The following is a 56,585-nucleotide window of genomic DNA, read 5'->3' as shown; positions in this document are numbered from 1 at the left end:
AGGTCCGCAGGCGCGGCAGTCGCAGCGGACGCGTAGGCAGGAGCTTCATCGGAGCGTCGGGGAGGATACCCCAAGTGGCGCCCGCGGCTCTGCCCGACGAGGGCCGATCCGAGGCCCCGCCCCATTTCGGGGGCCATCTCGGGAAGGGGTGGCACACCCGAGCGTCGGTGGTCTCACCCCGGCCATGGGAGTGATACGCTGCGGGCGTGATCGTCGTCGTCGGATGCGGCGTGGCCGGGCTGACCTGCGCCGTGCTGCTGGCCGAAGCGGGCCGTCCGGTGGAGATCTGGGCCGCTGCCCTGCCCCCTCGCACCACCTCGAACGTGGCCGCGGCGTTCTGGTACCCCTACGGGGCGTTCCCTCGCGATCGCGTGCTGGCCTGGGCCCGGGTGAGCTACGACCGCTTCACCGCCCTCGCGGGTCGGACCGACACCGGGGTGCGGATGCATCGATTGCTCGACCTCTATCACGAGCCGAAGGAGCAGCCGTGGTGGGCGGCCGCCGTGCCCGAACACCGACGACTGGCCCCGCACGAGCGCCCCGCGGGCTTTGCGGACGGGTTCGTGCTGCCGTCGCCGGTCGTCGATACGCGACGGTACCTTCCGTACCTCATGGCGCGCTTCGCCGAGGCGGGCGGTCGCATCGTGCAGCGACGCCTGCGGTCGCTCGACGAGGCGCTCGAGCGTGCCCCGGTGGTGATCAACTGCTCGGGGCTGGGCGCGCGAACGCTGGTGTCCGATCCGCAGGTGTACCCCATCCGCGGGCAGCTGGTGCACGTGGAGGCTCCGGGCATCACCGACATCCTGCTCGACGAGCACGGCCGCGAGGGGCTCGCCTACGTGGTGCCGCGCGGGGATCACTGCGTGATCGGAGGCACGGCGTCACCCCACGACGACGATCGGTCCACGCGACCGGCGGAGACCGAGGGGATCGTGGACCGCTGCGCACGACTGGATCCGAGGATCGCGAGCGCACCGCGACGCGCCGAGGTGGTGGGGCTGCGACCGGGGCGCGCCACCGTTCGCGTGGAGGCCGAGCCGCGCCGCGAGGGCCTGGTCGTGCACGACTACGGACACGGCGGGGCCGGGGTCACGCTGTCGTGGGGCTGCGCCGAAGAGGCGGTGCGGCTGTGCGGCGATGCGCTGCCCCCCGTGGCGGCGCGCACCGGGTGAGCATGAGGGTCGCGGTCGCGGGCGGCAGCGGGTTCCTCGGGCGCCACGTGGTGGACGCGCTGCGCGAGCGTGGGCACGAGGCGCGGGTGCTGGCGCGGCGGGTCGACGCCTCGATGGATCGGCAGGGCGTGGAGCATCGGATGCTCGATGCCGGCGCGGGGCCGTGGCCCGCGGAGGTGCTCAGAGGGTGCGAGGCGGTGGTGAACCTGGTGGGGATCAAGGCGCCGCGGGGGAGCAACGACTTTGGGCGCGCGCATGTCGGCGCGGTGGAGCACATGATCGAGGCGTGCCGGGCTGCGGGGATCGAGCGGGTCGTGCACGTGAGCGTGGCGCAGGCGGACGACGCCGTTGGGGGCTACGCGGAGACCAAGCGGCAGGGCGAGCGCTTGGTCGAGGACAGCGGGCTGCAGGCGACGGTGCTGCGACCGGGGTTGATCTACGGGCCCGGTGACGATGCGCTGCGCAACCTGGTGCGGATGGTTCGGCTCGCGCCGCTGGTGCCGGTACCGCGCGGGGCCACGGGGCCGCTGCCTGCGGTCGATGTGCGCGACGTGGCGACGGCGGTGGTGGAGGCGCTCGAGCGACCTCGGACGGTGGGGGCCACGATCGACGTGGTGGGGCCGGAGGTGCTGGAGCTGCGGGGGCTGGTGCGACGGGTGGCGAAAGCGCTCGAGCTGCCCACGCTCACGCCGTCGTTGCCCGATCCGCTGGCGCGGCTGGGGGCGGCGGTGATGGAGCGCATGCTGCCCGATCCGCTGCTGTCGCGCAGCCAGCTCGCGATGCTCACGCGGGGGCTGCCGGGGGATCCGAGCCAGGCCGAGGCCGCGCTGGGACTGCGGCCCCGGGCGCTGAGCGAGGAGCGGATCCGGGAGATTGCCGCCGGCGTGCCCGACCTACTGCCGAGCGTGCGGTTGGTGACGAGCCGCGAGCACCGGGCGTGGTTGCGGGAGCGAGCCGCGGCGATGCGGGGGTGGCCGGTGATGCTGCTGCTCGCACTGGCGGTGATGCTGGGGCTGCCCTACGTGCTGCCGTCGGTGTGGACGCGGATGGCGGTGATCGAGGTCGGGCTCTCGTTGATGCTCGTGCTGTCGATGCGACGCGCCTGGGCCCCCTTGCTGCGACCGAGCGCCGCGGCGATTGGCCTGGGGCTCGGCTTGGCAGCCGTCTTCTACGGCGGTGCAGCGGCGTTCATGGCAGGCCTGCGCCAGTGGGCGCCGGCCTTCGCCGCCCAGGTGCAGGAGGTCTACGCGTGGATCGACCTCGCCCCGCTGCCCGTCCGACTGAGCCTGCTCCCGCTCATCGTGCTCGGAGAGGACTTCGTGTGGCGTGGCGCGTTCACCATCCCGCTGGCGGTCCGCCTGGGCCCCGTGCTCGGGTGCTTGGCTGCGGGTACCGTGTTCGCGCTGGCCCATCTCTCCACCGGACCGCCGCTGTTGGCCCTGGCCGCGGTGATCATGGGCACGCTGTGGAGCATGCTGGCCGTACGCACGCGTAGCCTGGTCCCGGTGATGACCTGCCACCTGGCGTGGGATCTGATGGTGATGTTCGTGCGACCGCTGTGATATCTACGGTGGGTATCGTCATGCTCGAGTCGCTCCGCATCACCGGCTTTCGGGCCTTCTCCGACCTCGCGGTCGAGCGCCTCGGTCGCGTGACGCTGGTCGTCGGGAAGAACAACGTCGGCAAGACCACGTTGCTCGAGGCGGTACACCTGCATGCCTCGGGCCCCTACGCTCTGAGCGCGGCGCGTAGGATCCTCGAGCGTAGAGACGAGTATCTCGTCACCGAGCCCGACGACGCCGACAAGGTCGAGCTCGAGCGATTGTTCCACCGAACGAATGGGACGCGCAGCGACGTCGCCAGGATCTCCGACACTGCCGGAGCTCATGCGCTCGAGCTGTTCACGAACTGGGCGTGGTGGGAAGGTGAAGTCCCGCGTGAGCGTCGCCAAGGAGAGGCGCCCCCGGACGGCGTCAACGCCCAGCGCCAACTGATTGCCCGAAAGCACAATCGCTCGGGTCGCGGTTGGCAGGACGTTTGGGTCGAGCTCCAGGACCCCGGGGGTGCGTTCTACCGCCCCAAGCAAGATGGCTCGCTCAGCTCGTTGTTGCCCTCGAGCGGGTTGCGTGCCGAAGGAATCGACATCGCCGACCTATGGGACGACGTCGTCCTCACCGACCGCGAGCGAACCGTCGTCGAAGCGCTGAGCATCATCGAGCCCGATCTCGAGCGCATCGTGATGGTCAAGGCCGGCCGTTCGCATCGCACGGCCATGGCCAAGGTCAAGGGCCGCACGCCGCTCCCCTTGCGCAGCCTGGGAGACGGCATGAACCGTCTGCTCGAGGTGGCGCTCGGCCTGGTCACCGTCGGCGAAGGCGGCACGTTCCTCGTGGATGAGATCGATGCGGGGTTGCACTTCACCACCCTGGTCGACGTATGGCGACTGGTCTTCGAGACCGCCGCTCGTCTCGACGTCCAAGTCATTGCCACGACCCACGGCTGGGATTGCATCGAGGCGTTCCAGCAAGCCGCCCTGAATCACCCGAGCAACGGCGTGCTCGTTCGGCTACAGCGCGCAGGCGACGAGTTCGGCTCGGCGACGTTCGCCGACGAAGAGCTGGCCATCATCACGCGCGAGTCGATCGAGGTGCGATGATGAGCGAGCCCCACGACAGGATACTGCTGGTCGAGGGCCGCGACGACGCGGAGGTGGTGAAGCAGTTTTGCAATCACCACGGCATCGACAATCGCAGATTGTTCAGGATCGAGGTCAAGAACGGCATCGAGGCATTGCTCGACGATCTCCGCGTACGACCCCAGACGCACGTTCGAGTGCTTGGTGCCATCGTCGATGCCGATACCGATCCCGAGCTTCGATGGCGCCAGCTCGGCGACGTGATGCGGAGATCCGGCTACGAGCTGCCGCAACGACCCAGCCCTTCGGGTACCTACCTTCCCGCACCGAACGTCTTCCTACCCCGTATCGGTCTATGGATGATGCCCGACAACCGCGTCGAGGGCATGCTCGAGGACTTCCTCCTGCGATTGACTCACGACGGCGATCGCCTGGTGACTCGTGCGGGCAAGACCGTCGACGACATCCCCGCCGAGGATCGCCGCTTCAACCCAGTCCACCGCTCCAAGGCCACCATGTACACCTGGCTCGCCTGGCAAGCGGATCCCGGTACCCCGCTCGGCCAGGCCATCACCAAGCGCTACCTCGACCCCAGTCGCGACCCCGCCCCGGCCTTCCGCGACTGGCTGCTCGCGCTGTTCACCCCCGCCCCCACCCCCTGACCCCCGATGCTCGACGCCCTCGATCTCGTCAAGAGCTACGGCAGCACCCAGGCCGTGCGCGGCGTGTCGTTCTCCGTCGAGCGCGGCAGCGCGTTCGCCTTGCTCGGCCCCAATGGCGCGGGCAAGTCCACCACTCTGCACATGCTGGTCGGCGCTCTGCGCCCCGACGGCGGCACCGTGCGCATCGATGGCGATCGCGACCCCGCAGACCCGCAGACCCGCAGCCTCATCGGCATCTGCCCGCAGGACCTCGCGATCTACGAGGAGCTGACAGCCGCAGAGAACCTCGCGTTCTTCGCCGAGATCCAGGGCCTGCGCGGCCGCAAGCTCGCGCAGCGGGTCGACTGGGGGCTGCAGCTCGCCGGGCTCGAGGCGCGCCGCACCGATCGCGCCGAGGCGTTCTCGGGCGGCATGAAGCGACGCTTGAACCTGGCCTGCGCCGCGGTGCACGAGCCCAAGCTGCTGCTCTGCGACGAGCCCACGGTGGGCGTGGACCCGCAGTCGCGCAACCACATCTTCGAGAGCATCGAGGCCCTGCGCGCCGACGGCTGCACGCTGCTCTACACCACGCACTACATGGAAGAAGCCGAGCGCCTGTGCGACCGCGTGGCCATCATGGACCACGGTCGGGTCCTCGCGATCGACACGGTCGACGCCCTCATCGATGCGCACGGTGGCCAGGCGGTGGTGGAGGTCGAGCTGGCGCAGGCTCCCGCCTCGACCGATGACCTGCCCGGTACGCTCGAAGGCACGACCCTGCGGGTGGAGACCACCGAGCCGCTCACCGCCATCGAGACCCTCGGCGAGACCCTCCGCCGAGCCAACCTGTCGATCTGCCGGCTGCGGGTCGACCGACCCGACCTCGAGCGGGTGTTCCTGAGCCTCACCGGAAGGAGCTTGCGAGACTGATGCGCGTGGTCCTCATCATGGCCCTCAAGGACCTGCGCCTGCTCGTACGGGACCGCATGTCGCTGTTCTGGGTGCTGGCCTTCCCCTTGCTGCTCGCGCTGTTCTTCGGCTCGCTGTTCGGCGGCGACTCGGGCGAGCGCGCCGCGATGCCGGTGGTCGTCGTCGACGAGTCCGGAGGCGAGGGCGCCCGGTTGGTCGAGCGCCTGAGGTCCTCCGAGGGCCTCGAGATCGACACCGTCGACGCGCTCGACGACGCCCTCGAGCTGGTCCGCCGCGGCAAGCGGATCGCGTTCGTGCACATCCGCCCCGGCTTCACCGACGGCGGCTTCGCCATGTTCGGCCGCGACCCCAAGGCCTCCGCCACGCTCGCGCTGGGCGTCGATCCGGCGCGCACCGCCGAGCGGGGGCTCTTGCAGGGGCTGGTGACCCAGGCGCTGTTCTCCGGGATGACCGAGCAATTCGCCGATCCCTCCCGCATGCTCGCGCAGACCCAGCAAGTCCGGAAGGACCTGGACGACGCCACCGAGCTCGAGTCGAAGCAACGCGAGCGCCTGCTGACGTTGATGGACGCGCTCGACGGCCTCAACGCCGCCGACGGACCCCTCGCCGGCGATCGGACCTCGACCGACGCAGAGGCCAGCCGCAGCGGGTTCTCGCTCGAGGGCCTGCTCGAGGCGGTCGACGTGACTCGCGACGACTCGGGCCAGCCGCGCTCGGCCTTCGACATCACGTTCCCGTCCTCGATCGTGTGGGGACTGATGGGCTGCGCCACCGCGTTTGCCACCTCGATGGTTCACGAGCGCCGCGCCGGTACCCTGCTGCGCCTGCGCGTGGCCCCGATCGCGCGCGCGCACGTGCTCGCCAGCAAGGGCCTGGCCTGCATGCTCGCGGGCATGGGCACCAGCGCCTTGCTGCTGACCTTCGGCGTGCTGGCGCTGGGCGTACGGGTGGGCGACCCCCTGCTGCTGCTGCTGGCCCTCGTGTGCGCCTCGGCCTGCTTCACTGGCATCATGCTCGTGATGTCGGTGATCGGTCGGACCGAAGCAGCCGTGTCGGGCGGGTCGTGGGTGGTGATGATGCCGCTGGCCATGATCGGCGGGGGCATGATTCCTCTGATCGCGATGCCCCCGTGGCTGCTGGCGGCAAGCCACGCGAGCCCCTTTCGCTGGGCCATCCTCGCGATCGAGGGCGCGGTGTGGCGGGACTTGTCGCTGACGCAGATGCTCCCGTCGCTGTCGATCCTGCTCGCGCTCGCGGTGGTGCTGTTTGGAATCGGCGTGGCGGTGATGCGGCGACGCGATCCCTGAGATCCGCCCCGTAGCCCCCCTTGGCCACCCCTCGAGTGGTATGCTCGCGTCCGTGACGCCGGCGCAGCAGCTCGCGGCTCAGGCCGCTCAGTGGCAGGCAGCGGGTCGACCCGACATGGCGGCGCCGCTATTCGAAGCCTCGCTCCAGCAGGACCCCACCAACGTCATGGCCCGCTGGCAGCTGGCCGACTGCCTGTCGTTGATGCAGCAGCCCGACCAGGCCACCGTGCACTACCTGCAGGTCGCCCAGGCACATGCGCTGATGGGGCGGCAGCCGGAGTGCCTGGGCGTGTGCGAGCGCATCATCCAGATCGCTCCGCACGCGTTCGTCTACACCGCGGTGGGCCCCACCGTGCGCCGCATCGGCAGCAACGCCCGCACCGTGTGTGCCCGCGCGGCCGAGGCCCACCTTCGCGCGGGGCGGCAAACCGAAGGCCTGCAGATCCTCCGACTCGGCGCCGAGCTCGATGCCACCAGCCCCGAGGTTCGCCTGCAACTGGCGCGGATCTACAAGAGCCGCGGCATGGTGCGCGAGGCGGTGGAGGCCATGGCCGACGCCGGCGACCTGCTGATGCAGAGCCAGCGCTTCTCCGACTACGCGCGGGTGGCCGAGCTTCTGCTCACCCTCGACCCCGAGCACCTCGATACCCTGCGCGAGCTGCCACGCGCCTACATCGAGCTGCGCCGCCCCCACGATGCGGTGCGCATGCTGAGCCAGCTCACCCGGGTGAGCCCGGGCGACATCGTGGGCTACGAGGTCCTGGCCCAGGCGTTCGCCTTCATCGGCCACACCGAGAAGGCGCTGTCGGTGCTCGAGCGCCTGGTGGACGAGCTGGCCGTGCTCGGTCGCGGCAGCAAGGCCGACGCCGTGCTCGAGAACGCCCGAAGGTGGCGCCCCAACGACCTGGGCTTCATGCGCGCGCTCAAGCGCATGGAGGTCCCCAAGCCCGCCTCGGCCCGTTCTCCAGCGCCACCACCCCAGGACATGCCTCCCGAGGGCACGGTGGTGCTCGACATCTCCGACCTCGTCCCCGAGCAGAGCCTCAAGGGCCCGGCCCCGAGCCCGGCCCCGAACCCCAGCGGTGGGCGGGTCGAGGTCGAGGGCACGCTGAGCCTCGATCTCGACGAGCTGATGCGTCACGAGCGACAGAAGCTGGCCGCACGCGGCATCGAGGTTCCCGAGCCGCCGCCTCCCGTCGTGACGCCCCCGCCTCCGCCGCCCCAGACCCCGCTGCCCAGCCCCGACGACGTGGAGATCTCGATGTCGCTCGATGCGTCGGCGCTCATCGAGGCGCTCGCCAACGACGTGCCGCTGCACGAGCTGGCCCAGCTGGCCTATGACGACGACGGTGACGAGGCCGAGCCGGAGCCTCCACCCGCACCCGCACCCGCAGGCCAGAGCCCGTGGGAGGACGACGACGATCAGTCGACCATGCTCACCATGAAGGCGCTCACGGCCGAGGACGTCGCACGGAGCCTCGCTCGGTCCGGGGCAGCCTCGCCTCCGGCTCCCGTGCGCGGGTCGACGCCCTCGGCCCCTCCGCCGGGGCGCCCCTCGACGCCACCGCCTCCCCCTCGTGTGCGCACGTCGACCCCTCCGCCTCCCCCTCCCGCACGCGCGGCCCCTCCACCACCGCGCCCGGTCGTCCCCGCGCCCCACGACGAGGACGCGCCCACGATGGCCAACCTGCAAGCGTTGACCGCCGCCGATCTCGCCCGCGGCCTCGCCCAGGCCGCGACGGCCGAGGACGACGATGCGATGACGCTGGCGATGGAGGCGCTCACGCCCGAGGACATCGCTCGTGCGCTCCGCAAGCAGGGCAAGGACGGCGGACCGCACCGCTGATCAACGGCCCGGCACGCACGCGGGCTCGGAGTCACTGCGGTCGTCGCAGCGCCAGGTACCAAAGCGGCGCAATCGACCCCAGCAGCAAGGTCCCCACCAGCCACGGCCATGCTGCCCGCTGCCGCCGTCGGGCGTCGACCGCGATCCACGAGCTGACCAGCAGCAGCGCAATCGAGAGGTCGATCAGCATCTGCAGGGCCCACGGCTCTCGACTGGCCACCTCCAGAAAGCCGAAGTAGCCGTGCTCGGCCACCACCAGGCACGAGTATACCGTGAACGCGATGGCCACCAGCAGGAACAACGGTCGATATCGGTGCATGTCGGGCTCTCCTCGTGCCCATCATGCCCTGCATGGGTCATGACCGCCAGGAACGGCGCTAGTCGCTGCCCATCCCGCCGAACTGGCCATAGACCAGGTTGGAGTCGCCCTGCACCGAGCCGGGCGAGAACGGCTCGAGCCGCACCCGCGCGTAGATCTCGTCGCGATCGGCGAGCACGAAGTCCGAGTCCTCGTCGATCCGGTCGCGCGAGACCATGCGGACGATCGTGCGCTCGATGAACGTGGGATCGACCGGAGCCTTGACGTTGTTGTTGTAGATCGTGGTCAGGTCGTCGTCCGAGAGCGCATCGTCGCCCCGCAGGGACACACGCTCGCGGAACACGGTCCCCGCCAGTCTCTCGCTCGAGTTGAAGTTGATGCGGTAGCGGACGGTCACCTTGCGGCGCTGACCGCCCGTCCCCTTGTCGATGGACAGCTCGAGGTTGGTGATGGTCGGCATCGTCGTTCTCCTCTCGATTCCCCGCACAGCCTGGGCCACGGGGCCGGCATCTCAATGGGCGACGTACGCGCCCCCCCGGTCGGCGTACCCTCCGTCGCGATGCGCCTCCCCGCCCTGCTCTCGCTCGTGCTCCTGCTCGGCTGCCGCCCGCCTCCCACCGATCCCACCGAGCTCACCGACCATGCGCCGGCCTCCGAGTCCGCATCGCCCTCCGGGGTCGATGGCCCCGCCGATGCCCCGGCCGCCCCGCTGTCGCGCGAGCAGCTGCAGGCCATCGTCGAGGCTCCCGATCGCGAGGACGACGACCGACGGACCGACGTACGCCGCAAGCCGGTCGAGCTGCTCGAGTTCATCGGCATCGCCCCCGGCATGAAGGTCGCCGACCTCGGCGCGGGCTTTGGCTACACCACCGAGCTGCTCGCGCGCGCGGTGGGCCCCACCGGCGTCGTGTACGGGCAGAACCCCGCGTTCGTGCTCGAGCGCTTCGCGCAAGAGGGCTGGACCAAGCGGCTCGAAAAGCCCGTCATGGCCAACGTGATCCGACTCGATCGCGAATTCGTCGACCCGTTCCCCGAGGATCTGCAGGGCCTCGACGCCGTGATCAACGTGATGTTCTATCACGACTTCGAGTGGATGGAGGTCGACCGCGCCGCCCACGATGCAGCGGTGTTCCGCGCCCTGCGTCCCGGGGGACTCTACGTGATCGTCGATCACAGCGCCGCCGATGGAGCCGGAGCCTCGGGCAGCCAGACCCTGCACCGCATCGAGGAGTCGCTGGTGCGCAGCGAGCTGCAGGCCGCGGGCTTCCGGCTGGTGCGCGAGGCCGAGTTCCTGCGCAACCCCCAGGACACCCGCGACTGGAACGCCCTGCCCTGGCGCAGCGGCGAGGACCAGCTGTCCGATCGCTTCGTGCTGGCGTTCGAGCGGCCCTAGATCCAGACCACGACGAGCGTCGACCGCATCCGTCTGGTACAAGCCCTGTGGCGTGCAGTCGCCGATCGACGTGGGCATCGTGGGGGCCGGAACGGCCGGGACGGCGAGCGCCTTGCTCCTCGCCCGTGCCGGGCACCGCGTGACCCTCTACGAGCGCGTGCCCGAGCCGGGCCCCGTGGGCGCGGGCATCGTGCTGCAGCCCACCGGACAGGCCGTGCTCGAGCGGCTCGGCCTGCTGCAGCCCGTGCTCGAGCGTGGCGCTCGCATCGATCGCCTGCGCTGCGTGACCGCCCGCGGCCGCCCGGTGTTCGCGCTCGACTACCTGCCGGTGGGGGAGCCCGCGCGGGGCCCCGCTGGCGTGGAGTGCTTCGGCCTGGGCCTGCACCGCGGCGTGCTGCACCAGACCCTGCTGCAGACCGTGCGTGCGCAGCCGGGGATCGAGCTGCGGTGCGGGGTGGACATCGACGCGCCGCTGCTCGAGCGCGATCACGTCGCCCTGCGCACCGCCGCGGGCGAGCGCCTCGGTCCCCACGACGTGGTGGTGGTGGCCGACGGCGCTCGATCGCAGCTCCGCGCGGGTACGGGCCTGCGCTTCTCCGAGTCCCCCTACGAGTGGGGCGCGCTTTGGTACGTGGGCGACGATGCCGACGGCGTCTACGCGGGCGAGCTGTTCCAGGTCGTGCGCGGCACCAGCTTCATGATGGGCCTTCTGCCCACCGGTCGCGGCCCCCAGCTCGACTCGCCGCCCGACGTGAGCCTGTTCTGGAGCATCCGCACCGATCGCCTCGAGGCGTTTCGCACGGGTGACCTGCAGGCCTGGAAGGACGAGGTGCAGCGCCACGATCCCCGCGCGGCGTTCCTGCTCGAGCAGATCCGCAGCCACGAGCAGCTGCTGTTCGCCCACTACCGTCACATCAGCATGCCGCGCTGGCACGGCGAGCGCATCGTGTTCATCGGCGATGCCGCCCACGCCATGAGCCCGCAGCTCGGCCAGGGGTGCAACCTCGCGCTGGTCGACGCGACCGGGCTCGCCGATGCGATCGCAGCCGCCCCGTCGCCCACCGAGGCGCTCGCGCTCTACACCCGCCTGCGCCGCGATCACCTGCGCTACTACCTCTGGGCCACCCGCGCCGTCACGCCGTTCTTCCAGAGCGATCACGAGTGGCTGGGGTGGCTGCGCGATCGCTTCATGCCGCTCCTGACCATGATCCCGTGGATCCGTCGCCAGATGTGCCTGAGCATGGCCGGACACATGCGCGGGGTGTTGCGCTCGCCGCTGTCGCTCGCCGCGCTGGCGACGACTCCGGCGCTGCCACCCGCTCCCGACGCCTGAACGCTCAGCGCCGCGTGGTCACGTAGATGTCGTCGCCGGAGCCACCGCGAGTGCTGGCCATGTAGAGCGTGCGGCGGTCCAGCGACAGCCAGGGGTCGTTGTCCAGGAAATCGGGCGTATTGAGCTCGGCCAGCGCCACCGGGGGACCCCAGGGGTCGGCCGCGTCCTGCCGCGTGGAGACCCACAGATTCCACTCCGCCACGGTGTCCGCCCCGTCCACGAGCCGGGTGGACTCGAAGATGATCTCGCGCTCGTTCTGCGCCATCGAGACCGTGCAATCGGCGCTCGTGGAGGACAGCTCGGCCACCAGGCTGAACGTCCCGACCATGTTGGGCATGAACGACACGTCGGCCCGCCAGATGTCCGATTGCCCCATCCCGCCCGGCTGGTCCAACCAGCACAGGAACACTTGGTCCATGTTGGGGGAGATCGTGGCCCCGAAGTCGTCCATGGGCGTATTGGCCTGCATCAGCAGCAGCGGTGTGGGCCACGGATCGGCACGACTGAGCCGCCCGGCGGCGTAGATGTCCGTGCCCATCGCCCCGGGGCGATTGCTCGCGAGCGAGATGACGAGGCCATCGATGCTCACCTCGGGGGTGGTCTCGGTCGAGGGGGAATTGAGCGGATCCACCGGCACGGGTGCGTCCCACGGGTCGGCCACGCTGGCCCGCGTCGACACGAAGATGTCCTGGGAGCCGTTGCGGGTGGACGCGAAGTAGATCTCCAGCATGTCCCCGGTGAGCGTGGGATCGTCATCGTTCGACCCCGCGACGTTGAGCTCGACCACCGGCACCGGGGGCTCGAACGGCCCCAGCGGCTCGTCCATGGGCTCTCCGCTGCTGCTGCCATCGCTGCTGCCGTCCTGGGTCCCGCTGCTCGATCCACCGCTGGTGGTGCTCGAGCCCACCGTGCTCGGGCCGCTCGTACCGCTCACATCGCCGACCGCGGTGGTCCCATCCGCCACCACCGTCGTACCCGAGGTGCTCGTGACGGGCTCGCCCGTCGACGACCCTCCGCCGGGAAGGATCTGGCCCGGTGCCGCTCCGCAGCCGAGCACCAGCCCCACGAGCCCCATCGTCATCGTCGCGCGTCGCATCGCCTCCCGCATCATCGTCGATCGTGGGCCGGCCGTGCCACGCCAGGGCTCATTCGCGCGCAATCGCCCGTCACAGCGGCTCGAGCTCGGCGTGCACGGTGTTCGGCCCGGGGTGCAGCACCACGTGCTGGAGCTCCCGGTGGAAGCCCGGCGCGCGCAGCAGCATGTCGACCTCGCGGCTCCACGACTCCATCTCGATCGGCGGCAGTTCCTCGGCCAGGTACACCCGGGCGCCCGCCTCTCCGGGACACAGCGGGCACTCCACCGTGAGCCCCCTGGGGGGACACGGGAACATTACGTGCGCGGGCAACGGCTCGACCGTCAGGGCCAGCGGCGCACCGGTGGCCTCGCACTCCTGCCGCGAGATCCAGCGCTCGCCGCGATAGCGCAGCCCCAGCACGCGCAGCCGCAGCGCCTCCCCCCCGACCTCGACCTCGAGCTGCGAGACGAGCGGGCGCTTGTCACCATCGCCCACGACCAGCCGATGATGCGACATCACCGATACCGGCATCCCCACGACGTCGACCGTGCACCTCGCCGGCGGCGGTTCCTCCTCTTGCAGCAATGCCAACCACACCAGCAAGCCAAGCATGGGGCTACGATTCCACGGAGGTACGGCGGAGTCAATCGCGACGAGAACCATCCGCTCGACCCGGGCGGATCCCCGCTCCAACGCGACGTCATGGGATGCGACGTCGGTGTCATGGTGCTGGACGATCCATCAGCGATGGCAAGGACGTCCTGGTCGGCAACGCGGGTCTACGCCCGCGTGTCCACGCGGCCATCGATCGTGCCATCCAGACCCCGATCGGCCGGGCGTCCCGCCCGGACCACTGTCGGAGCGAGGCCCACCGGTTGCGACGCGCGTGCCTGCACCGCTCCAGGAAACCCCGTGATGCGGCCACGAAGCCACCTCACGGGCGCTCGTGCTTGCCGAGCGCGTCGCCGCGTGCTCCCCGAGCCTCGCCGCCGTGCCGCTCCGCGCGAAAGTCGATAGACTCCGCGTGAGAGAGGTCGTCGCCCGGTGCCCGAGTTCACCCTGAGAGCCGAGAACTTCCGCTCGATTCGGCGCCTCGACTGGTCTCCCGAGGGAACGTGCCTGCTCGCGGGCGCCAACGGAGCCGGAAAGTCCACCACGTTGGACGTGCTCCGGTTCCTCCGCGCACTGTTCGAGCGTGGGCACGAGGCAGCAGTCGTGGCCGTGGGCGGCGACCATCTCCGAAGCACCGACGTCGCCGAGGATCAACCGGTCACGTTCGAACTCCAGGTGGGCCGAATACGATGGGTCCTACGGTTCCCCACGACCACGCTGGGCCTCAAGGGTACCTACGGTGAAGAGCTCTACCACGAAGACCAGCTCGTACTTCGAGCCGCGATGTTCGACGACGGATGGTTCTTGGGTTCCGAGCGACACGTGCACGGCCATGAGCCCCGCTGCTGCGCCAAGATCCTGTGGGATCGCGGTGATGCCCCGTGGATGAGCCCTCTGGTGGGCTTGATCGCGGGCACGTATGTCTACGCTGCCCCCGCGCTGGAGAAGGTGAAGCGCAGCGAGGCCGTCACCGCGCATGCATCGGTGCTTCATGGCGCGGGAAGCAATCTGTGGTCGGTGCTCTCCAACTGGAAGGCATCGGCCATCCACTACGAGGGCCGCTTCGACTGGGTGATCTCCAAGGGGCGTGACGCATTTCCGGAGCTACTCGGGGCAATCGAGTTCGAACGCGGTCTTCCGTTCGTGTTCCCTCCGGGGGCCAGCGACCCCGCCGATGGACTGCCGCCGGCACGCATGGCAGACGGCTTGCTCACCGGCCTCCTGCACCTGACCGCCGTCGCCGGAGCCCATGACGGAGGGCTCGTGGCGATCGACGAGATGGAGAACCAGCTCCACCCCCACGCAATCCGTCGGCTGTTGGTGGCAATGCGGGAGCGAGCCGAGGAACACGACCTCACGATCATCCTCACCAGCCACTCGCCAGTGGTCATGAATGCATTTCGCAACGAGCCGGAGAACTTCTACGTGATCCAGGGCGGCGAGGCATCGCAACCCGTGAGCCTGGTCGAGCTCCACGACGAGGATTGGCTCGCTCAATTCTCGCTCGGCGACCTCTACGATCGCCTGGACTTTGGAGCTCCCAAGCTCGCGGTGGGCGACTGACATGCGCGTGGCCGTGATCCCCACGGGTCGCATGGAGTGGAACGCGCTACCGGAAGCGCTGAGTCGTCTGTTTCCCGACCACGAGTTCCACTCCGTGCCCTCCGTCGGGGAAGTCGCATCCAACCGAGACATCGGCTTTCCGATCCCGTCGTTCACGAGCAACGACGTGACTCGGTTCTTCGACAGGGAGAACCCCGCCGACGATCTGGTCCAGCGCGCCGCGGCCGAGGCCATCGGGGACCGCCGCCGCAACCGTGCCCCCGCGGATCTCGTCGTGGTGCTCGATGATCTCGAACTCGCCAATCGCCACCAACCCGACGCAGTGATCCAGGTGGCCCAGGAGGCGGTGCGACGTCACCTCGCGCGGCTCGAGTTCCGAACCCAGGAGCGGACCCGCAAGGCCCTGCGGGAGCGGGTCAGCCTCCACCTCGTGGTCCCGATGATCGAGAGCTGGTTGTTCGCCGATCCCCGTGGCCCCGCCAATGCGGGGTGTCCTCCCGATCGTACGCCTCGACTCCGCGACGTCGAACCCGAGGATTTCGAGACCCACGACGACGACTATGCAGCAGCCACCTTGCACGCGTGCACTTGCTGGCAATCCCTGCCTGCCGCACGCAAGGCGCAGCAAAGGCGCCGCAACAAGCTGCGACCGGCCTGGGCCGGCAACCTCGACCGCACCCGCCACCCCAAGGGCTACCTCCAGTGGCTGTGCATCGACTCCTCCTCCAAGTCCTGCACCACGTACGACGAGAGCCATGGCACGCAGGCGCTGACGGTCCTCGACTGGCAGCACCTGCTCACGTCGGTCAGGCTCCCGTATCTACGCTCGCTGGTTGCCGACATCGCAGACGCTCTCGGCCAGGAGCCAGTGGTCGGCCCGATCGAAGGTCACCAGGCGCCGCTCACGTGCCGCAAGCACGCGCCCACCGAGGTGCTGCTCCGCAACCTCTAGCCCAGAGCGCCACCCGACATCAGTGCGCCCCCTTCTTGGGCCGCAGCGCGGCTTCTCCCGCCATGTGCTGGTTCCACGTGCCCGGCGTGAACCCGTTGTCGACCTCTTCCATCGTGATGCACCCCGGCACCGGGCACACGATCTGGCACAGGTTGCACCCCACGCACTCGCTCTCGTCGACGATGGGGACCCGGCTGCCGCTCGGGCCACCTTGGGGGTTGGGATGGATGCACTGGTGCGCCCCGTCGTGGCACGCCACCACGCACAGCTGGCAGCCGATGCACGCCTGCGCGTCGATCTTGGCCACCGTCTCGTAGTTGAGGTCGAGGTCGCCCCACTCCGAGTAGCCGGACACGGCCTTGCCCACCATCTGGTCGATGGTGTCGAAGCCGTGCGAGCTCATGTACTCGGTGAGCCCCTCGATCATGTCCTCGACGATGCGATAGCCGCGAAGCATCACCTCGGTGCACACCTGCACGCTGCTCGAGCCGAGCAGGATGAACTCGACCGCATCACGCCAGTTGGCCACCCCGCCGATCCCGCTGATGGGGATCTCGAACTCGGAGCTGCGAGCGAGCTGCGCCACCATGTGCAGCGCGATCGGCTTGACCGCCGATCCACAGTAGCCCCCGTTGGTCGACTGCCCGCCGACCCTCGGCATCGGCACCATGCGATCGATGTCGACGCCGATGATGCTCTTGATGGTGTTGATGAGCGCCACCCCGTGGGCCCCGCCCCGCTGGGCCGCGAGCCCGTGAGGCACGATGTCGCCCACGTTGGGGGTGAGCTTCACCAGCACGGGCACGCTCGAGTACTCCACCGCCCACGAGGTGATCTCCTGGTTGACCTTGGGCTCTTGCCCCACCGCCGAGCCCATGCCGCGCTCGCACATGCCATGGGGGCAGCCGAAGTTGAGCTCGAGCCCGTCGGCGCCCGCGTCGATGGAGCGCTTGATGATGTCCTTCCACTCCTGCCGAGTCTCCACCATCAGCGAGACCACCACCGCGTGCTTGGGGTACTTCTTCTTGGTCTCGTAGATCTCGCGAAAGTTGACCTCGAGCGAGCGGTCGGTGATGAGCTCGATGTTGTTGAAGCCCACCGCCTTGGTCCCACGCACGTCGACCGCACCGAAGCGGCTCGAGACGTTCTGGATCGGAACCCCGAGGGTCTTCCACACCGCACCGCCCCAGCCGTGATCGAACGCCCGCTGGATCTGGGCGCCCGAGTTTGCGGGCGGCGCCGAGGCCAGCCAGAACGGGTTGGGGGAGCGGATGCCGGCACAATTGGTCGAGAGGTCGGGCATGGCGGGTCTCTTCGATGGCTCAGGTCACTCGAACGATGTACTCGTGGATGGCAAGCGCGGCCCGCTTGCCCTCGGCGGCGGCGTTGACCACCTCCTTGCCGCCGTTGGCACAGTCGCCGCCGGCGTAGACGCCGGGGCGGGCGGTGGCCTGGTGCTCGTCGACGACCACCCGGCCGCGCTCGAAGGTCACGCCCAGCCCAAGGAGCAACGCCTCGAGCTTGCTCTGACCGATCGCCAGCAGCACGAGCTCGGCGGGCACCTCGTGCTCGCTGCCCGCGATCGGCTGCTTGGCCTGATCGAGCCGAACGCAGCGGATGCTCTGCACCCGGCCCTGCCCCTCGAAGGCGACCGGCTGGGTCTGCCACCGCGCGCGCACCCCCTCGTCCTTGGCCGCGCTCCACTCGTGGGCATAGCCGCTCATCCCGGGCTCGGTGCCGCGGTAGAGCATGGTGACGTCGGCGACGCCCAGCCCCCGCAGCTCGCGGACGGCATCGATGGCCGTGTTGCCGCCGCCCACCACCACCGCGTGCTCCACCCCCGAGAGGTCGACGGTGCCGAGCTTGACGCGCTCGATCGCCTCCACCGCCCCGTGGATCCCGGACAGGTCGGCACCGGGCACGTCGAGCCGGGTATCGGGACCCAGGCCCACCCCGACGAACAGCGCATCGTGAGCTTGCAGGAGCTCGCCCCACGTCACGTCGCGCCCGACCTCGACCCCGGTGCGTACCTCGATGCCGCCGATCCCCAGCACCCACTCCACCTCGTCCTCGGAGCGGTCGGCCTTCATCTTGTAGGGCGCCACCCCGGTGGTGTTCAGGCCGCCCGTCACGTCGCGCTTGTCGTAGATCGTGCACGCATGCCCGTGGCGCCGCAGCTCGTGGGCCGCCGCCAGCGAGGCCGGCCCGGCCCCGACCAGGCCCACGCTCTTGCCGCTGTCGGGGGCCGCCTCGAAGAAGCGCCAGCCCTCGGCGAAGGCGTGGTCGGTGGAGTAGCGCTGGAGCTTGCCGATCTGGATCGGCGGCACCCCCATCTCGTTGTAGACGCACTTGCCCACGCACAGCACCTCCACCGGGCACACGCGGGCACAGCTCATGCCCAGGATGTTGCTGTCGAAGATCGTGCGCGCCGAGCCCTTGACGTTGCCCGTGGCGATCTTGCGGATGAACTGCGGAATCTCGATGCCGGTGGGGCACGCCTGGATGCACGGCGCGTCCGCGCAGAACAGGCAGCGGTTGGCCTCGACGAGGGCCTGCTGGGGCGTGTAGGCGGCCTTGAAGTCGGTGAAGACGTTCTCGGCGCGCTCCTTGGCGATCTTGGTCATCGGCACCTTCCGGCCTTCTTGGGATGAGCGGGGTCAGCAGGGGGAAGCGGAGCAGGCAAGCGATCGAACGGCCAGCGCACGGCCCCGCAGGGGCCGCGTCCGTCCGAGGGGTCTGCCAAGGGTATGCGGGGGCAGTCGACCGCCACAAGCGGCTTCTCGGTCGGCCACGACCCGCTGCGGTGAGAACGGCCGTTTCGACCATGATGGCGACCCACCCGCGGGCCGGAGGCCGTTGTACGGCCCCATCCACCGAGTTCTGGTATCCTCGCGCCCCCACCCCTGCCATCGAGGTCATGAGCCAATGAGTGAGATCGTTCGCTGCGGGCTGATTCAGTGCGCCAACCCGCTCAACGACGAGTCGCGGCCCGTCGAAGAGATCAAGGAGGCGATGTTCCAAAAGCACGTCCCGCTGATCGAGCAGGCAGCCGGCAAGGGCGTCCAGATCCTCTGCTTGCAGGAGATCTTCAACGGCCCCTACTTCTGTCCCAGCCAGGATCCACGCTGGTACGCCTCGGCCGAGGAGGTCCCCGGGCCGACCGTCGAGCGGCTGGCCGAGTACGCCAAGAAGCACTCGATGGTGATCGTGGTCCCCATCTACGAAAAGGCCATGCGCGGGGTCTACTACAATACCGCGGCCGTGCTCGACGCCGACGGCAGCTACCTCGGCAAGTACCGCAAGCAGCACATCCCGCAGGTGGCGGGCTTTTGGGAGAAGTTCTTCTTCAAGCCCGGCGACGGCGGCTACCCGGTGTTCAAGACCCGCTACGCCACCATCGGCGTGTACATCTGCTACGACCGCCACTTCCCCGAGGGCGCACGGTGCCTGGGGCTGAACGGCGCCGAGATCGTGTTCAACCCCTCGGCCACCGTGGCGGGGCTCTCGCAGTACCTGTGGAAGATCGAGCAGCCCGCCCACGCGGTGGCCAACGGCTACTACGTGGGGGCGATCAACCGCGTGGGCACCGAGGCACCGTGGAACATCGGCGAGTTCTACGGCACCAGCTACTTCGTCAACCCGCGCGGTCAGATCATCGCCGAGGCCAGCAAGGACCAGGACGAGGTGGTCGTGGCCGACCTCGATCTCTCGATGATCGACGAGGTCCGCAGCACCTGGCAGTTCTATCGCGACCGTCGACCCGACGCGTACGACGAGATCGTCGAGTAGGCCGCCGGCCGGCTGGTCTCCCTACAGCAGCTCGCCGACGAGCGCGAGCAGCCGCTGGCGACTGAATGGCTTGGGCATGAACCGCGCGCCGAGCTCGCGCGCGGCTGCCCTGCCCTCGTCGTGGTGCCCGGTGAGGATCACGATCGGAGTGTCGCGGTTGGGACCATCCCCGTCGCGAATGCGACGGATCATCGAGAGGCCGTCCATGTGTGGCATGCGGATGTCCGAGACGATGAGCGCGTAGGACTGCAATGACGCGTGCTCGAGGCCGCTGAGGCCATCGGCGGCCTCGTCGACGTCCACGTCGAACCCACGGACGAGGGCCCGGCGAATCACCCGGACGAGCACGGCCTCGTCCTCCACGATGAGGACCTTCAGGCTCATAGAGATGCCTCCGAGTCCGGCGACGGAGCCGCGACACGGGGCAGCACGAGCACGAAGCACGTCTCGGCACGATCCTCGTCGAGCCTCAGCTCGCCTCCGTTGTCGGCGGCCAGGCTGCGGGCGATGCTCAGCCCGATCCCGGTGCCGCTCCCCACCGGCTTGGTGGTGAAGAACGGCTCCATGATCCGCTCCCGCAGCTCGGGTGGAACGCCAGGCCCCGAGTCCAGCACCCGCAGCTCCACGCGCTCCTCGGCGGCGAGGACGTCGATCCCGATGCGGGGCGAGGGGCAGGACGCGACCGCATCCCGGGCGTTGTTGAGCAGGTTGAGCAGAATCTGCACGATCTGCACGGCGCGGCACCGCACCCACACCCCGCCGAGACGTCCGGTCACGTGCAGGTCGATGCCACGGCTTCGCAGGTGCATCCCGCACAGCTCGAGGGTCTCGGTCACGATCTCCTCGATCCCCACGACGGCGGGTTCCTCCTTGCGGCCGTCGCGGGCAAACGCCCGCAGGCCGGTGATGATCTTGGAGACGCGCATGACCGTGCGGCTCATCTCCTCGTTGATCCGCACCACCTCCGCCAGGCCGAGCTCGCCATCCTCGGCGATGTCGAGCAGCTCGTCGGCCAGCCCCTGCATGATGGCCAGCGGGGTGTTGATCTCGTGGGCGATGCCCGCGGCCATCTCTCCCAGAGACGCGAACTTGGCCGCCGCGGCGAGGTGCTGGCTCATCTCGAGGTTCCGACGCTCCGCTTCCCGCAGCTCGGTGATGTCGCGGATGACCCCCACCAGGACCGGACCGCGCTCGGGGTCGACGAACACCGACTTCTTGGTGGAGATCGTACGAGTGACCCCGCGAGCGTCGGTCAGGGTCTCCTCGTTGAGGTTCTCCTTGCCCGTGCGAAACACGGCGTCGTCCATCGTCCAGAACACGTCGGCCTCTTGCTTGGAGAAGAACTCGTAGTCGCTCTTGCCGATCAAGCGCTCGCGGGGATGCCCCATGAGCTCGCAGAACGCCCGATTGAACTCGACCCACCGATGATCCCGATCCTTGACGAAGATGGGATCGGCGACGCTGTCGATGATGCTCCGCAGGAAATGCGACGAATCGGCGTCCGAGAGAGCCATGGCCGCGGGCCGCCTCATGAACCCAGCCCACTTTAGAGTGTGATTTCCGCGCTTTGCAACGGTCCGCTTCTGGGTTATCCACGCTTCGAAGGCTGGTCCAGCGATCGACCGGCCAGCCCACTCGAAGGGAGAGCACCATGTCCGTCATGTCCACGTTGATCCGTGGCGGCACCGTCGTCACCGCCGAGGGAGAGTTCCGTGCCGACGTCCTGTGCGTGGGCGAGAGCATCACCGCAGTGGGGCCCGATCTGCAGGCGCCCACCGGTGCTCGCACCATCGACGCCGGCGGCGCCTACGTGATGCCCGGAGGGATCGACCCGCACACGCACATGGAGCTGCCGTTCATGGGCACGGTGGCCTCCGAGGACTTCTTCACCGGCACCTCGGCCGCCGCCGCCGGCGGCACCACCATGATCATCGACTTCGCGATCCCCGACCCGGGCGAGTCGCTCCTGGGGGCGTACCGCAAGTGGCGGGGCTGGGCCGAGAAGGCGGCCTGCGACTACTCGCTGCACGTGGCAGTGACCTGGTGGGCCGACTCGGTGCGCGAGGAGATGCGGACCCTGTGCCGCGATCACGGCGTCAACAGCTTCAAGCACTTCATGGCCTACAAGGGCGCCATCATGTGCGACGACGAGACGCTGGTGAACAGCTTCACCACCGCGCGCGAGCTGGGCGCCCTGTGCACGCTGCACGCCGAGAACGGCGAGCTGGTCTACGTGCTGCAAAAGGCGATCTTCGACAAGGGGCTGACCGGCCCCGAGGGGCACCCGCTGTCGCGTCCGCCCGAGGTCGAGGGCGAGGCGGCCAACCGGGCGATCCGCATCGCCGAGGTGCTCGGGGTGCCGGTCTACCTGGTCCACACCTCGTGCATCGATGCACTCGAGGCGGTCAGCCGCGCGAGGCTCGAGGGCCAGCGGGTGTTCGCCGAGGTGCTCGCGCAGCACCTGGTGATCGACGACTCGGTCTACCGCAATCCCGACTGGGACGCCGCGGCCGCCTACGTCATGAGCCCGCCGTTCCGGCCCAAGGAGCACCAGGCCGCGCTGTGGAAGGGCCTGCAGGCGGGCATGCTGCAGACCACCGCCACCGATCACTGCTGCTTCTGCGCCCCGCAAAAGCGCATGGGGCTCGGAGACTTCCGCAAGATCCCCAACGGCACCGGTGGCGTGGAGGACCGGCTCTCGGTGCTGTGGCACCACGGCGTACGCACCGGTCGGCTGACCCCGGCCGAGTTCGTGGCGGTGACCTCCACCAACACGGCCAAGATCTTCAACGTGTTCCCTCGCAAGGGCGCGATCATGCCGGGGGCCGACGCCGACCTCGTCGTGTGGGACCCGAACAAGACCCGCACGATCTCGGCCAAGACCCACCACCAGAACATCGACTTCAACATCTACGAGGGCATGGAGGTCACCGGCAACGCGGCCGTGACCCTCAGCCGCGGCATGGTGGTGTGGGACGGCGACCAGCTGTCGACCGAGCGTGGGCGCGGCAAGTACGTCGACCGCCCGTGCTGGGCGCCCTACTGGGACTCGCAGAAGACCCGCAATCGCCTGGCCGAGCCCACCCCCGTGGAGCGCGTGCTGCCCAAGGGCTGAGCGAGCCCGATCCCGAGCGAGCCGCGCCATGCCGTCCCTGCAGGTCGACGACCCCGATCCCGGGCTCTACAACGACGACATTCGCCCCACCACCGACGCCGAGCGCCACTGGTCGGTGCTCAACATGGCCTCGCTGTGGATCGGCATGGTGGTGTGCGTGCCCACCTATACGCTGGCCTCGTCGCTCATCAAGGAGGGCATGAGCTGGTGGCAGGCGGTGATGACCATCATGCTCGGCAACCTGGTGGTGCTGCTGCCGATGGTGCTCAACGGCCACGCCGGCACCAAGTACGGGGTGCCGTTTCCGGTGCTGGCGCGGGCGAGCTTCGGGATCAAGGGCGCGCACGTGCCCTCGCTCTTGCGCGCGCTGGTGGCCTGCGGGTGGTTCGGGATCCAGACCTGGTTCGGTGGCTTTGCGATCTACCAGCTGCTCAACGCGCTCCTCGGCGACGCGCTGGTGGGGCCCGACATCGCGGGGCTGGGGATCAACGGGGGCGAGCTCTCGTGCTTCCTGCTGTTCTGGGGCCTGCAGATCGCGATCATCTACCGCGGCGTCGAGTCGATCCGCCTGCTCGAGACCGCGGCCGCCCCGTTCCTCATTGCGATCGGGCTGGTGCTGCTGCTATGGGCGTGGTCCAAGGCGGGGAGCTTCGACGTGATGCTCGCCAACGAGGGCCAGTTCGGCCCCGGCGGCGCCAAGGAGGGGCAGTTCTTCTCGGTGTTCGTGCCGTCGCTCACCGCCATGGTCGGGTTTTGGGCCACGCTGTCGCTCAACATCCCGGACTTCACCCGCTACGCCCGTAGCCAGCGCGACCAGGTGCTGGGCCAGGCCCTGGGCCTGCCCACCACGATGACCCTGTTCGCATTCATCAGCGTGGCGGTGACCTCGGCCACCACCGTGATCTTCGCCGACCCGGCCACCGGCGCCCCCGGCGAGCCCATCTGGGATCCCACCGTGCTGGCCGGCAAGATCGGCGGTGGGTTCACGGTGGTGCTCTCGCTGTTTGCGCTGGCCATCGCCACCCTGAGCACCAACATTGCGGCCAACGTGGTCTCGCCGGCCAACGCCATGATCAACGCCGCCCCCCAGAAGGTGGGCTTTCGCCTCGGCGGCTACATCACCGCGGGGATCGGCCTGGCGATCTTCCCGTGGAAGCTCATCGAGTCCACCGACGGCTACATCTTCACGTGGCTGGTGGGCTACTCGGCGCTGCTCGGTCCCATCGGGGGCATCCTCATCATCGACTACTTCGTGCTGCGCAAGACCGAGCTCGACGTCAACGGGCTCTATCGCCAGCGCGGCGCCTACGGCTACTCGAACGGCTACAACTGGGCGGCCATCCTCGCGTTCCTGGCGGGCGTGCTGCCCAACGTGCCCGGCTTCCTGCATCAGGCGGGGGCGATCGCCGACGGGACGCTGGCGCCGATCTGGGATGACATCTACACCTACGCCTGGTTCGTCGGCTTCCTGGTGGCCGGCGGGCTCTACCTGGGCCTGATGCGGGTGATGCACCCGCAGTCGGGCCCCGCGGCTCCAACGACCACCCTCGAGCCAGAGACCGACGGGCCTACCGACGGACGAGACGCATCGTCATGATCCCCAAGTTCGAAGCACGCTCCTACGCGCTCACCCCCTTCATCGACGCGCGCAACTACATCGGCGGCCAGTGGGTCGACGCCAGCGGCGACGAGGTGCTGCCCATCATCAACCCGCGCCACGGCCAGCCCATGGCCAACGTCCGCATGTCGACCGCAGCCGACGTGGATGCAGCGGTGAAGGCGGCCACGGCCGCGGCCACCGACTGGAAGGAGTGGCCGCTGCGCGAGCGAGCCCACGTGATGTATCGCGCTCGCGAGTTCATGCTGCGCGACATCGACGAGCTGTCGTGGCTGGTGAGCCACGAGAACGGCAAGATCTTCTCCGAGGCCAAGGCCGAGATCGACAAGGGCATCGAGTGCGTCGAATTCGGCTGCTCGCTGCCCAACCTCGCCGCCGGCACCCAGCTCGAGGTCAGCCGGGGCGTGCGCTGCGAGGTGGTGCACGCACCGCTGGGGGTCGTGGCCGGCATCGTGCCGTTCAACTTCCCGTTCATGGTGCCGCTTTGGATGCTGCCGCAGGCGCTGGTGGGCGGGAATGCGTTCCTGCTCAAGCCCAGCGAGCAGGTGCCGCTGTCCTCGCTCGAGCTGGTGCGGATCTTCGAGGAGGCCGGGCTGCCCAAGGGCGTGCTGAGCCTGGTGCAGGGCGGGCGCGAGACGGTCGAGGCCCTGTGCGACCACCCGGGAATCGAGGCGGTGGCGTTCGTGGGCTCGACCCGCGTGGCCAAGCTGGTCTACGGGCGGGCGGCCGCCTCGGGCAAGCGCGCGCTGTGCCTGGGCGGGGCCAAGAACCACCTCATCGTCGTCCCCGACGCCGACCCCGAGCTCACCGCCGACAACGTGGTGGCCTCCTACACCGGCTGCGCCGGCCAGCGCTGCATGGCGGCGTCGGTGATGGTGGCGGTGGGCGACGTGCAGCACATCATCGACGCGATCGCCAAGCGCACCGCGGCGATGAAGCTCGGCGACGACATGGGGCCGATCACCACCTCTGCCTCCGTGGAGCGGATCACGGCCTACATCGATCAGGCCGAGCAGCTCGGTGCCAAGGTGCTGGTGGACGGGCGCCGAGCCAAGCCCTTGGGCGCCGAGGGCGGACACTGGGTGGGTCCCACCCTGCTCGATCACGTGACCGAGAAGATGCCGGCGGCGCACGACGAGATCTTCGGACCGGTGCTCTCGATCGTACGGGTCGACACGGTCGAGCAGGCGATCGCGCTCGAGAACCGCAGTCCCTACGGCAACGCCAGCTCGGTCTACACCACCTCGGGCGAGGTGGCGCGCCGGGTGATGAACGAGGTCGAGGCCGGCATGTGCGGGGTCAACATCGGCGTGCCCGTGCCGCGCGAGCCGTTCGGCTTCGGCGGGTGGAACGACTCGCTGTTCGGCCACGGCAACATCACCGGGTGGGACGGCTTCCTGTTCTGGACGCGACAGCGCAAGGTGACCAGCAAGTGGTCGCTGCAGAAGGACGCGACCTGGATGAGCTGAGCACTCATCCCCGCTGCTGCAGCACGTCACCGTACGCGCGCAGGTCGATCGCCGTGAACAGCACCATCCGCACCTCGTCGTGCGCCTCGGGATTCGCCGTGACGTGCTCCACGATCGCCCCGATCGCGATCGCGGCCGCCTCCATCAGCGGGTACTGGTAGGCTCCGGTGCTGATCGAGGGAAACGCCACCGTCCGCAGGCCCTCGCGCGCCGCCAGCTCGAGGCTGCGGAGATACGCGCTGCGCAGCAACGCCGGCTCGCCCCGCCCCCCGCCGTGCCAGACGGGACCCACGGCATGGATCACCCGGCCTGCGGGGAGTCGGCCCCCGGTGGTGATCACCGCCTGCCCCGTGGGACAGCCCCCTTGCCGCGCCCGGATGGCGATGCACTCCTCGAGGATCGCGGAGCCCCCGGCGTCGTGGATTGCGCCGTCGACCCCGCCGCCGCCGAGCAAGGAGTTGTTGGCGGCGTTGACGATCGCATCCACCTCCTGCTGGGTGATGTCGCCTTGAACCAAGGAGATCACGGTCCTGCCCACGAGCTGCCTCATGACTCCATGGTGCGCGGATCGGGCCGGCCACGCCAGCGCCGGGCCGACCACGAAGGAATTGCCGGAGGACCCCGACCGCGGGCGGCTACCATGCGGGCGCCGTGGCGTCCCGACTCCTGCTGGCCTCGAGCCTCGTCAGCGTGCTGCTCCTCGTGGCGCTGGGCGCCGCCTACCTGCTCACGGGCAGCACGCTGGCGCTGGCCCAGGCGGCCGACAGCACCTCGGACGCGCTGACCGGCCTGGGCCTGCTGTGGGCGCTGCACATCAGCCGCAAGCCTCCCGACGAGGAGCACCCCTACGGACACCACGGCGCACAGCCGATCGCGGCGCTGGTGGTCGCGATGCTGGTCGGGGCACTCGCGCTCGAGGTGATGCTGGAGGCGATCGATGCGCTCGCCTCCACCGCCACGCCGACGCTGGGATGGCCGGCCATGGTCGCGATCGCCAGCAAGGTGGGAATCAAGGCGGTGTTCGTGGCCCTGGCATCTCGTGGAACGCTGCTCCAACGCAACGCCACCCTGCGCGCGTTTCGGGTCGATGCAGCCAGTGACGTGGTGGTCGGGCTCGCCTCGCTGCTCGGCCTGCTCGGGGCGCAGTACGGTGGGCTGCCCTCGCTCGACGCCTGGCTGGCGATCCCGGTGGCGGTGTGGATCGGGATCTCGGGCCTGAACCTCGCCCGCGAGAACGTCGATCTCCTGATGGGCGTCGCCCCGCCCAGGGAGTGGCGCGAGGAGCTCGTTGCCGCCATCGCCCTCATGCCCGGGGTGCGCGGCGTGGCTGGGCTGCGGGCGCGCTCGTTCGGCGACGAGCACCAGGTGTGGGTGGAGATCCGCGTGGACCCCAACCTCACGGTGGGCCAGGCCCACGACCTCGGCGAGGCGGTGGAGCAGCAACTGCTACAGCGAGGGGGCATCAGCGATGCAGTCGTGCACGTGGATGCGGTGGTGGGCACCGCACTGCCGCAGGAACGCGAGACGTAGCCGGCCCTCCTCGCGGCCGTCCGCGCTATGCTGCGGGGCCAAGAAGACCACCACCGCCAAGAAGAAGATCGCCCGATGACCGACCACGCGCAGCAGCGTCTCCACGCCCACCACGGTGGCGAGCACTTCCACGACCTGATGGTCAGGAGCTTCGATGGACGCTTCGGTGACGAATTCTGGGCCTACTGGGCCGAGAACATCGCGCCGATCCTCGGCGAGGACCCCACGCTGCTCGACCTGGGCTGCGGCCCCGGGCTGATGCTCCGCGCCTGGCGCGAGCGCTACCCCACCGCGGTCCTGCATGGAGTCGAGCTCCAGCCCTACATGCTGACCACCGCCCGCGAGCTCGCCACCGAGACCAAGGCAACCCTCCACGAGACCGACCTGCACACGCTGTCGCTCCCCCTCCCCGATGCCTCGGTCGATGCGATCCTGTGCGCAGTGGTCATCCACGAGCTGCGCGAGCCGATCGGGATGCTGCGCGAGGCCAAGCGCCTGCTGCGATCGACCGGACGCCTGCTCGTCATGGACTGGGTCCGCGTCCCCCTGACGCAGTACCTCGAGGCCTGGAACGAAGATCCCTTCGACCCGACGGCGTCGCCCGAGCTCCGAGCCGATCGCCTCGACCACTTCATGGAGCACTGCAAGTACAGCCGCGATGACCTGTGGTGGCTGGTGGAGCGCTGCGGCCTGACCATCGAGACCGCCAAGGAGCGCGCCGATGGCCAGTTCCTGTGGCTCGTGGCCCGCGCCTGAGCCCGCCTCGGAGCCTAGAACACCCCGCTGCCCACCCCGAACGGCGGCCGCGCCAGCCCCTCTTGCACGAAGTGATGCACCCGGCTGCACGGCTCCTCCCCCAGCGCCATGCGCCGGGGATTCTCGCGACCGTGCTCCTCCCATAGATCGAAGGTCTCGTCCACGTCGTCGAGCCTCGGATCGTCGAGCGGGAGCTCGAGGTGCTCGCTCATCAGCCGCTTGCGCAGGTCCTGGGCCAGGCCCCGGTCGAGCACCACCGCGTTGATCTCGCCCTCGGTCTTGAACCCGCGATCGTTGATGTTCGCGCTGCCCACGGTGAGCCACACGTCGTCGACCACCATGACCTTGGCGTGCACGTCGACCTCCTGCCACACCAGCCGATCGTCGGCATCGCGCCCCCAGGCATGGATCACGGTCAGCTCGAAGTCGGGCCGCGCCTCGCGGATCAGCTTCAGCGTGTGGGCCGTCCAGTAGCCGCTCGGGTCCCACAGGCTCGCCTTGCCGCCGTTGACCGGTCGCACCACCACCGCCAGGCGCAAGCGCGGGTTCTTGCTCAGCACGTCGCGCAGCTCCTTGCCGATGCACGGGCTGCGGAAGTACTGGTTCTCGATGTAGATGTAGCGCCGCGCGTTGCGGATCGCCCGCACGTAGGCCCCGAGGATCCCGTCCTCGCCTCCGGGGGTCGTGCGCACGATCTGGGCCCAGTGCCCGCCTGCCACGGGCGGCAGCATCGGCAGCGGCCGAACCTCGGGGTAGTCGTCGTTGCCCAGCAAGCGACGGATCGAGTCCATCAAGCGCCCGAACATCGACGCGCGGCGTGCCTTCACCGACTGCCGCCAGCGGTCCGAGAAGTTCATCACCAGGTCGGCGACCGCAGGCCCCTCGATCCGCACGATCAGGTCGTGCCGCGGCGCGAACGGAGCCGTCCGCATGCGCGCCGCGATCGGCCGCCGCTCGTGGGACCCCGCCGTGTGCGGGCAACGACGCGCATCGTGGGGCACGTGCGCGCAGGTGTCCCAGTCGTTCTCCTTGAGGTTCATGCCGCCGCAGTAGCCGACCCGACCGTCGATGGTCATGGTCTTTTGGTGGTGCGAGCCGATGATGCTGGGGTGGTCCTGCTCGAGCACGTCGATGCTGTCGCGCCCACGCCAGTACCAGCGCCGCATCCAGCGGTCGATGATCGGCGTGTACACCAGGCCCCAGATCAGCAGGCGAACCTTGGCCCCCGCCTCGGCGCGGCGCTCGAGGATCTCGCCCAGGCGAAAGCGACCGCGCTCGCCGGGCTCGGCCACCGCCAGCTCCAGCGGTCGACGCAGCTCGATGTCGGGCCGGCACATCCAGGTGGCGATCTGGATCTCGTGCTCGGCGCGCTCGAGGTCGTCGGCCACGCGCCCCCACCCCGCCTCGCCGTCCACCAGCACCTCCACCGAATTGCCGCCCCGGGGCGGAGCGAGCTTCTCGCCGCGAGAGAACCAGTCGTAGACCACGATGCGATTGCACGGCCCGTCGCGCGTGGGCGAAAGCTGGACCTTGAAGGTCACCACCTCGTCGGCGTGCTCGGTGCTCATGCGCCGTGCTCCCGCTGCAGCCGCTTGGCCGTGGCGTCGTCGACCTCACCGGTCACCGACAGGCCATGGTCCCGCTGGAAGCGCTCGACCGCGGTGCGGGTGAAGCGTCCGAGCTCCCCGTCGACCTTGCCCACGAAGTAGTTCAGGTGATTGAGCCGCTCCTGAACGCCCTCCACCGTGTCGGCTGCGGGCAGCCCCTCCACGTGCAGCTCGAGGCAGCGCTCGGCCACGTAGAGCAGCAGGCGCTCGGTCCCCGCGGGCACCGACGCGTGCAGGCGCCCATCCGCGTCGAGCGTGCCCTCTCGGCGGGTCCCATCGGGCAAGGCGAGCGCATATCCACGCGACGACATCGGCGCGCCCGTGCTGTCGCGCAGCTCGAGATTGAGCCAGCGTTCCGAGGACATGCGACCGAGTATATAGGGAGGTCAACCGTCATCGGAACGCACCCGCAGGAATTCCACGGCGAAGCGCACGGGGCCGCGCGGCCGTACGCTGTGCGGCAGCTCGGGGGGAATGATCACGGGCTCACCGGGTCGAGCCACCACCTCGATCGCCAGCGGCGGATCGAAGCAAAGCGGCAGCTCGCCTCGCTCGACCACGAGCCTGCCCCACACCCCGCGCTTGGTCGTATGCGCGCGCCGTAGTCCCGCCGGGACCGTGTGCTCGTCGAACTCGGCCGTGCGCCGATACGGCTCCGCGTGCTCGGGCAGCTGACGCTGTCCGCAGCGCAGACACTCGATGCGGTGCCCCACTCGCTGCGCGCATGCCTCGTCGTCGAGCACCCACGGGTGGCTCGACAGCGGAGGTCGGTGACGCACGTGTCGCGGATGACCACAGTCGAGGCGCAGCACGACCGCGTCGGCCGCCTCGCGACGCACGGCCTCGATCACGCGAGCGATCGGCGGCGCGGGCTCGGGCACGGGCAGCAGCCTGCCCCGCCCCTGCGGCTCGCGCAACACCGCGCCCGACCATGCTAGGTTGGGGCTCGAGTCGGGCACCGCTGCGATGAAGCTCCACACCAAGATCCTCCTTGGCCTGCTCGTGGGCGCCGTCCTCGGGATCCTGGCCAACGCCACGCTGGGGGGCGACCACGCGCTGGTGGTCGCGCTCGATACCTGGCTCGCACGCCCGGTGGGGCAGGTGTTCCTGCGCCTTCTGTTCATGGTGGTGATGCCCCTGGTGTTCGCCTCCATCGCCCTGGGCGTCACGGGCATCGGCGACGTGCGCCGGGTGGGCCGGATCGGCGGCAAGACCCTCGCCTACTTCCTCGTCACCACCGCGCTCTCGACCACGCTGGGCCTGCTGCTCGTGTATCCCATCCGCCCCGGCTCGCGCATCACGCTGCAGGTGCGCACCGAGCTGATGGAGGTCTACGCCGGCGACGCCGCGGCCAAGCTCGCCCCGGCCAAGGGCGGCGACTTCGGGATCGACACCTTCGTCAACATCGTCACCCGCAACCCGATCGCCTCGGCGGTCGAGCTCGACATGCTCGGGGTGATCTTCTTCTCGCTGATGTTCGGCGCCGCGCTGACCATGATCGATCGCGAGCGCGCCAAGCCGATGATCGCGTGGCTCGAGGCGCTCAACGACGTGGTGATCAAGATCGTCGACCTCGCGATGAAGCTCGCCCCCTACGGCGTGGCCGGACTGATCTTCGGGGTGACCTCGCGCTTTGGCGCGGTGCTGCTGCAGCCGCTGTCGATCTACGTGGGCGTGGTGCTCGGCGCGCTGCTGCTGCACGTGCTGCTCACCATGTCGCTCATCATCCGCTTCGGGATCGGCATGAGCCCGGTGCGGTTCTTCTCGCTAGTGCGGGCCTCGCTGGTCACCGCGTTCTCCACCTCGTCGAGCTCGGCCACCCTGCCCACCAACATCACGGTGGCCACCGAGCGCCTGCGCGTGCCCTCGCGCGTGGCCGGCTTCGTGCTCCCGCTGGGCGCCACGATGTGCATGAACGGCACCTCGCTGTTCGAGGGCATCACCGTGATCTTCTTGTGCCAGGTGTTCGGCGTGGAGCTGACCATGGGCCAGATGGCGGTCGTGATGACCATGTCGGTGATCACCGCCGTGGGCGCGGCCGCCGTCCCCGGCGGCTCGCTGCCGCTGCTCGTGGGCATCCTGGCCATGTTCGGGGTGCCCGGCGAGGCGATCGCAATCGTGCTGGGCGTCGATCGGATCCTCGACATGGCGCGAACCACCGTGAACGTGATCGGCGACCTGACGGCCACGGCGTTCATCGCCCGCTCGGAGGGCGTGTGGACCCCCGAGGCGGTGGAGGCCGGCTGACGGCTGACGGTGGACCTCAGGACGGCAGCGCACACACGCCCACGTCGTTCCACGTGGGATCGGGCGCCATCCAGCTCACGCAGACGAGTGCCGGGTCGATGTCTTGGCACGGCGTGTCGCCCTCGGACAGGCTGCAGTATGCGGTGCAGCAGGTGAGCGCCGCCCCGCACCCGTCGGGCACCCGCGATGCCGGCACGCACACCAGTCCCTGGTCGCAGTCATTGGCCAGGCCACAGCCGCCGAACACGGGCACCGGCTCCTGCGGAGGCGGCGGTACGCAGATGAAGCCGCTCTGCCCCGAGGGGGTGGGCGTGTCCGGGATGCAGTGCCACGACGGCGGCGAGCAGTCCTGCAGCAGCGGATCGCACTTGTCCATGCAAAGCGGCACCGTCAACGAGTCGGGGATCAGCTCGAAGAACGACTTGCAGGTGCCGTCACCCCCGTTGCACTCGGGCGTGCCCGGGTCGCAGAACGGACGACACAGTCCCTCGAGCGAGTCGGGGTCGTCGACCAGGCACATCGTCCCCGACTCGCAGCTGTCGAGGCAGCTGCCGTCGTAGTCCAGCACCGTGCAGCGCTCGCCGTCGAGATCGGGGTTGTCCTGCATGGGACAGCACCGCGCCCGATCGGGAATGCGATCGGCGTCCTCCGACCACGGCATGCACTTCTCGTTGGGATCGGTGCAGTCGTTGTCCTCCAGGATGCAATCGTTGCCGGGCCCCGGGGGCACGGTCCCCGAGGAATCCACGGTGTCGTCGGCCACGGTGGTGCTCGTCGAGGTCTGCTCGATGAACGTCGTCGCACCGTCGTCGGTGGTGGTGGTCGTGGGCGTCGTGCCGGTCTCGTCGCTGCTGGGTTTCGTACCGCAGCCGAGCACCAGCACCGACAGCACGCAGGAGAGGGAGGCCAAGCGCTGCATGTGGCCCGAAGCTTAGCAGCTCGATGGTGCGCGTCGCTTCCCTGTCGCCCCGGCCCGTGCTGAGATCGAGGCGCCGAGGTCCACCGATGCAGATCCACCCCCTCTACCGCGATCCCCGGAGCCGGCGCCAGCTGCTGGCCCTGCTGGGATCGGCGTTCACGACCCTACCCGGCAAGATCGACGCTGCACGCGCCCTGGGTTGGGACTGGGACACGACCACCACCCCCTTCGTCGACCGCGGGGCCGTCGAGGACGACGACCCGATCGTCTCCCACGTGGGGGTGCTCGACGTGCCCCTCCGCCTCGCCGGTCGTGCCGTCCGGGCCGCAGGAATCCACGCCGTGTGCACCCTGCCCTCCCATCGCCGCCGCGGGTGCTACCGCCGGGCCATGGAGCAGGCCCTGGCCTTCGTGGAGCCACGGTGGGAGCTCGCTCAGCTCTACACCGACCAGCCATTCCTCTACGAGCCCTTCGGCTTTCGGGTGGTCGCCACGGGTCAGTGGGAAGCCGCGCGACCACCGGGCCCTCGCGGCGGTCTTGCGGCCCCCCTCGATCTCGAGGCCGATCTGCCGGCCCTCCACGCCGCGCTCGCCCGCCGCGCCCCGCTCTCGGACGTCTACGCCTCCGTCGACGAGGGGTGGCTCTTCGGCATCGATGCCGTGCTCGCCACCGGCGATCTCTCGCTGCTGCGCCGCGTGCCACAGCTCGACGCCTTCATCGCCGGACGCCTCGACGGCGATCGCTTCACCCTCCACGACGTGATCGCCACCACCCTGCCCTCGTTCGCCGAGCTGTGCACGCACCTCCCCGGCGAAGGACCGGTGCGCCTGTCCTTCACGCCCGACCGCTTCGCCGACGCACGGACCCAAGCCGTCGAGCCCACCCCCTACGGCTTCTACATGGTCCGTGGGCCGTTCCCGCTGCGCGCGGGGGAATTCGCCGTTCCTCCGCTCTGCCAGCACTGAGAGCCCGGCGCGCACGGCCCGGCGCCGCCTCTCACCCGCTCTCGAGCAGCGCCCTGACGGCCCGCTTCATCTGCAGCGCGTCGCCGAAGCGCTGCCGGGGGTCCTTGGCCGTCGCCTTCCTCACCAGCGCATCGACGGCCTGGGCGAGCCCGGCGGGCGTGCCCGGCTCGAGCAATCGGCTGGGCGGCGGCAGCTCCCGCTCGCACTGCAGGGCAAGCAGCACCTCGGGGTCGGCATCGAGATACTCCTCGAACGGGTGATGCCCGGTGAGCATCTCGTAGAGCGTCACGCCGAGCGCATAGAAGTCGGCGCGATGATCGAAGGGACCGTGGATCACCGTCTGCTCGGGCGCCATGTAGCGGGGGTCGCCGCTGATCTCCTGCGGCTGCTCGAACGGCTCGAGGCTGCGACACACTCCGAAGTCGATGAGCTTGACGATCACCAGGCGCCGATTGTAGGGGTCGCGCGTGATGAAGATGTTGTCGGGCTTGACGTCGCAGTGAACGATCTTGCGGGTGTGGACGTAGTCGAGGGCGTCGAGCACCTGCCCCACCATGTCCACCATCAGGGCAAAGGTGACGGGGCGACCGCGGTCGATGACCTCTCCCAGATCGCGTCCCCGCAGGTACTCCATGGTCAACCACTCGATGCCGAGCTCCTCGGAGTGCCCCACGTCGAGCACGCGCGCGAGGTTGGGGTGGGAGAAGTCCGCCGCGATCACGGCCTCGCGACGAAAGCGGCGACGGGCCGGCTCGGGAACGTCGAGCTTGAGCACCTTGAGCGCCACGTAGCGATCCATGCGCGGGTCGTAGGCTCGATACACGCGACCCATCCCCCCCTCGCCCAGGAGATCGACGATCTCGAAGCTCCTGCGGTGCACGAGCTGCGAGCCCGGAGCCAGGTCGGTCGGGTCGTCCTGCGCGTCGGTGTACTCGTGGAGCGATCGAGGGAGCCCCGGCAGCGTGGCCCGATGAACCGAGCGCGGAGGTCGCACTGCGCTCACGGGCCCGAGCATAGGACGAAACTCCGCCGTTGCTCGAACCTCCAAGGGCCGCTGCGATGGCGCGCGGTCACGCCAAGAGAGCCCCTGAGGCGCAAGAGTGGGCAGGTCTGCTACCCTGCCCCCGCCTTGTGTCCTCGTCCGGATCGACTGGCCCAAAGGCCCTGCGCATGACGTGGTGGCTCCCAACGACCGCACGGTGCGGGCTGGTGCTCGCCTTCGCGACCGCATGCCGCCCGGCCCCACCTCCGCCCGCCACCGACGACACCACCAGCGGCGGTCCCGGGTCGGCCACCGATCCCATGGGCACCACCTTCGCCGCGCCGGATGCGTGCCAGAGCAGCGAGGAGTGCGAGACCGAGGGCCTGTGCGTCGCCCCCTATGATCCCGGGGGCGATCCCCCGCTCGGCGGATGCATCGAGGCCTGCATCGAAGTCGACGACATCACCCGGTGGTGCTTCGACGACGCATCGTGCTGCGGAAACGCTCGCTGCCATGAGGTCGATGGCCTGTGCGAGCCGGGACCCAGCGCGTCCTCTTCGAGCTCGAGCACCGGAACGGACACCGGCAGCAGCTCGGGTACGGACGGCACGGGATCGACCACGGACGGGAGTGGCTCGAGCGGGAGTGGCTCGAGCGGGACGAGCAGCAGCACGGGCTGAGTGGCGGGCTACCCAGCTCGCGTACCCCACCGCCTACCCCACTCGATAGTTGTGCGCCAGCCGAACGTACTTCCCCGCCAACTTGCGATGGAAGTCCTCGTCGGCCGCGGTGAGCGTGCGGACGATCTTCCCCGGCGTTCCCAGCACCAAGCTGCGCGGCGGGATCTCGCGACCGGCCGGAATCAACGCACCCGCTCCGATCACACACCCTTCTCCGATCTTCACCCCATCGAGGATCGTGGCCTGGATCCCCACGAGCGTCCCGCCACCGATCGTGCAGCCGTGGATCACGGCGCGATGCCCCACCACGACCTCCTCGCCGACGATCGTGGGATCGTCGTCGCCGAGGTGCACCACCGTCCCGTCCTGCAGGTTGCTGTGCGCACCGATCTCGATGCGGTTGACGTCGCCCCGCAGCACACAGCCAAACCACACGCTGACCTTGGCACCCAGCCTCACGTCTCCCACGAGGGCCGCCCCCGGCGCCACCCAGGCGTCGTCCGCCACGTGCGGCACGCGATCGAGGTAGCGCCCGACGATGACGCCCGGCCAGCGCTCGCGCAGCGCCACGAGCCGAGCTTCGAGGGCCTCCAGCCCGTCCGGAGGCCCCGCCACCATCGGAACCGAGTCGACGACCGTCCGCGATGCCATGGCCGATCATAGCAAGGGCGCGCTCGTCCGCGACGACGTTCTCCGAGCTGCACACGCGCAGCTTCATGTGAGCCACAGCGATGGAGCCTGCGGCACGGCCGCTCACCCCCCGTCGGTCGACGGATTCCCCGCCACGCACTCGGTCTCCAGCGGGCCGCAGCGAAAGCGCACGTGGATGTGCTCGCCATGTCCGCTCTCGTGGCGCACCAGGCCGCTGTGCGCGGCGCGTCCACGGGGCCACTGGATCATCCGTCGTCGCGTGTCCTCGTCGGCTCCCAGTGAAGTCGCGGCCTTGTACAGCGGCTTTTGCAGCTCGTAGTCGAGAAACACGATCTCGATCTCCCCCGTGTCGGCCAGCGCCTCGAGCAGCCGCCACAGCGCCTCGTAGTCCACGCGCCAGGGCTTGATGGGAAACCACGGCGGGTTGTCGGCCGACAGCGGAAGCCGGATGTCGAGATCCCGGCCCGTCTGGTGCGAGCGATGCCCCGACAGCGGCCCCCCGTGCCGCCGACTCATCGACCCGAGCAGCAGCGCGCGCTCGTAGCCGCTGCTGGCATGGAACGCCTGCAGCGCCGCCACCAGGGTCACCACCGCATGCGTCGTTCCGTAGGACGACGGCCGCAGCTTGCGACGCCAGCCCTCCCCCGCGGGAATCTGCACCCCGTTCATCAGCCGCCCGTCCCATGGCGGCCCCACTCCCACCGCTCCCCGGCGGATGTTGGTCAGCACGTCCTCGTCGTCGAGCGCGGCCCGATCGCTGTGCACCCAGTGATGGACGGCCGGATCGATCCACAGGTCCAGCGTCTCGCCCACCGTCAGCCGACGAGGCGCGGTCCCGTTGGCCGCGCGCAGCTCCCTGGAGTCGATGCCGTGCGCGACGGCGATGCTCCACCAGGTGTCGCCCGGCTGCACCGTGTACTGCACCTCCTGACGCGGCGGCGGCACTCGCCGTGCCTGGAGCTTGACCCGCATGCCACCAGCCGCCTTGGCGTCGGGCCCCAGGCCGTTCCAGGTCCGCAGCGCCTCGGGAGTCACATCGTAGCGATGGGCAACCTGATCGAAGGTCTCGAACGGCGTGAGGCGATGGATCACCCAGGGACGGGTCCCCTCGACGATCTCGATCTCCACGTCATCGAGCTGCAGCGGTGGATTGGTGGGAACCTTGCCGGGCGACGGTGCATCGAGGGCCGGGGCGCGCTCGAGCTCGTCGTCGGGATCGACGGGCTCGGGCTCCTCGTCGTCGCCCACCGGAATCTCCGGCTCGGATCCATCGCCTTCGGTGGGCGCCTCGGGCTCGCCCCCGGTCGGGGCCCCGGCCTCACTCGGCCCCGCGGCGGTCGGTTCCTCTCCGGGTGCGGCGGGCTCCTCGGGGTCGGCCTGGAGCGTACGGGCGGTGACCGCCTGCAGCGCCTGGCTGGCCCGTGGGACCACGAACAGCGCCGTTGCCACGCCCCCACCGGCGGCCAGCGCAATCACCAACGCCACCACCACCGACGACATCCCGCGTCGGGCTCGTCGACGCGGGGTCCTCGAGCGCCGTGCCGTCACTTCGATGAGTGTAGTGCAGATCGGAGTTCAGAACGTACCCGCGACCTTGAAGAACGCGATCGAGGACCCCGTGGCGGCCTGGCCGAACTTGGTATCGGACGGCCCGAGCAAGAAGAAGCTCCCCAGCTCGAAGGTCACGCTCCCCCACGGCGGCACGAGGATGAGCTCGGGATAGAGCACGTACGAGCCGTTGTCGCCGCGACCCGTCGGCAGATCCACCACACCGAACATGCGGAAGATCAGGTGACGGCCAAAGAAGATGAGGTCGGTGCCGCCCACGATGTAGTTGCCGATGTGGTCGGCGCCGAACTCATCGATGAAGCCACGGAGGTACTGACCCTGCACGTAGACGTGCTCGCCGAAGCTGTAGTCGAGGCCCGCGGTGGCCTTGATGTACGGCGTGGTGCGGATGGTCGGGCCCTCCAGCTCCTGGACGGGATTGGCCATGCCATCGTCGGGCGTCACGTCGACCGCAACGGGGAACTCGATGCGAAAGTCTTGGGCCCGCGGCAAGAACAGCGCGCCCTCACCCCACAGCCCCATGTTGCCCAGGAACGGCAGCTGGGTGGAGAAGTCGGCCCCGATCACCTGCATGCGCGGGTAGATGAGGGTGACGTCGGAGGTGTAGCAGCACTCGGCGCCGTCACCCGGCTCGCGCGGCTTGGTGAGCTCCGAGGTCGCGAGCACCGGCAGCGGGATGTCGTGGCGGCCGTTGTAGTACGAGAACGACATGTCCACGCCGCCGAGCGAGGTGCCGAGCTTGATGGCGCTCTGCCCGTTGGTGAAGCGCGCCTTGGGCATCATCACGTGGGTCTGCACCACGGGGACCAGCGCCGGATCGATCTCGAGCAGTTGCTGCAGCTCGCCGAGCTTGTCGAGGTCGGACTGGTTGGCATAGGGGACGGGAGCCTGCGGGTCCTTGAGCGCGGCGGCAGCCGAGGGCGGGAGCAGGGCGGGATAGAAGATCGGCACGTACACGCCCTGGAACCACAGCTTGTCGGCCAGCGGGGCGTAGTCCACCACGATCATCTGGTTGGCGATCGGCTCGGTGAACAGCGGGCGATCCTCGAGATCGTCCGGGTTGATGTTGTTGGTGGGGTTGAACTTGTCGGCCGTGCCCCACACCAGGGTCTGGCGCCCGACCTTGATGTCGAGGTTGGGCAGCACGTCGTTGAGCGCGACGTAGGCCGCGTCGCTCTCGATGTGGAACGGCTCGAGCATCTGGCGGGTGGCCAGGTCGTCGAGTTCCTTGGCCTGCGCCACCCCGAAGAACACCGGCTCGACGTCGCCGACGATCTGCAGGTGCTGGTTGGGGGTGTAGGCGAAGTAGAATTCCAGCCGGTTCTCGTTGCGGCCGAACCCTCGCTCATCGACGCGTGCGGTGTCGTAGTAGGCGCTGCTGACGATGCGAACCTGGGTCTTGAGCTTGTCGCCGCGCACCAGCGGGCGGCGAGTGGCCGCAGCGGGCGGCGCGTTGGTGGGCCCGGCGTCGGTTCCACCCGCGTCGGCGGGCTCGCCCTTCTCGGAGACCACCATGACATCGGTGTGGTCCTCTTCGGTGCCGAAGATGTCGTCGATGCCGAGCTCGCCCGGCTCGCCCCCGGCGGGCTTGGGATCCTTCGGCGGCTCGCCGTCGGCAGGAGGACGCTCGGCGGGGGTGCCCTCGGACGATCCGCTGACGTCCGTCGGCGTGCCGTCCGTCGGCGTGCCCTCGGGTGATGATCCTTCGGGCGGCGTGCCCTCGGGCGCCGTGCCGTCCGGCGTGGTGTCACCCGGTGCCGCCGGTGGAGAAGACGTGGGTGCCGGCGCCAGCAGGAACGCGCCCGTTGGCGAGCCGACGACCGCACCAAACGCAAGAACCGGGGCCTCGGTCGGCGGTGCGACGCGGGGCCCCGGAACGGGGAGGGAAGCGAGCGAGAGCGAGAGCGAGAGCGACAGAGCCGTCACGACGGCAGGAGTCTAGCCTCGCAGCAGCATGCGGCGCGAGAACAGGTCGTCCTCGACCCCCTGATTGACCCTCACATTCGACAACTGGATGATGGTCGAGTTGCCCTCCTTGAGGTCGGTCATCGTGATCTTGGTGGGCATCAGCTCCCCCTCGATCTTGACCCAGTCCTCGCGCGTCTGGGTGCGCACGTGGTTGCCGGTCCCGTCGTAGTACCGGAGCTTCGTGACCCCTCCCTTGGTGCCGTCGATGACCACGTCGATGCGGGCGTAGCCGGAGGTCACGCCCTCCTTGGGGACCAGGGTCAGGGTCGTCTCCGAGCCTTCCTTGCCCGCGAGCGTGGCGTCGTAGTACGGCGCCATCCTCACCCGGGTCTGGTCCTCGTAGGTGAACGTGCTGCCCATGAACCCCTGGTTTTGCATGTGGGCGGCCACCCGTCGGACCTTCTTGAACTCGGGGGTGTACACGTAGAGGGTGTCGGCGCCCTCCATCAAGACCTTCATGCCTGCCACGTCGCCCGGGGCCGTGAACACGATGAACTGCTTGTCGAGCCCCTTCATCGTCATCTCGAACTCGAGGGTCTTCTTGAGCTCGGCGCCCTTGTAGATGGCCATGGTGGCCGAATACTGCTGATCCTCGAAGACGGACGCGCGTCGGTCGATCTCGGCGAGGATCTTGTTGGCATCGACTGCGGCCATCGCGGCGGGCGCATGCACGGAGGCGGCGGCCGGGGAAGCAGCAATGGCGCAGAGGGACAGGGCGACCAGGACCGAGCGGATCTTCATGGGTGGCTCCGAAGGGTAACAGTGCCAGGCGGGCAGTCAGTGTGCAGACACGTGCACACTCTCGAGGCAAAGGGCGGGAACCGCGGAGGTCCCCTCGAGGTCGGCGCGCTTTGACGACGAACGACGGTGCCTATTCGCCGAGTACACGTGCGAACCCTCGGGTCCAAATGATCAGGGTCGCCGACCGGTGCCGAGCAGTGATCTGGAGCACACCCATGGGTCGGATCTCAGCCACGGTGGAGCCGGGGGGTCAGCCAAACCGCCCCCGCCGCCGCCCCGAGCAGACCGATCGCCAGGCCCGCGCCGAACTGCTGGAGGGGCGGCATCTCGGAAGCGAGCAACACCAAGAAGGCCAGCGCGAGCTGGACTCCGGTCACCAGCACCACCCCACCGAGCGCCTCGGTCGCCTCGCGTCCCGACTGGGCGCGATCGGTGGCGTTGCGCGCTCGCACCCCGAGGTGAATGGCAAAGTCGACGCCGGCTCCCAGCGCGATGCAGGCGACCATGCTGGTTCCGATGCTGATCGGGTGACCCAAAAGCGAGATCGCTCCCGCGGTGAGCATCAACGTCCACACTGCAGGAAGGAGCGCGCGCAGGTGTCCGAACACCAGGAGCACCAAGGCCAGCGCCCCCAGGGACACCAGGGTGGAGTCGCGAAGGCTGGTGGTGACGCTGTCGGCGAAGGCTTGTCCGATCACCGGCTGCCCGGTGAGGCGGATCTTCCACTCGTGGCTCGAGAGCTCGGGAGCATCGACTCCGGCGGGGATCTTCCACTCGGCGTCACCGAGCTCGGAGAGCACCGCGAGCACCTGCCGGCAGCGCTGTCCCTCCGGCTCCCCCTCACCGCCGGCGTTGGTCTCGGGCTTGGGCTCGGCCCCCTCCTCGTCGGGCGGGGGCGGAGCGGGCAAGCCCAGCACGTCGCAGGTCGCCGTGAAGCGGTTGCGCTCGATCGCATCGTCGATCCACTGGCCGAGGAACTCGGCGAGGTAGCCGACGCCCTCGGCATCCTGTGCGACCAGGGTCGGTAGCCGCTGGCGCAGGTGGTCTTCGAGCGGCTTGCCGCGCAGATCGATCAGCGTGCCCGGATCGACCGCTTCGCGCTCGGCATCGGGAACCGGCTCGATGATCTCGTCGGTGCCCAGTGCTCGGTCACGAAGGCGCCGCAGCTCGTCGGCCATCGAGGTCGCCGAGGGCTTGGCCTCGAGGATCGCGTCGAAGCGCGCGACGTCGATGTCCTCGCCCACCACGCGAGCGAGGCGAGTCCGCACCGCATCGCGGACCACCGGGAGCAGCGCGGGGCTCTGGGCGTCGCCCTGGGCCAGAGCCGGCACGTCGTGCGCATCGACGATGGCCCGGACCTGCGTGGTGATCCGCTGCTGCTGCTCACCGCCTCCGGGCGCGAGCTTGACGTGGATGATGGCAGCGTCACCCTCGGGCACCATCAGCTGCTTCATGGCGGCTTGATCGGCCAGGTTGGTGATCACTCGACGCGTGCGGGGCTGGGTCTCGGGGATGTCCTTGCGGCCACCAAAGCCCTCGGACAGCAGCGCGACGGGATCGACGAGGCTGCGCACGTCGACCACGCCCTCCACCGCACGGAGCTCGTCGACCATGTCGCGGATCTCTCGCAGCACCACCGGCTGGGTGAGATCGGCCTCGATGGCGATCTGCAGGAACTGCGAGCCCCCGAAGTGCTCGTTGAAGAATGCATCGGCCTTTCGGGGCTCGCTGTCGGGAGCGAACATCTCGGTGGTGTCGGGCTCGCTCTGCAGCCGGGTGCCGAGCGCCGCCCCGCCGATGCCGAGCACCGCCACGAGCCACAGCGGCGGCAGCAGGCGCAGCGGCAGGTGGGGGTTGTCCCGGGTGGGGATCCACCGCGAGGGCAGCACGGCCAGCAGCGCCGGAAGGGCCACCAGCGCCAGCACGAGCAGGATCAGCACCCCCACGCCCGCCACCACGCCAAAGCGCTGCATCGGGGCCTGCGGCATGACCAGGAGCGCAAAGAAGGCGGTGGCCGTCGTCAGGCCGCTCAGCAGCACGGGCTTCCATAGCTCGCGCAGGGTGGCAGAGGCGCGGCCGCGGCTGTCGCCGGCCTGCCGCTGGAAGCCCGCGAGCATGTGCATGCCGAACGCACCGCCGAGCGCCACCATCATCACCGGCGTGGTGCTCGAGACGATGGTGAACGGCTCGCCGAAGCGCCCGTGGGCCCCCACGATCAGCGCGACGCCGAGCCCGGTGATGACGAGGTTGAGGCCCGCGGCGGTGATGCTACCGAGCAGCAGCGCCGAGGCCACCACGAGCACTCCGATCACGATCGGGGACAGCCGCTCGATGTCCTCGCGCGAGGCGGTGGACGCCGCCATCTCCATGAACGGCGCACCGCCGTAGTACGCCTCTCGATCCCAGTGCTCGCTCACCGTGGCGCGGATGGCCCCGAGCTGCTCGCCACGCAGCGCCGCGCGCTCGGCTCCGCTGGCCGGGGTGAGGTAGGCGAAGATCGCAGCCGCTTCGCCATCGGGGGCGATGAAGTTGCCGACCGCATCGGGGTTGGAGAGCACGCGGCGGCGAATCTCGTCGGGATCGCTGGTGCCGGGCGGGACGAGCGGGCGGACCACCAGGGTGTCGCCCTCGACCTTGGCCTCGGGAAACTCGGGATACGCGAGGACCAGGCGCACGCCGGGGAGCTCGGAGATGCGGGTGGCGAGGGTGCGAACCCGATCGGTGCGCTCGGGGGAGAGCAGCGGGTCCTCGCTGCGCAGGCCGATGAGCGCCACCTCGAGCATGCCGAAGCGATCGGCGACCTCGCGAAAGGCCACCACGTCGTCGTGCTCGGGCGGGAGGAACGCCAGCACGTCGTCGTCGTGGCGCAGCGCGGAGATGCCGGGCACCAGCCACGCGCACAGGGCCACGAGCAAGGCGAGCACCACCCAGCGGGCCCGCACGATCGAGGGCTCGGGCGCAGAGGAGTCGGCCTTGGGGCTCATGCGCGCCATGGTAGACGGCCGCCCGCACCGAGGCGAGCGGATCCGACCGCACGCGCCCTCGGACCAAGATCGAGATCACACCACGCGCTAGCCCCACACGGGGGTCAGCCACGACTTGCGGTGCTCCACCCGACCGTGGACCACGTCGTCGAAGTGCTGCTTGAGCTTGCTGGTCGTCGCCCCGATCTGGCCGTTGCCCACGGGGCGGCGATCGACGCTGGCCACGGGCGTGATCTGGGCACCGGTGCCGCACAGGAACATCTCGTCGGCCACGTAGAGCTCCGAGCGCCCGATGGTGCGCTCCTTGAACCGCAGGCCCAGATCCTCGGTGGCCATCGCGATGATGCTGCGCCGCGTGATGCCGTCGAGGTTGTCCTCGGTGCTCGGGGGGCTGATGAGCGTGTTGCCCCGCACGATGAACACGTGCTCGGCGCTGCCCTCGGAGACCTTGCCGTCGTCGGTGAGGAAGATGGCTTCGTCGAAGCCGTTGTCCTTGGCCTCGCGGCGAGCGAGCGCGCTGTTGAGGTAGGCACCGGTGGGCTTGGTCCGGGAGGGGATCGCGTTGTCACGGACGCGGCGCCACGACGACACGCACACGTCGATCATGTCCTTGTCGATGTAGCGCTTGAGCGGCATGCAGAACGCGATGAAGCTGCTGCTGGTCTCGTCGAGCACGGGCGCGAGGGCAATGGAGTTGTGGATGAGCAGCGGACGCAGGTAGACGTCGTGGTGGACCTCGTTGCGCCGCAGCAGCTCGACGAGGATCTGCTGCGTGTCGTCGACGCTGGGCATGCGCAAGTAGAGGATCTTGGCGGAGTGGGCGAGCCGATCGACGTGGGCCTGCAGGCGGAACACGTAGACCTCGTGGCCATCGTCGGCGAGGTAGCCGCGGACGCCGCCGAAGCACCCCATCCCGTAGTTGAGCGCCCGAGAGCGCACGTTGACGACGGCGTTCGCGTCGTCGACCCACTTGCCGTCCTGATACGTGACCATGCCTGCGCGGAGCATGCCAACCTTCGCAGCACCGTGCCACTTCGAACGCGCAGGAGAGGACGGCGCCACGACACCATTGGGGCGTGATCGCGGCTGCACGGGAAGTCTGCTCACACGGTGCGTTCGTGACTCCTCTCGCGTGGGGATGGCCCGTGCGGACGGTCCAATTCCACGCATGGGGAGGCGCCCTTCGCGGGGACGCACCTGCGCCCGGAGGCACCCCCGCAGGTCGGTATGCTCGCGAGCCGTGTCCGTGCTCGTGGCCCTGACCCTCGTGGCGTCGCTGTCGAGCATGCTCGTGCGTCGCCACGCCACGAGCGAATTGGATCTCGAAGCATTCGTGCTCACCTGCACGACCTGGCTCGCGCTGCTGGGCATGCTCGCAACGCTGCTGGCGATGTTCGGTCGCTTCGGTGCGGTGAGCATCGGTGCCGGTGCCATCGCGGGAACGCTCGTGGCTTGGCCGTGGAACATCGCACGACCGTCCCGTTTTCGGGCCCTCTTCCGCACCCGTCGCCACGCCCTCACGGCGGTGCCATGGGGTCGCACGGCGGCGGTCGTGGGGCTGTTGCTGCTCGGCCTCGCGCTTCGCTGGCCGCCAGCCGACCATGCGCTCGCGGGGCGAGACCAGGGCACGTACACGCTACGGGCCCAGCACACGCTGCGCACGGGACGACTGCACGCTACCGACGAGCTCCTGGCGGCCGCCGGGAGCGAAGCGGGCCTGCGCTCGGGACCGGCCGATCCGTCAGGGCTCTACCACCGCAACGGCGAGCCCTGGCTTCGAGATCGCTACGAGGCGTCGTACCGCCCCGGCTTCTACCTCGCCGACCTCGACACCGGCGACGTGCATCCGCAATTCTTCCACCTCCATCCCATGCTCATGGCCACCGCGGGGCTGGTGATCGGTCCCGCCGAGGTGGCCGCGGTCGGGCTCGTTCACGCGGCGCTGTGCCTGCTGGGGCTGTGGGCGGTGGGGCGACGACTGTGGCCGCGGGGGCCATGGGCTGGGCTGGCCACCGGACTGTGGGCGATCGCCCCGCTGGCGATCTGGGTGCAGCGCACGCCGCTGTCGGAGGGGCCTGCGGTCGTGATGATGGTGGGGGGATTGCTCGGGGTGCTGCGCGCGCGGGCGCACGAGCCCGCCGCGCTGTCGACCGCGGGCTTCTTGCTCGGCGCGTTGGCGTGGATCCGCGGCAACGGCTGGCTCGCGGCGCCCATCATCCTGGCCGCGTCGTGGCTGGTGCCCAGCCGCGAGCGCGTGGCTCGGCGGGCGTCGTGGGTCTACGCGGCGACCTTCGGGGCCGCGGTCCTCGTGCACGCACCAACGACGTTCCCGTACCTCCACGACGAGCTGCTGCGCCAGCTCCCGCTGCCCCAGGCGCTCACGCCGGGCGTGCTGATCGCGGTCACGATGGCCGGGCTGCTCGCATGGCTGGTGATCGATCGCCTGGGACCGCTACGGCGGATCGAGACCAGCGAGCGAGGGGCGCGGATGTGGGCATGGCTGTTCGGCGCGGGGCCGTGGGTGCTGGCGCTGGGGCTCGTGGTGAGCGTGGCGCTGCATCTCGGGTGGCGCGACGAGCCGCCCACCAAGCCCTGGAGCCGCCTCGATCCCGTGGTGCCGCTGCTGGGAGTGCCCGTGCTGATCACGGCGGGCCTGGGCCTGGGGTTCGTGCTGCGCCGCTGGCCACGACGGCCGGACGCCGCGACGGCGTGGCTCCTGGGCCTGGGCGGAATCGTCGTGGCCACGGTGGCCCTCTATGCGCAGCGCAACCTGCCGCAGCTGTCGCTCTACTACTATGGTCGCTACCTGGTGCCCGAGCTGCTGCCCGCGGTGCTGCTGCTCGCGGTGGAGGGCGGCAGGTGCCTGCACCAGGCGTTCGTGGGCCCGCACCCCTCGCGGCGACGGCGATGGCTGGTGGGCATCGCGACGCTGATGGGCGTCTTGGGGCTGTCGTGGTCGACGGCGGGGGTGCTCGTGGTGCACCCGGTCACGCGGCTGCCGGAGTTCGAAGGAGCGGGTCGCGTGGTCGACCATCTCGCGGCGCGGATCCCCGAAGGCGCGGTGGTGATCGCGGGAGGCGAGGGCTGGCACCACGGGCACACGTTCAATCAGGTCGGCGGCGCGCTGGCGTTTCGCCACGGGATCGCGGTGCTGCCATACCACACGCGGGAGGCCGCCTACGCGAGCCTTCACGAGCTGCTGGTGGCTCGCCCGCAGGCGACGGGGCAGGCGCCGCCGCCCGTGTTCCTGCTGCTCAACGAGGCCACCAAGGATCGCGCGCGACCGCTCCCACCGGGCGTGGAGCCCGGGCCCAAGCCGCGCCTGGCCGCGCTCGACGATCTGCTGCCGCCCCCGTTCGTCGCGCGGCGCATCGAGCTGGTGGAGATGTTCCTCGACCGGCTCTCGCCCGTCGACGATGGACCGCCCACCCGGGTCACGCGCGATGGACTGCGCATGGCGCTGGTGCAGGTGGAGGTCGATCCCGAGCGCTGGCCGGAGGTGGAGCGCTGGCTCATCGACGTACGGGACCGAGCGTGGCACCCCGAGGGCCCGCCCGGGCTCGCGCTCGACGGAGGCGCCCCCGACGGCGGCGCGCCGTGCATGGGACCCGAGCCCTTGGCGCTCGAGCTGCCCGAGACGGGAGGCGCCGGGCGAGGGCCGGTGTCGGTGGTGCTGGTGGCCACCCCGGGCACGGCGGCCGAGAACCATCGCTGGCGCGTGGAGATCGACGGGTTCGAGGTGGCGCTCGATCCTCCGCACATGACCCCGCGACACCGCGACACGCTGGGGCCGATCGGGCTGACGCACCGCCCGCGCTCGCTCGTGGTCCGCGGGCTCGAAGCGCCGGTCGCCGACGCCCGCTGCCCGCACGGTGGCCTGGCCGAGCTGCGCGTGCTGGGGCCCGAGCGCTCGATGCTCGCGAGCGCTCGGACCTCCGCCGTCACCTTTGCCCCGACCCGCGATCTGGGGCACCCGGTGGCCCCGGTCGCGTGGGTCTCGGGCCGCGGCCTGTCGCGCTACCGCCGGGGCATCTCGCCCGAGCTCGCGCTCGAGGGGCTCTCGCTGCGGCTCGAGCCGGGCGTGCCGCTGCGGTTTCCCGCGGCCGCGCTGCCCGACGAGGGTCGCTCGCCGCTCGACGTGGTCCTGACCCTCACCCGGACTGCGCTCGGACCGGAGGCTCGGCTGTGGGTCACGCTCGACGGGCAGACGCTGCCGCCCATCGATCCTCCCGACGAGCGCGTCGGCTCGTGGCAGTCGCCCCCGTCGACGTGGGCGCCGGGCACGAGCACGGCCGAGGTCACGGTCGAGCTGCGCGACGCAGGGCCAGGCGAGCACGTGCTGCTGCGCGACATCGGACTGTTCTCACACGCCCCGCCACGAGAGGGTCGGCTGTCGCTCCAGTAGGCCCCACACGAACACCAGACGACGGCGGTATCCTCCAGCCGTGTCCGACTCCGTACCCTCCCCTCGCCCCGCGCGTCCCCTGGCGTTGGTGACCGGGGCGGCGCGTGGCATTGGTCGGGCGATCGCATCGGCGCTCGCTCCCGACCACGACCTGGTGCTCACGGCGAGAGAGGCCGAGGCGCTGCTGCCGGTGATGGACGAGCTGCGCGCGCGCGGGGCGAGCCGGGTGGATGCGCTGGAGGCCGACCTGGCCGAGCCGAGCTCACGCGCGGCGCTGGTCGATCGCGTGCTCGCGCTCGCCCCTCCGATCGACGTGCTGGTGAGCAACGCGGGCGTCGCCGGCTCGGCTCCGCTGCACCGCACCGACGACGCGCAGTGGGCTCGCACGCTGGAGATCAACCTCACGGCTCCGTTCGTGCTCGCGCGCGCGCTGGCCCCGGGCATGGCGCGGCGCGGCTTCGGCCGCATCGTCCACGTGGCCTCCACCGCCGCGCTCAAGGGCTACCGCTACACCGCCGCCTACTCGGCCAGCAAGGGTGGGCTGGTGGCCCTGACGCGCGCGCTCGCGGCCGAGCTGGGCAGCAAGGGCGTCACCGTCAACGCCGTCTGCCCGGGCTTCACCGACACCGACATCGTGGCCGAGGCGGTCCGCAACATCATGGACAAGACCGGGCGCGACGAGGCCCAGGCCCGCGCGAGCCTCGAGAGCTTCTCACCGCTGGGCCGGCTCGTCGCTCCGGGCGAGGTGGCGGCGATGGTGGCCTACCTCGTCAGCGACGCGGCGGCCGCGATCAACGGCCAGGCGCTGGCCATCGACGGAGGAGAGACCACGCGATGAGCGACGACCCACGCAAGAGCCCGCGGGTGATCCAGCCCGACGGATGGCCGCGCCCTCGCGGCTACAGCAACGGCATGGCCGCGCGCGGCGAGGTGCTCGCGATCGCGGGGCAGATCGGCTGGGACGAGCGGGAGCAGCCCGTGTCCCGCGAGTTCCTCCCGCAGTGGGAGCAAGCGCTGCGCAACGTGGCCGCCGTGCTGCATGCGGCGGGCGGCCACCCCAGCGACCTCGTCTCGCTGACGATCTACGTGACCGACAAGCGCCAGTACCTCGCGGCTGGACCCGAGATCGGTCGCAGCTACCGCGAGATCCTGGGCAAGCACTTTCCCACCATGGCGCTGGTGCAGGTGGCCGACCTGCTCGAGGACTGGGCGCTGGTCGAGGTCCAGGGCCTGGCCGTGCTTGCGTCTTCGCCACCGCCCTCACCGCCTGCATCGGAAACGGATCCGACGAGCCCATGAGCGAGCACCCGCCCGATCTTCGTCCCCTCCCCCTGCCCACGCCCAGGAGCTTTCGCTACGAGGAACGCGATCGGGTGGGCATCATCACCCTCGATCGCCCCGATCGCTTCAATGCGCTGACCTTCGAGGTCTACCGCGAGCTGTGCGACTTCTTCGCGGTGATCGATCGCCGCAGCCTCGACCCCGAGGGCGCGCGCGCCCTGGTGCTGCGGGGCGAGGGCAAGGCGTTCTGCAGCGGCGGCGACGTGGAGGACATCATCGGCCACCTGTTCGACCGGGACATGGAGGGCCTGCTCCGCTTCACCCGCATGACCGGGGAGCTCATCCATGCCATGCGCGAGTGCAAGCTGCCGATCGTGGCCAGCGTCAAGCGGGTGGCCGCGGGGGCCGGCGCGGTGATGGCCCTCGCCAGCGATCTGCGGGTGATGGGGCGCAAGGCGTTCTTCGCGTTCCTGTTCCCGCAGGTGGGGCTCAGCGGGGCCGACATGGGCGCGGCGTGGCTGCTGCCGCGAGTGGTCGGGCTCGGTCATGCCACGGAGATCCTGATGACCGGTGAGCGCGTCTATGCCGAGCGCTGCGCCCAGATCGGGCTGTGCAGCGCCTTGGTCGACGACGAGGATCCCGCGGCGGTCGACGCCGCTGCGTTCGACCGCGCCAAGGCGCTGGCCGACGGACCGCACTTCGCCCTGCGCATGACCAAGACCATGCTGCAGCGCGAGCTCGACCTCGACCTGCGGTCGGCCATCGAGGCCGAGGCCCAGGCCCAGGCGATCTGCATGGAGCACCCCGACTTCCGCGAGGCCAACGCGGCCTGGCGAGACAAGCGGGCCCCCCGCTGGAAGTGAGCGACGACGATGCTACAGGCCCCTCGGATCCTCGATCGCCAGCTCGGCGTCATCGCCGGTGATCACGTGCAGTGGAAGGCGCTCGAGGAGCACCTCGAGGCGTTCGTGGCCGCACAGGCGAGCCAGCCGGTGGACGAGTCGGACGAGCACGGAGCCACGCGTGAGTACGTGCGACGCCTCGCCGGAGCCGACCTGCTGCGCTTGATGGTGCCCGCCGAGCACGGCGGCGCGTTCGCCCAGCCGCTGGCCACCCCGATCTGCCTGGTGCGCCAGTGGCTGTCGCGGCATGGTGGCGTGCTCGACACCGCGTTCGTGATGCAGGGGTTGGGCTCGTATCCGGTGACGCAGGCGGGCCTCCCCGGGCTGCGGGCCGAGCTGCTGCCTCGGGTGGCACGGGGCGAGATCCTGTGTGCGTTCGCCCTGACCGAGCCGGGCGCAGGCTCGGACGTCAGCGGCATGCAGACGCTGGCCGAGCCCGACGAGGACGGCGGCGTGCGGCTGCACGGCGAGAAGTGCTTCATCTCCAACGCCGGGGTGGCGGGCAGCTACGTGGTGTTCGCCCGCGAGGCGGTCCGCAGCGGTGGAGGTGACGACGGCGACGACGGCAAGCCGCGCTACGGGGCGTTCTGGGTGCCCGGCGACGCGCCTGGGCTCGAGGTGGAGCCGATCCGGGTGATCGCGCCGCATCCGATCGGGACCGTGCGCATGAACGGCGTGTACGTGTCGGCCGAGCATCGGCTCGGTGCGCCCGGTGACGGACTGAAGATCGCCCTCGGCACGCTCGAGCTGTTTCGGGTGACGGTGGGCGCGGCCGCGCTGGGGCTGGCCGATCGCGCGCTCGACGAGGCGGTGCGGCACCTGAAGCAGCGCGTGCAGTTCGGCAAGCCGCTGGCGCAGCAGCAGGGGCTTCGGTTTGCGCTGGCCGACGTGGTCACCGATCACGTGGCCGCACAGATGCTGGTCTACCGGGCGGCCGGCGCTCGCGACGAGGGCCGGGTCACCCCCGACATGCCCGCGATGGCCAAGCTCCACGCGACCGAGAGCGCTCAGCGCACGATCGATCGCGCGGTGCAGTGCCTGGGTGGGCTCGGGGTCACGGTGGGGCAGGCCACCGAGCGGCTCTATCGGGAGATCCGGGCGCTGCGGATCTACGAGGGGACCAGCGAGATCCAGAAGCTGGTGATCGCGCGAGCGTTGTTCGGGCGGTGACGGGCGAGGGCGGATGCGGGCGGTCGGGCGGGTATCGCGGTACCCGACCAAGCGGTCCGCACCGCACCGCCCAGGGATCGCGACACTGGACGGCAAGGTCCGCACCACCACCGCCGGGTATCGCGATACCCGACCGAGGGGTCCGCACCACCACCGCCGGGTATCGCGATACCCGACCGAAGGGTCCGCACCGCCCCTGCCGGGTATCGCGATACCTGACCGAGGGGTCCGCACCACCCTCGCGGGTATCGTGCCCGGCGCATCCGTCGGAGCGGTCGCCTTCGCCGAAGCCGAGCCCTCACCCCCGCGAGAGGAACGCCGCCAGCACCTGCGCCGCCGCCACGTCCGGCGAGGTCGCTCCGTTGCGCACCGCCTGTTCCAGCTCTGCCAGCCGCCGTCGCACCCCGTCGTCCCGCTCGAGCGCCTCTTGCAGCCCGTCGCGGATCGACTGCCACAGCCAGTGCACCCGCTGCTCTCCGCGCCGCCGCTCCCACTCCCCGCTGCCCCGAAGCACCGCGCGATGCTCCTGCACCGCCTGCCACAGCGCATCGAGCCCCTCCCCGGTCACCGCCGAGCAGATCCCGACCCGCGGCTTCCACCCCGGACTCCGCGGCGGCATCAGGGCCAGCGCGCCCTCGTACTCCGCCCGCGCCCTCCGGGCCGCCTGCATGTTGTCCCCGTCGGCCTTGGTCACCACCAAGAGATCGCACAGCTCGAGGATCCCCCGCTTGATCCCCTGCAGCTCGTCCCCTCCCCCGGCGAGCGTGAGCACCAAGAAGAAGTCGACCATGTTGGCGACCATCACCTCGCTCTGCCCCACCCCCACCGTCTCCACCAGCACCACGTCGTAGCCGGCCGCCTCCACCAGCACGATCGTCTCGCGAGTCCGCCGCGCCACCCCACCCAGCGCCCCGCCCGAGGGCGAGGGCCGGATGAACGCCCGCGGATCACGGGCGAGCTGCGTCATGCGGGTCTTGTCGCCCAGGATGCTGCCGCCGCTGCGCGCCGAGCTCGGATCCACCGCCAGCACCGCCACCCGCTGCCCGGCCGCGACGAGCCGCTGCCCCAGCGCCTCGATGAGCGTGCTCTTGCCGACCCCCGGCATCCCGGTGATCCCCACCCGCAACGCCTGGCCCGCGTACGGCAACAACCGGTGCACGAGCGCATCCGCGTCGATGCGATCGGCCTCGCGCCGGCTCTCCACCAGCGTGATCGCCCGCCCCAGCGCCGCCCGATCCCCCGCGCACAGCGCCTCCACCCCGTGGTCGAGGTCGAAGCGCCGCCGCCGACCCACCGAGGCGCGCGCGTCTGCTCTCCGCTCCGGATCCGGCGACACCCCCCTCACATCGCACGTTCGAGGCCACGCGCCAAGCCGCCGACCCCAACCGCCCGCACACCAGGCGGCCACGTCCATCCGGCCAGCCACGCACGGCCGGTCGCTCCCGCCGACCCCCGACCCCTCAGCGAGACGCCGCACGGCGGCGCTGCACGGCCCCCCGGATCGCATCGAGCAGCTCGGTGTCGCGGAACGGCTTGCGCACCACCCCATCGGCCCGACCGACCGCGCTCTGCTGCTGAAGCTCTTCCTTGCTCCGGCCGCTGACGAAGATCACCGGGACCGCGCCATCGAGGCGGCGAAGCTCGTCGAGCACGTCGCTGCCCTCCATGAGCGGCATGCCCATGTCGAGGAGCACCGCATCGAGGCGCGCATGGTGTGCGTCGAATTGCGCGATGCCCTCGAGCCCATCGCGTGCGGTGAGCACCTCGAAGCCGCGATAGCGCAGGGCCCGACCGGTGACCGTGCGCAGCAGGTCGTCGTCGTCGATCACCAGCACGCAGTACCCCTCGAAGTCGCGGTCGCGCGTGAGCGCATCGCGATCCACCGCGGCCCTCGGTTCGGCCTCGGAGCCGGCGTGGCCGAAGATCTGCTCGATGAGCTCGCACGCTCGCTCGGTGGCGATGCGGATCTCGTCGGCCACCTCGTGCACGACGTCGAGCTCGACCGCATCCCGGCGCAGGAACTCCGCGTCGACGAGCACCGTGGCGAGCACGTTCCGGAATTCATGCGAGACCCGACTCGCGACCATGCCGATGTACTCGAGACGGGCGCGGGGCCGACCGACCGGAGCTTCGGCCGGGGCCACGAGAGGCTCGAGAGGCTCGGCTGGCCCGGCCGGACCGCCCGCGAGGATCGCCACATGGATGAAGCGCTCGCCTGGTGACACCTGCATCACACGTGGACCCGCGTATCCCTCGAGCACCAACGTCGCCCCCAGCTCGGTCCCTTCGCCCTCCACGGCGGCACGCAGCGCGCCACCGAGGCGCTTGCGGTCGGCCCGATCGAACAGCTCCAACGCGGGCCGTCCCAGCAGGTGCCGCAGATCGGCTCGTGTGGGCCCCATGCCGACCTCGAACACATCGTCGATGTGCAGCCCAGCGTCGAGCACCAAGCACAGCTCCGACTGCCCCACTCCTCGCGCCCCCACCATCGACCCCCCGACGACGACAGTGTATCGGTTGCATTCGGGCCACATGCAAACGAATTCACCCACACTCGCCATCACGGTCGACGGCCTATTTGGACCACCAGCGCGCTGGCGTACGAAGACGTCGTTTTGGGCCCATTCAGCCTGCGCCCGGTCCTGCAAGCCAGGCCTGCGCCTCCGCCCGAACGGTCTCGCCGGCCCTGGCCCGTCTGGCGCGCCAACGACTCGGCCACCCGCACTCGATCCAGCGGATCACCGGCCTGTTGGCCGACGATGCGATGAGCCCGCTCGAGCATCGCCAGTGCCAGGGCTCGGTCTCCACGGTCGAGGTGAACCTGCGCGAGCAGCGTGAGCGTGCCTGCCACCAGCGGATGATCGGGCCCCAGCGCGGCCTCGCGAAGACGCAGTGCCTGCTCGAGCCGCGCGCCTGCAGCCGCGAGATCCCCACGCAGCCGCGCGAGCTCGCCGAGCTCGCCGATCACCACTTCCCGCTGCTCCGGCCGCCCTGGCCCTCCCACCCACGCTCTGGCGGGCCGTCGGCGGCCATTTGCGTCGGTCGCGAGCCAGCGCTACAAGCGGGCCGCGATGAAGATCCGCCCGATCAGCGGTTTTCCCGAGTGGCTCCCCGAGCAGCGCATCGTCGAGCAGGCCCTGCTCGACCAGGTGCGGCGCAACTTCGAGCTGTTCGGCTTCCGCCCCGTGCAGACCCGCGCCGTCGAGGAGCTCGACCGGCTCGCGCACAAGGGCTCCACCGACAAGGAGATCTACGCCATCCGGCGCCTGCACGCCGACCCGGACGAGACCGACGACAAGCTCGGCCTGCACTTCGATCTCACGGTCCCGTTCGCGCGCTACACCCTCGAGAATCGGGGCCAGTTGGTGTTCCCGTTCAAGCGCTACCAGATCCAGAAGGTCTGGCGGGGCGAGCGACCGCAAGAGGGTCGGTACCGCGAGTTCTACCAGGCCGACATCGACGTGATCGGCCAGGACTCGCTGCCGCTGTGCTTCGACGCCGAGATGCCGCTGCTCATCCACGCGGTCACCTCCTCGCTGCCGCTACCCCCGGTGCGCGTGCACGTGGGGCACCGCAAGGTGCTCGAGGGCTTCTACCGGGGCGTGGGGCTCCCCGACATCACGCCAGTACTGCGGATCGTGGACAAGCTCGCCAAGATCGGCCCCGACGAGGTCCGTGCGTCGCTGGTGAGCGAAGCCGGGCTCGGGCCCGACCAGGCCGAGCGCTGCCTCGCGCTGTCGCAGCTGCGCGGTGGCCTCGAGGTCATCGAGCAGGTGCGTGCCCTGGGCGTCGAGCACGAGCTGCTCGAGACCGGTCTGGGCGAGCTGCACGAGGTGCTGAGCGCCGCGGCCGAGCTACCCCCGGGCTCGGTCGTCGCCGACCTCGGGATCGCGCGCGGCTTCGACTACTACACCGGCACCGTCTACGAGGCGTTCCTACAGGGCCTCGAGTCGATCGGGGCCGTGTGTTCGGGCGGGCGCTACGACAACCTCGCCGACGCCGGCGATGCCGCGCGCTTCCCCGGCGTCGGAGTGTCGCTGGGCATCACCCGCTTGCTCGGGCCGCTGTTTCGCCGCGACGCGCTGGTGGCCACCCGTCGCACCCCCACCTGTGTGCTGGTGGCCCTCGACAAGGAGCAGACCCGCTCGCGCTCGCAAGGCGTCGCGGCCCGCCTGCGGGCCCGGGGGATCCCGACCGAGGTCTTCCACGCCGCCCACAAGTACGGCAAGCAGATCAAGTACGCCGACAAGCTCGGCATCCCGTTCGTGTGGTTTTGCGGTGACGACGAGGGCAACGGGCAGATCCGCGACATCCGCAGCGGCGAGCAGGTGGAGGCCCACGCGGACCAGTGGGAGCCCACGCCGGACGACCGCTGGCCACGAGTCGAGCGGCCCTCCTGATGCCGTCCTTGCCCCCGCGGCCGGCTCGAGCTCGCGACAGCACGCGCAGGTGAGCGTCGAGCGGAGCCGGTCAGGACTTGGCGACCAGGTCGGCGATGGCGTCCACCGCCCCCGCGAGCGGAACGAACGAGGTCTCGCCGCTGCGGCGCGCCTTGATCTCGATGTTGCCGTCCTTGAGGCCGCGCTTGCCCACGCGCACGCTCAGCGGGATCCCCAGCAGCTCGGCGTCCTTGAGCTTGACCCCCGGTCGCTCGTCGCGATCGTCGAGCATCACCGTCAACCCCCGCTCCCTCAGCTTGGCGTAGAGATCCTCGGCCACGGCCGTCGGCTCGTCTCCTCCCAGCGGCGTGACGATCACCGCGTAGGGAGCCACCTCGCTGGGCCACACCAGGCCATCGTCGTCGTGGAGCTGCTCGACCACCGCCGCCACCAGCCGCGACACCCCGATTCCGTAGCAGCCCATCACGATCGGCCGTGAGGTCCCCTCGGCGTCGAGGAACTCGGCCTTCATCGCATCGGTGTAGTGCGTGCCCAGCATGAAGATGTGGCCGGCCTCGATGCCCCGATAGAGCTCGAGCGCTCCACCGCAGCGCGGGCACGGATCACCCTTGGCCACCAGGCGAATGTCGGCCACCGTACCCTCGAAGTCACGACCGTGACGCACGTGCTGGAGGTGGTGGTCCTCCTCGTTGGCCCCGGTGATGCCGTCGGCCACCGCGGCCGCGGCCGCGTCGACCACCACCTTGTCCTTCCAGCCCACGGGGCCGAGGAAGCCCGCGTGCTCGGGCTCGGCCACCCAGTGCACCTCGTCCGCCCCGACGGCGCGCGCGAGCTTGATCTCGTTGACCTCGTGATCACCCCGCACCACCGCGAGCACCTGCTCGTCACCCGCGAGATAGACCACCGACTTGAGGAAGCGATCGGCGCCGACGCCCTCGACCCGGTCGCCGAAGAACGCCACCAGCTGCTCGATGGTCTTGGCCCCCGGGGTATGCACGCGCACGGGGGCGGGCAGCTCCCCGCTCGGTGTGCTCGCGGCTGCGGCCTCTGCGGCCGTC

Annotated in this window: 51 protein-coding genes (2 of these 51 running past the window's edge); 26 read left to right on the top strand and 25 right to left on the bottom strand. The window is 70.0% G+C overall.

The window, feature by feature from the left end; translation table 11 throughout:
• On the bottom strand, nucleotides 1-49 hold the 5' portion of the coding sequence (locus OEB96_RS20070) for a 1-acyl-sn-glycerol-3-phosphate acyltransferase (RefSeq protein ID WP_266217962.1). It extends 1,655 nt beyond the left edge of the window; 49 of the gene's 1,704 nt are visible here — the first part of the coding sequence; it begins with the start codon at nucleotides 47-49; the stop codon falls past the left edge of the window.
• A 157-nt stretch (nucleotides 50-206) separates the two neighbouring features.
• Here OEB96_RS20070 and OEB96_RS20065 point away from each other — a divergent pair, with 157 nt between their 5' ends.
• The 7 genes from OEB96_RS20065 to OEB96_RS20035 are packed head-to-tail and all read left to right on the top strand — an operon-like array spanning nucleotide 207 to nucleotide 8,531.
• Nucleotides 207-1,172, top strand: coding sequence for an FAD-dependent oxidoreductase (locus tag OEB96_RS20065; protein WP_266217961.1), 966 nt, complete (start codon nucleotides 207-209; stop codon nucleotides 1,170-1,172).
• Nucleotides 1,173-1,174: 2 nt separating this feature from the next.
• Nucleotides 1,175-2,734 carry an NAD-dependent epimerase/dehydratase family protein gene (locus tag OEB96_RS20060; RefSeq protein WP_266218101.1) on the top strand — a complete coding sequence of 520 codons (1,560 nt, stop codon included), beginning with the start codon at nucleotides 1,175-1,177 and terminating at the stop codon, nucleotides 2,732-2,734.
• Nucleotides 2,698-3,828, top strand: a complete 1,131-nt coding sequence (locus OEB96_RS20055; RefSeq protein ID WP_266217960.1) for an AAA family ATPase — start codon at nucleotides 2,698-2,700, stop codon at nucleotides 3,826-3,828. Before OEB96_RS20060 ends, OEB96_RS20055 begins: the two co-directional genes overlap by 37 nt.
• Nucleotides 3,825-4,469, top strand: a complete 645-nt coding sequence (locus OEB96_RS20050; protein ID WP_266217959.1) for a DUF3226 domain-containing protein — start codon at nucleotides 3,825-3,827, stop codon at nucleotides 4,467-4,469. Before OEB96_RS20055 ends, OEB96_RS20050 begins: the two co-directional genes overlap by 4 nt.
• A gap of 6 nt (nucleotides 4,470-4,475) precedes the next feature.
• A complete protein-coding gene (locus tag OEB96_RS20045; RefSeq protein ID WP_266217958.1) occupies nucleotides 4,476-5,378 on the top strand; it encodes an ABC transporter ATP-binding protein in 903 nt (300 codons plus the stop codon).
• Nucleotides 5,378-6,685, top strand: coding sequence for an ABC transporter permease (locus OEB96_RS20040; protein WP_266217957.1), 1,308 nt, complete (start codon nucleotides 5,378-5,380; stop codon nucleotides 6,683-6,685). The genes OEB96_RS20045 and OEB96_RS20040 overlap by 1 nt, the downstream gene beginning before the upstream one ends.
• 52 nt (nucleotides 6,686-6,737) lie before the next feature.
• Nucleotides 6,738-8,531 (top strand): tetratricopeptide repeat protein, encoded by a 1,794-nt coding sequence (locus tag OEB96_RS20035; protein WP_266217956.1) that lies wholly within the window; start codon nucleotides 6,738-6,740, stop codon nucleotides 8,529-8,531.
• Between the two features lie 31 nt (nucleotides 8,532-8,562).
• On the opposite strand, the gene OEB96_RS20030 is transcribed toward OEB96_RS20035, so the two are convergent.
• Nucleotides 8,563-8,850, bottom strand: coding sequence for a hypothetical protein (locus tag OEB96_RS20030; RefSeq protein WP_266217955.1), 288 nt, complete (start codon nucleotides 8,848-8,850; stop codon nucleotides 8,563-8,565).
• A gap of 58 nt (nucleotides 8,851-8,908) precedes the next feature.
• Nucleotides 8,909-9,310 (bottom strand): hypothetical protein, encoded by a 402-nt coding sequence (locus OEB96_RS20025; protein ID WP_266217954.1) that lies wholly within the window; start codon nucleotides 9,308-9,310, stop codon nucleotides 8,909-8,911.
• Between the two features lie 99 nt (nucleotides 9,311-9,409).
• On the opposite strand from OEB96_RS20025, the gene OEB96_RS20020 reads away from it, so the two are divergent.
• Together OEB96_RS20020 and OEB96_RS20015 are read left to right on the top strand one after the other, a co-directional pair.
• Nucleotides 9,410-10,243 carry a class I SAM-dependent methyltransferase gene (locus tag OEB96_RS20020; protein ID WP_266217953.1) on the top strand — a complete coding sequence of 278 codons (834 nt, stop codon included), beginning with the start codon at nucleotides 9,410-9,412 and terminating at the stop codon, nucleotides 10,241-10,243.
• Nucleotides 10,244-10,295: 52 nt separating this feature from the next.
• Nucleotides 10,296-11,576 carry an FAD-dependent oxidoreductase gene (locus OEB96_RS20015; RefSeq protein WP_266217952.1) on the top strand — a complete coding sequence of 427 codons (1,281 nt, stop codon included), beginning with the start codon at nucleotides 10,296-10,298 and terminating at the stop codon, nucleotides 11,574-11,576.
• Between the two features lie 4 nt (nucleotides 11,577-11,580).
• On the opposite strand, the gene OEB96_RS20010 is transcribed toward OEB96_RS20015, so the two are convergent.
• Both OEB96_RS20010 and OEB96_RS20005 read right to left on the bottom strand, forming a co-directional pair.
• Nucleotides 11,581-12,672, bottom strand: coding sequence for a hypothetical protein (locus OEB96_RS20010; RefSeq protein ID WP_266217951.1), 1,092 nt, complete (start codon nucleotides 12,670-12,672; stop codon nucleotides 11,581-11,583).
• 70 nt (nucleotides 12,673-12,742) lie between these two features.
• Nucleotides 12,743-13,264, bottom strand: a complete 522-nt coding sequence (locus OEB96_RS20005) for a hypothetical protein (protein ID WP_266217950.1) — start codon at nucleotides 13,262-13,264, stop codon at nucleotides 12,743-12,745.
• Between the two features lie 432 nt (nucleotides 13,265-13,696).
• On the opposite strand from OEB96_RS20005, the gene OEB96_RS20000 reads away from it, so the two are divergent.
• Nucleotides 13,697-14,827: an AAA family ATPase gene (locus OEB96_RS20000; RefSeq protein ID WP_266217949.1), complete on the top strand. Its 1,131-nt coding sequence runs from the start codon at nucleotides 13,697-13,699 to the stop codon at nucleotides 14,825-14,827.
• A gap of 7 nt (nucleotides 14,828-14,834) precedes the next feature.
• Nucleotides 14,835-15,779, top strand: coding sequence for a hypothetical protein (locus tag OEB96_RS19995; RefSeq protein WP_266217947.1), 945 nt, complete (start codon nucleotides 14,835-14,837; stop codon nucleotides 15,777-15,779).
• A 19-nt stretch (nucleotides 15,780-15,798) separates the two neighbouring features.
• Here OEB96_RS19995 and preA read toward each other — a convergent pair whose 3' ends face one another.
• A complete protein-coding gene (gene preA, locus OEB96_RS19990; RefSeq protein ID WP_266217945.1) occupies nucleotides 15,799-17,082 on the bottom strand; it encodes an NAD-dependent dihydropyrimidine dehydrogenase subunit PreA in 1,284 nt (427 codons plus the stop codon).
• A gap of 19 nt (nucleotides 17,083-17,101) precedes the next feature.
• Complete coding sequence (locus OEB96_RS19985) at nucleotides 17,102-18,403, bottom strand: NAD(P)-dependent oxidoreductase (RefSeq protein ID WP_266217943.1); 1,302 nt, start codon at nucleotides 18,401-18,403, stop codon at nucleotides 17,102-17,104.
• A 301-nt stretch (nucleotides 18,404-18,704) separates the two neighbouring features.
• Here OEB96_RS19985 and OEB96_RS19980 point away from each other — a divergent pair, with 301 nt between their 5' ends.
• Complete coding sequence (locus OEB96_RS19980; protein ID WP_266217942.1) at nucleotides 18,705-19,568, top strand: nitrilase-related carbon-nitrogen hydrolase; 864 nt, start codon at nucleotides 18,705-18,707, stop codon at nucleotides 19,566-19,568.
• A gap of 21 nt (nucleotides 19,569-19,589) precedes the next feature.
• Here the strand turns inward: OEB96_RS19980 and OEB96_RS19975 are convergent, their stop codons facing one another.
• Entirely contained in the window at nucleotides 19,590-19,952 is a 363-nt protein-coding gene (locus OEB96_RS19975; RefSeq protein WP_266217940.1) for a response regulator, read from the bottom strand.
• Entirely contained in the window at nucleotides 19,949-21,082 is a 1,134-nt protein-coding gene (locus OEB96_RS19970) for a PAS domain-containing sensor histidine kinase (protein WP_266217938.1), read from the bottom strand. The genes OEB96_RS19975 and OEB96_RS19970 overlap by 4 nt, the downstream gene beginning before the upstream one ends.
• 146 nt (nucleotides 21,083-21,228) lie before the next feature.
• On the opposite strand from OEB96_RS19970, the gene hydA reads away from it, so the two are divergent.
• Genes hydA through OEB96_RS19955 form a run of 3 tightly spaced genes read left to right on the top strand, consistent with a single transcriptional unit; the run spans nucleotide 21,229 to nucleotide 25,770 of the window.
• Nucleotides 21,229-22,683 (top strand): dihydropyrimidinase, encoded by a 1,455-nt coding sequence (gene hydA / locus OEB96_RS19965; protein ID WP_266217937.1) that lies wholly within the window; start codon nucleotides 21,229-21,231, stop codon nucleotides 22,681-22,683.
• Nucleotides 22,684-22,711: 28 nt separating this feature from the next.
• On the top strand, nucleotides 22,712-24,280 hold the full coding sequence (locus OEB96_RS19960) for an NCS1 family nucleobase:cation symporter-1 (protein WP_266217935.1): 1,569 nt from the start codon (nucleotides 22,712-22,714) through the stop codon (nucleotides 24,278-24,280).
• Nucleotides 24,277-25,770 carry a CoA-acylating methylmalonate-semialdehyde dehydrogenase gene (locus OEB96_RS19955; protein ID WP_266217934.1) on the top strand — a complete coding sequence of 498 codons (1,494 nt, stop codon included), beginning with the start codon at nucleotides 24,277-24,279 and terminating at the stop codon, nucleotides 25,768-25,770. Before OEB96_RS19960 ends, OEB96_RS19955 begins: the two co-directional genes overlap by 4 nt.
• A 4-nt stretch (nucleotides 25,771-25,774) precedes the next feature.
• Here the strand turns inward: OEB96_RS19955 and OEB96_RS19950 are convergent, their stop codons facing one another.
• The gene (locus OEB96_RS19950) at nucleotides 25,775-26,320 is read right to left on the bottom strand and encodes an O-acetyl-ADP-ribose deacetylase (protein WP_266217932.1); all 546 of its coding nucleotides are present in this window, start codon (nucleotides 26,318-26,320) and stop codon (nucleotides 25,775-25,777) included.
• A 101-nt stretch (nucleotides 26,321-26,421) separates the two neighbouring features.
• Between OEB96_RS19950 and OEB96_RS19945 the strand changes: the two genes are divergently transcribed.
• On the top strand, nucleotides 26,422-27,300 hold the full coding sequence (locus OEB96_RS19945) for a cation diffusion facilitator family transporter (protein ID WP_266217930.1): 879 nt from the start codon (nucleotides 26,422-26,424) through the stop codon (nucleotides 27,298-27,300).
• Between the two features lie 75 nt (nucleotides 27,301-27,375).
• Nucleotides 27,376-28,056 (top strand): class I SAM-dependent methyltransferase, encoded by a 681-nt coding sequence (locus tag OEB96_RS19940; RefSeq protein ID WP_266217928.1) that lies wholly within the window; start codon nucleotides 27,376-27,378, stop codon nucleotides 28,054-28,056.
• A 14-nt stretch (nucleotides 28,057-28,070) separates the two neighbouring features.
• On the opposite strand, the gene OEB96_RS19935 is transcribed toward OEB96_RS19940, so the two are convergent.
• The 3 genes from OEB96_RS19935 to OEB96_RS19925 are packed head-to-tail and all read right to left on the bottom strand — an operon-like array spanning nucleotide 28,071 to nucleotide 30,643.
• Nucleotides 28,071-29,624 carry a phospholipase D-like domain-containing protein gene (locus OEB96_RS19935; RefSeq protein ID WP_266217927.1) on the bottom strand — a complete coding sequence of 518 codons (1,554 nt, stop codon included), beginning with the start codon at nucleotides 29,622-29,624 and terminating at the stop codon, nucleotides 28,071-28,073.
• Nucleotides 29,621-30,028: a peptidoglycan-binding domain-containing protein gene (locus OEB96_RS19930; RefSeq protein WP_266217925.1), complete on the bottom strand. Its 408-nt coding sequence runs from the start codon at nucleotides 30,026-30,028 to the stop codon at nucleotides 29,621-29,623. The genes OEB96_RS19935 and OEB96_RS19930 overlap by 4 nt, the downstream gene beginning before the upstream one ends.
• 21 nt (nucleotides 30,029-30,049) lie before the next feature.
• Nucleotides 30,050-30,643, bottom strand: coding sequence for a DUF3565 domain-containing protein (locus OEB96_RS19925; RefSeq protein ID WP_266217923.1), 594 nt, complete (start codon nucleotides 30,641-30,643; stop codon nucleotides 30,050-30,052).
• On the opposite strand from OEB96_RS19925, the gene OEB96_RS19920 reads away from it, so the two are divergent.
• A complete protein-coding gene (locus OEB96_RS19920; RefSeq protein ID WP_266217922.1) occupies nucleotides 30,630-31,910 on the top strand; it encodes a dicarboxylate/amino acid:cation symporter in 1,281 nt (426 codons plus the stop codon). The two genes, OEB96_RS19925 and OEB96_RS19920, sit on opposite strands and share 14 nt — an antisense overlap.
• A 16-nt stretch (nucleotides 31,911-31,926) precedes the next feature.
• On the opposite strand, the gene OEB96_RS19915 is transcribed toward OEB96_RS19920, so the two are convergent.
• Entirely contained in the window at nucleotides 31,927-32,829 is a 903-nt protein-coding gene (locus OEB96_RS19915) for a hypothetical protein (RefSeq protein ID WP_266217920.1), read from the bottom strand.
• An 86-nt stretch (nucleotides 32,830-32,915) separates the two neighbouring features.
• Here OEB96_RS19915 and OEB96_RS19910 point away from each other — a divergent pair, with 86 nt between their 5' ends.
• A complete protein-coding gene (locus tag OEB96_RS19910; RefSeq protein ID WP_266217918.1) occupies nucleotides 32,916-33,794 on the top strand; it encodes a GNAT family N-acetyltransferase in 879 nt (292 codons plus the stop codon).
• Between the two features lie 31 nt (nucleotides 33,795-33,825).
• On the opposite strand, the gene OEB96_RS19905 is transcribed toward OEB96_RS19910, so the two are convergent.
• On the bottom strand, nucleotides 33,826-34,797 hold the full coding sequence (locus tag OEB96_RS19905; RefSeq protein ID WP_266217916.1) for a serine/threonine-protein kinase: 972 nt from the start codon (nucleotides 34,795-34,797) through the stop codon (nucleotides 33,826-33,828).
• A gap of 167 nt (nucleotides 34,798-34,964) precedes the next feature.
• On the opposite strand from OEB96_RS19905, the gene OEB96_RS19900 reads away from it, so the two are divergent.
• Entirely contained in the window at nucleotides 34,965-35,456 is a 492-nt protein-coding gene (locus OEB96_RS19900) for a hypothetical protein (RefSeq protein ID WP_266217915.1), read from the top strand.
• A 33-nt stretch (nucleotides 35,457-35,489) separates the two neighbouring features.
• Here the strand turns inward: OEB96_RS19900 and OEB96_RS19895 are convergent, their stop codons facing one another.
• From OEB96_RS19895 to OEB96_RS19870, 6 genes are all read right to left on the bottom strand, one after another.
• On the bottom strand, nucleotides 35,490-36,107 hold the full coding sequence (locus OEB96_RS19895; protein WP_266217913.1) for a gamma carbonic anhydrase family protein: 618 nt from the start codon (nucleotides 36,105-36,107) through the stop codon (nucleotides 35,490-35,492).
• Between the two features lie 102 nt (nucleotides 36,108-36,209).
• Nucleotides 36,210-37,607: a penicillin-insensitive murein endopeptidase gene (locus tag OEB96_RS19890; RefSeq protein ID WP_266217911.1), complete on the bottom strand. Its 1,398-nt coding sequence runs from the start codon at nucleotides 37,605-37,607 to the stop codon at nucleotides 36,210-36,212.
• A gap of 75 nt (nucleotides 37,608-37,682) precedes the next feature.
• Nucleotides 37,683-39,602: a DUF1302 family protein gene (locus OEB96_RS19885; RefSeq protein WP_266217909.1), complete on the bottom strand. Its 1,920-nt coding sequence runs from the start codon at nucleotides 39,600-39,602 to the stop codon at nucleotides 37,683-37,685.
• Between the two features lie 12 nt (nucleotides 39,603-39,614).
• A complete protein-coding gene (locus OEB96_RS19880) occupies nucleotides 39,615-40,385 on the bottom strand; it encodes an outer membrane lipoprotein-sorting protein (protein WP_266217907.1) in 771 nt (256 codons plus the stop codon).
• Between the two features lie 227 nt (nucleotides 40,386-40,612).
• Complete coding sequence (locus tag OEB96_RS19875) at nucleotides 40,613-43,369, bottom strand: MMPL family transporter (protein WP_266217906.1); 2,757 nt, start codon at nucleotides 43,367-43,369, stop codon at nucleotides 40,613-40,615.
• Between the two features lie 87 nt (nucleotides 43,370-43,456).
• Nucleotides 43,457-44,377: a branched-chain amino acid transaminase gene (locus tag OEB96_RS19870; protein WP_266217904.1), complete on the bottom strand. Its 921-nt coding sequence runs from the start codon at nucleotides 44,375-44,377 to the stop codon at nucleotides 43,457-43,459.
• 232 nt (nucleotides 44,378-44,609) lie between these two features.
• Between OEB96_RS19870 and OEB96_RS19865 the strand changes: the two genes are divergently transcribed.
• Genes OEB96_RS19865 through OEB96_RS19845 form a run of 5 tightly spaced genes read left to right on the top strand, consistent with a single transcriptional unit; the run spans nucleotide 44,610 to nucleotide 51,127 of the window.
• Nucleotides 44,610-47,774, top strand: coding sequence for a hypothetical protein (locus OEB96_RS19865; RefSeq protein WP_266217902.1), 3,165 nt, complete (start codon nucleotides 44,610-44,612; stop codon nucleotides 47,772-47,774).
• 40 nt (nucleotides 47,775-47,814) lie between these two features.
• Nucleotides 47,815-48,612 carry an SDR family NAD(P)-dependent oxidoreductase gene (locus tag OEB96_RS19860; RefSeq protein WP_266217901.1) on the top strand — a complete coding sequence of 266 codons (798 nt, stop codon included), beginning with the start codon at nucleotides 47,815-47,817 and terminating at the stop codon, nucleotides 48,610-48,612.
• Nucleotides 48,609-49,073 (top strand): RidA family protein, encoded by a 465-nt coding sequence (locus OEB96_RS19855; RefSeq protein ID WP_266217899.1) that lies wholly within the window; start codon nucleotides 48,609-48,611, stop codon nucleotides 49,071-49,073. The genes OEB96_RS19860 and OEB96_RS19855 overlap by 4 nt, the downstream gene beginning before the upstream one ends.
• On the top strand, nucleotides 49,070-49,918 hold the full coding sequence (locus tag OEB96_RS19850) for an enoyl-CoA hydratase family protein (protein ID WP_266217898.1): 849 nt from the start codon (nucleotides 49,070-49,072) through the stop codon (nucleotides 49,916-49,918). The genes OEB96_RS19855 and OEB96_RS19850 overlap by 4 nt, the downstream gene beginning before the upstream one ends.
• A 9-nt stretch (nucleotides 49,919-49,927) precedes the next feature.
• Nucleotides 49,928-51,127 (top strand): acyl-CoA dehydrogenase family protein, encoded by a 1,200-nt coding sequence (locus OEB96_RS19845; protein WP_266217896.1) that lies wholly within the window; start codon nucleotides 49,928-49,930, stop codon nucleotides 51,125-51,127.
• Between the two features lie 298 nt (nucleotides 51,128-51,425).
• On the opposite strand, the gene meaB is transcribed toward OEB96_RS19845, so the two are convergent.
• The 3 genes from meaB to OEB96_RS19830 form a co-directional block, all read right to left on the bottom strand.
• Nucleotides 51,426-52,463: a methylmalonyl Co-A mutase-associated GTPase MeaB gene (gene meaB / locus OEB96_RS19840; protein WP_323137416.1), complete on the bottom strand. Its 1,038-nt coding sequence runs from the start codon at nucleotides 52,461-52,463 to the stop codon at nucleotides 51,426-51,428.
• Nucleotides 52,464-52,587: 124 nt separating this feature from the next.
• A complete protein-coding gene (locus OEB96_RS19835; RefSeq protein ID WP_266217894.1) occupies nucleotides 52,588-53,616 on the bottom strand; it encodes a response regulator in 1,029 nt (342 codons plus the stop codon).
• Nucleotides 53,617-53,687: 71 nt separating this feature from the next.
• Nucleotides 53,688-54,095 (bottom strand): tetratricopeptide repeat protein, encoded by a 408-nt coding sequence (locus OEB96_RS19830; RefSeq protein WP_266217892.1) that lies wholly within the window; start codon nucleotides 54,093-54,095, stop codon nucleotides 53,688-53,690.
• A gap of 103 nt (nucleotides 54,096-54,198) precedes the next feature.
• Here OEB96_RS19830 and hisS point away from each other — a divergent pair, with 103 nt between their 5' ends.
• Nucleotides 54,199-55,527: a histidine--tRNA ligase gene (gene hisS / locus OEB96_RS19825; protein ID WP_266217890.1), complete on the top strand. Its 1,329-nt coding sequence runs from the start codon at nucleotides 54,199-54,201 to the stop codon at nucleotides 55,525-55,527.
• A 70-nt stretch (nucleotides 55,528-55,597) separates the two neighbouring features.
• On the opposite strand, the gene OEB96_RS19820 is transcribed toward hisS, so the two are convergent.
• Nucleotides 55,598-56,585, bottom strand: the 3' portion of a protein-coding gene (locus OEB96_RS19820; protein WP_266217888.1) for a proline--tRNA ligase. Its footprint extends 707 nt past the window's final position; only the last 988 of its 1,695 coding nucleotides appear in the window; its start codon lies off the right edge, out of view; it ends in the stop codon at nucleotides 55,598-55,600.

Origin of the sequence: Paraliomyxa miuraensis (genome assembly GCF_026337845.1) — a bacterium.
Lineage (GTDB): Bacteria > Myxococcota_A > Polyangia > Nannocystales > Nannocystaceae > Paraliomyxa > Paraliomyxa miuraensis.
Note: the sequence above shows the minus strand (reverse complement) of the source record. Positions and strands in the feature narration are given on the sequence as shown.

Bases quoted from the DNA above. Each gene is read 5' to 3' on its own strand.
- OEB96_RS19845 (WP_266217896.1), top strand. From the start codon at position 49,928: ATGCTACAGGCCCCTCGGATCCTCGATCGCCAGCTCGGCGTCATCGCC.
- OEB96_RS20025 (WP_266217954.1), bottom strand. From the start codon at position 9,310: ATGCCGACCATCACCAACCTCGAGCTGTCCATCGACAAGGGGACGGGC.
- OEB96_RS19980 (WP_266217942.1), top strand. From the start codon at position 18,705: ATGAGTGAGATCGTTCGCTGCGGGCTGATTCAGTGCGCCAACCCGCTC.
- OEB96_RS19880 (WP_266217907.1), bottom strand. From the start codon at position 40,385: ATGAAGATCCGCTCGGTCCTGGTCGCCCTGTCCCTCTGCGCCATTGCT.
- OEB96_RS19870 (WP_266217904.1), bottom strand. From the start codon at position 44,377: ATGCTCCGCGCAGGCATGGTCACGTATCAGGACGGCAAGTGGGTCGAC.
- OEB96_RS19915 (WP_266217920.1), bottom strand. From the start codon at position 32,829: ATGCAGCGCTTGGCCTCCCTCTCCTGCGTGCTGTCGGTGCTGGTGCTC.
- OEB96_RS19930 (WP_266217925.1), bottom strand. From the start codon at position 30,028: ATGTCCTCGGAACGCTGGCTCAATCTCGAGCTGCGCGACAGCACGGGC.
- OEB96_RS19890 (WP_266217911.1), bottom strand. From the start codon at position 37,607: ATGTCGTCGGTGGTGGTGGCGTTGGTGATTGCGCTGGCCGCCGGTGGG.
- OEB96_RS19955 (WP_266217934.1), top strand. From the start codon at position 24,277: ATGATCCCCAAGTTCGAAGCACGCTCCTACGCGCTCACCCCCTTCATC.
- OEB96_RS19910 (WP_266217918.1), top strand. From the start codon at position 32,916: ATGCAGATCCACCCCCTCTACCGCGATCCCCGGAGCCGGCGCCAGCTG.
- OEB96_RS20020 (WP_266217953.1), top strand. From the start codon at position 9,410: ATGCGCCTCCCCGCCCTGCTCTCGCTCGTGCTCCTGCTCGGCTGCCGC.
- OEB96_RS20040 (WP_266217957.1), top strand. From the start codon at position 5,378: ATGCGCGTGGTCCTCATCATGGCCCTCAAGGACCTGCGCCTGCTCGTA.
- OEB96_RS19970 (WP_266217938.1), bottom strand. From the start codon at position 21,082: ATGGCTCTCTCGGACGCCGATTCGTCGCATTTCCTGCGGAGCATCATC.
- OEB96_RS19975 (WP_266217940.1), bottom strand. From the start codon at position 19,952: ATGAGCCTGAAGGTCCTCATCGTGGAGGACGAGGCCGTGCTCGTCCGG.
- OEB96_RS19855 (WP_266217899.1), top strand. From the start codon at position 48,609: ATGAGCGACGACCCACGCAAGAGCCCGCGGGTGATCCAGCCCGACGGA.
- OEB96_RS19835 (WP_266217894.1), bottom strand. From the start codon at position 53,616: ATGGTGGGGGCGCGAGGAGTGGGGCAGTCGGAGCTGTGCTTGGTGCTC.
- OEB96_RS19985 (WP_266217943.1), bottom strand. From the start codon at position 18,403: ATGACCAAGATCGCCAAGGAGCGCGCCGAGAACGTCTTCACCGACTTC.
- hisS (WP_266217890.1), top strand. From the start codon at position 54,199: ATGAAGATCCGCCCGATCAGCGGTTTTCCCGAGTGGCTCCCCGAGCAG.
- OEB96_RS20050 (WP_266217959.1), top strand. From the start codon at position 3,825: ATGATGAGCGAGCCCCACGACAGGATACTGCTGGTCGAGGGCCGCGAC.
- OEB96_RS20030 (WP_266217955.1), bottom strand. From the start codon at position 8,850: ATGCACCGATATCGACCGTTGTTCCTGCTGGTGGCCATCGCGTTCACG.
- preA (WP_266217945.1), bottom strand. From the start codon at position 17,082: ATGCCCGACCTCTCGACCAATTGTGCCGGCATCCGCTCCCCCAACCCG.
- OEB96_RS20005 (WP_266217950.1), bottom strand. From the start codon at position 13,264: ATGCTTGGCTTGCTGGTGTGGTTGGCATTGCTGCAAGAGGAGGAACCG.
- OEB96_RS19875 (WP_266217906.1), bottom strand. From the start codon at position 43,369: ATGAGCCCCAAGGCCGACTCCTCTGCGCCCGAGCCCTCGATCGTGCGG.
- OEB96_RS19960 (WP_266217935.1), top strand. From the start codon at position 22,712: ATGCCGTCCCTGCAGGTCGACGACCCCGATCCCGGGCTCTACAACGAC.
- hydA (WP_266217937.1), top strand. From the start codon at position 21,229: ATGTCCACGTTGATCCGTGGCGGCACCGTCGTCACCGCCGAGGGAGAG.
- OEB96_RS19950 (WP_266217932.1), bottom strand. From the start codon at position 26,320: ATGAGGCAGCTCGTGGGCAGGACCGTGATCTCCTTGGTTCAAGGCGAC.
- OEB96_RS19895 (WP_266217913.1), bottom strand. From the start codon at position 36,107: ATGGCATCGCGGACGGTCGTCGACTCGGTTCCGATGGTGGCGGGGCCT.
- OEB96_RS19850 (WP_266217898.1), top strand. From the start codon at position 49,070: ATGAGCGAGCACCCGCCCGATCTTCGTCCCCTCCCCCTGCCCACGCCC.
- OEB96_RS20010 (WP_266217951.1), bottom strand. From the start codon at position 12,672: ATGCGACGCGCGACGATGACGATGGGGCTCGTGGGGCTGGTGCTCGGC.
- OEB96_RS20060 (WP_266218101.1), top strand. From the start codon at position 1,175: ATGAGGGTCGCGGTCGCGGGCGGCAGCGGGTTCCTCGGGCGCCACGTG.
- OEB96_RS19900 (WP_266217915.1), top strand. From the start codon at position 34,965: ATGACGTGGTGGCTCCCAACGACCGCACGGTGCGGGCTGGTGCTCGCC.
- OEB96_RS19935 (WP_266217927.1), bottom strand. From the start codon at position 29,624: ATGAGCACCGAGCACGCCGACGAGGTGGTGACCTTCAAGGTCCAGCTT.
- OEB96_RS19920 (WP_266217922.1), top strand. From the start codon at position 30,630: ATGAAGCTCCACACCAAGATCCTCCTTGGCCTGCTCGTGGGCGCCGTC.
- OEB96_RS20045 (WP_266217958.1), top strand. From the start codon at position 4,476: ATGCTCGACGCCCTCGATCTCGTCAAGAGCTACGGCAGCACCCAGGCC.
- OEB96_RS19940 (WP_266217928.1), top strand. From the start codon at position 27,376: ATGACCGACCACGCGCAGCAGCGTCTCCACGCCCACCACGGTGGCGAG.